Source organism: Halobacillus sp. B23F22_5, from assembly GCF_043497085.1.
Taxonomy (GTDB): Bacteria; Bacillota; Bacilli; order Bacillales; family Halobacillaceae; genus Thalassobacillus.
Window position 1 is genome coordinate 230,685 of record NZ_JBIEKI010000003.1, and the last position, 57,671, is coordinate 288,355.

49 protein-coding genes and 1 riboswitch (2 of these 50 cut by a window edge) are annotated in these 57,671 nt (G+C 42.2%); of the genes, 3 read left to right on the forward strand and 46 right to left on the reverse strand.

Annotated features, from left to right (window positions below; translation table 11 throughout):
• From ACGTN9_RS06510 to ACGTN9_RS06625, 24 genes are all read right to left on the reverse strand, one after another.
• A protein-coding gene (locus tag ACGTN9_RS06510) for a tripartite tricarboxylate transporter substrate binding protein (RefSeq protein ID WP_499591542.1) crosses the window boundary here: on the reverse strand, positions 1–267 show its 5' end (the start). The gene continues 708 nt to the left of window position 1, outside the view; only the first 267 of its 975 coding nucleotides appear in the window; its start codon is at positions 265–267; its stop codon lies beyond the left edge, outside the window.
• 109 nt (positions 268–376) lie between these two features.
• On the reverse strand, positions 377–1,054 hold the full coding sequence (locus ACGTN9_RS06515; protein WP_499591543.1) for a Crp/Fnr family transcriptional regulator: 678 nt from the start codon (positions 1,052–1,054) through the stop codon (positions 377–379).
• Between the two features lie 542 nt (positions 1,055–1,596).
• Positions 1,597–1,803 carry a hypothetical protein gene (locus ACGTN9_RS06520; RefSeq protein ID WP_499591544.1) on the reverse strand — a complete coding sequence of 69 codons (207 nt, stop codon included), beginning with the start codon at positions 1,801–1,803 and terminating at the stop codon, positions 1,597–1,599.
• Positions 1,804–2,241: 438 nt separating this feature from the next.
• Complete coding sequence (locus ACGTN9_RS06525; RefSeq protein ID WP_499591545.1) at positions 2,242–3,363, reverse strand: flagellin N-terminal helical domain-containing protein; 1,122 nt, start codon at positions 3,361–3,363, stop codon at positions 2,242–2,244.
• A 79-nt stretch (positions 3,364–3,442) separates the two neighbouring features.
• On the reverse strand, positions 3,443–3,613 hold the full coding sequence (locus tag ACGTN9_RS06530) for a carbon storage regulator (protein ID WP_499591546.1): 171 nt from the start codon (positions 3,611–3,613) through the stop codon (positions 3,443–3,445).
• 147 nt (positions 3,614–3,760) lie between these two features.
• Positions 3,761–4,834, reverse strand: a complete 1,074-nt coding sequence (gene mtnA, locus ACGTN9_RS06535; RefSeq protein WP_499591547.1) for an S-methyl-5-thioribose-1-phosphate isomerase — start codon at positions 4,832–4,834, stop codon at positions 3,761–3,763.
• Between the two features lie 16 nt (positions 4,835–4,850).
• Positions 4,851–5,459 (reverse strand): class II aldolase/adducin family protein, encoded by a 609-nt coding sequence (locus tag ACGTN9_RS06540; protein WP_499591548.1) that lies wholly within the window; start codon positions 5,457–5,459, stop codon positions 4,851–4,853.
• 44 nt (positions 5,460–5,503) lie between these two features.
• Positions 5,504–6,265 carry an MTAP family purine nucleoside phosphorylase gene (locus ACGTN9_RS06545; protein WP_499591549.1) on the reverse strand — a complete coding sequence of 254 codons (762 nt, stop codon included), beginning with the start codon at positions 6,263–6,265 and terminating at the stop codon, positions 5,504–5,506.
• 21 nt (positions 6,266–6,286) lie between these two features.
• Positions 6,287–7,051, reverse strand: coding sequence for an MTAP family purine nucleoside phosphorylase (locus ACGTN9_RS06550; protein ID WP_499591550.1), 765 nt, complete (start codon positions 7,049–7,051; stop codon positions 6,287–6,289).
• Positions 7,052–7,088: 37 nt separating this feature from the next.
• Positions 7,089–8,825, reverse strand: a complete 1,737-nt coding sequence (locus ACGTN9_RS06555) for a dihydroxy-acid dehydratase (protein ID WP_499591551.1) — start codon at positions 8,823–8,825, stop codon at positions 7,089–7,091.
• The gene (locus tag ACGTN9_RS06560) at positions 8,822–10,084 is read right to left on the reverse strand and encodes a nickel pincer cofactor-dependent isomerase, group 22 (RefSeq protein ID WP_499591552.1); all 1,263 of its coding nucleotides are present in this window, start codon (positions 10,082–10,084) and stop codon (positions 8,822–8,824) included. The genes ACGTN9_RS06555 and ACGTN9_RS06560 overlap by 4 nt, the downstream gene beginning before the upstream one ends.
• A 14-nt stretch (positions 10,085–10,098) precedes the next feature.
• Entirely contained in the window at positions 10,099–11,550 is a 1,452-nt protein-coding gene (locus tag ACGTN9_RS06565) for an NAD-dependent succinate-semialdehyde dehydrogenase (RefSeq protein WP_499591553.1), read from the reverse strand.
• A gap of 11 nt (positions 11,551–11,561) precedes the next feature.
• Positions 11,562–12,413, reverse strand: coding sequence for a nucleoside phosphorylase (locus tag ACGTN9_RS06570; protein WP_499591554.1), 852 nt, complete (start codon positions 12,411–12,413; stop codon positions 11,562–11,564).
• Entirely contained in the window at positions 12,410–13,201 is a 792-nt protein-coding gene (locus ACGTN9_RS06575) for a 2-phosphosulfolactate phosphatase (RefSeq protein WP_499591555.1), read from the reverse strand. Before ACGTN9_RS06575 ends, ACGTN9_RS06570 begins: the two co-directional genes overlap by 4 nt.
• Before the next feature lie 17 nt (positions 13,202–13,218).
• Entirely contained in the window at positions 13,219–13,989 is a 771-nt protein-coding gene (locus ACGTN9_RS06580) for an energy-coupling factor transporter transmembrane component T family protein (RefSeq protein ID WP_499591556.1), read from the reverse strand.
• A complete protein-coding gene (locus ACGTN9_RS06585) occupies positions 13,986–15,722 on the reverse strand; it encodes an ABC transporter ATP-binding protein (protein ID WP_499591557.1) in 1,737 nt (578 codons plus the stop codon). Before ACGTN9_RS06585 ends, ACGTN9_RS06580 begins: the two co-directional genes overlap by 4 nt.
• A complete protein-coding gene (locus ACGTN9_RS06590; protein WP_499591558.1) occupies positions 15,700–16,338 on the reverse strand; it encodes an ECF transporter S component in 639 nt (212 codons plus the stop codon). The genes ACGTN9_RS06585 and ACGTN9_RS06590 overlap by 23 nt, the downstream gene beginning before the upstream one ends.
• Before the next feature lie 67 nt (positions 16,339–16,405).
• Positions 16,406–17,131 carry a GntR family transcriptional regulator gene (locus ACGTN9_RS06595; protein ID WP_499591559.1) on the reverse strand — a complete coding sequence of 242 codons (726 nt, stop codon included), beginning with the start codon at positions 17,129–17,131 and terminating at the stop codon, positions 16,406–16,408.
• 361 nt (positions 17,132–17,492) lie between these two features.
• Positions 17,493–18,953 (reverse strand): CoA-acylating methylmalonate-semialdehyde dehydrogenase, encoded by a 1,461-nt coding sequence (locus ACGTN9_RS06600; protein ID WP_499591560.1) that lies wholly within the window; start codon positions 18,951–18,953, stop codon positions 17,493–17,495.
• A gap of 27 nt (positions 18,954–18,980) precedes the next feature.
• The gene (locus tag ACGTN9_RS06605; protein WP_499591561.1) at positions 18,981–20,177 is read right to left on the reverse strand and encodes an iron-containing alcohol dehydrogenase; all 1,197 of its coding nucleotides are present in this window, start codon (positions 20,175–20,177) and stop codon (positions 18,981–18,983) included.
• 132 nt (positions 20,178–20,309) lie between these two features.
• Positions 20,310–22,127 carry a sigma 54-interacting transcriptional regulator gene (locus ACGTN9_RS06610; protein ID WP_499591562.1) on the reverse strand — a complete coding sequence of 606 codons (1,818 nt, stop codon included), beginning with the start codon at positions 22,125–22,127 and terminating at the stop codon, positions 20,310–20,312.
• A gap of 534 nt (positions 22,128–22,661) precedes the next feature.
• Positions 22,662–23,057, reverse strand: coding sequence for a hypothetical protein (locus tag ACGTN9_RS06615; RefSeq protein WP_499591563.1), 396 nt, complete (start codon positions 23,055–23,057; stop codon positions 22,662–22,664).
• Between the two features lie 470 nt (positions 23,058–23,527).
• Positions 23,528–25,297, reverse strand: a complete 1,770-nt coding sequence (locus tag ACGTN9_RS06620) for a glycoside hydrolase family 3 protein (RefSeq protein ID WP_499591564.1) — start codon at positions 25,295–25,297, stop codon at positions 23,528–23,530.
• A gap of 2 nt (positions 25,298–25,299) precedes the next feature.
• Positions 25,300–26,193: an endonuclease/exonuclease/phosphatase family protein gene (locus ACGTN9_RS06625; RefSeq protein WP_499591565.1), complete on the reverse strand. Its 894-nt coding sequence runs from the start codon at positions 26,191–26,193 to the stop codon at positions 25,300–25,302.
• A gap of 412 nt (positions 26,194–26,605) precedes the next feature.
• Between ACGTN9_RS06625 and ACGTN9_RS06630 the strand changes: the two genes are divergently transcribed.
• Both ACGTN9_RS06630 and ACGTN9_RS06635 read left to right on the forward strand, forming a co-directional pair.
• Entirely contained in the window at positions 26,606–27,682 is a 1,077-nt protein-coding gene (locus tag ACGTN9_RS06630) for an Ig-like domain-containing domain (RefSeq protein ID WP_499591566.1), read from the forward strand.
• 236 nt (positions 27,683–27,918) lie between these two features.
• Entirely contained in the window at positions 27,919–28,254 is a 336-nt protein-coding gene (locus ACGTN9_RS06635) for a GNAT family N-acetyltransferase (RefSeq protein WP_499591646.1), read from the forward strand.
• A gap of 599 nt (positions 28,255–28,853) precedes the next feature.
• On the opposite strand, the gene ACGTN9_RS06640 is transcribed toward ACGTN9_RS06635, so the two are convergent.
• From ACGTN9_RS06640 to ACGTN9_RS06690, 11 genes are all read right to left on the reverse strand, one after another.
• Positions 28,854–29,840, reverse strand: a complete 987-nt coding sequence (locus ACGTN9_RS06640; protein WP_499591567.1) for an ROK family protein — start codon at positions 29,838–29,840, stop codon at positions 28,854–28,856.
• 21 nt (positions 29,841–29,861) lie between these two features.
• A complete protein-coding gene (locus ACGTN9_RS06645) occupies positions 29,862–30,686 on the reverse strand; it encodes a sugar phosphate isomerase/epimerase family protein (protein ID WP_499591568.1) in 825 nt (274 codons plus the stop codon).
• On the reverse strand, positions 30,687–31,655 hold the full coding sequence (locus ACGTN9_RS06650) for a Gfo/Idh/MocA family protein (protein ID WP_499591569.1): 969 nt from the start codon (positions 31,653–31,655) through the stop codon (positions 30,687–30,689).
• 15 nt (positions 31,656–31,670) lie between these two features.
• Positions 31,671–32,645 (reverse strand): Gfo/Idh/MocA family protein, encoded by a 975-nt coding sequence (locus ACGTN9_RS06655; RefSeq protein WP_499591570.1) that lies wholly within the window; start codon positions 32,643–32,645, stop codon positions 31,671–31,673.
• Entirely contained in the window at positions 32,645–33,667 is a 1,023-nt protein-coding gene (locus ACGTN9_RS06660; protein ID WP_499591571.1) for a Gfo/Idh/MocA family protein, read from the reverse strand. The genes ACGTN9_RS06655 and ACGTN9_RS06660 overlap by 1 nt, the downstream gene beginning before the upstream one ends.
• 16 nt (positions 33,668–33,683) lie before the next feature.
• On the reverse strand, positions 33,684–34,514 hold the full coding sequence (locus ACGTN9_RS06665; protein ID WP_499591572.1) for a carbohydrate ABC transporter permease: 831 nt from the start codon (positions 34,512–34,514) through the stop codon (positions 33,684–33,686).
• Between the two features lie 22 nt (positions 34,515–34,536).
• Positions 34,537–35,325 carry a carbohydrate ABC transporter permease gene (locus tag ACGTN9_RS06670; protein WP_499591573.1) on the reverse strand — a complete coding sequence of 263 codons (789 nt, stop codon included), beginning with the start codon at positions 35,323–35,325 and terminating at the stop codon, positions 34,537–34,539.
• A gap of 217 nt (positions 35,326–35,542) precedes the next feature.
• Positions 35,543–36,793: an ABC transporter substrate-binding protein gene (locus ACGTN9_RS06675; protein WP_499591574.1), complete on the reverse strand. Its 1,251-nt coding sequence runs from the start codon at positions 36,791–36,793 to the stop codon at positions 35,543–35,545.
• Between the two features lie 52 nt (positions 36,794–36,845).
• Positions 36,846–38,045 carry an ROK family transcriptional regulator gene (locus ACGTN9_RS06680; RefSeq protein WP_499591575.1) on the reverse strand — a complete coding sequence of 400 codons (1,200 nt, stop codon included), beginning with the start codon at positions 38,043–38,045 and terminating at the stop codon, positions 36,846–36,848.
• 831 nt (positions 38,046–38,876) lie between these two features.
• Complete coding sequence (locus ACGTN9_RS06685; protein ID WP_499591576.1) at positions 38,877–40,838, reverse strand: fructose-specific PTS transporter subunit EIIC; 1,962 nt, start codon at positions 40,836–40,838, stop codon at positions 38,877–38,879.
• A gap of 97 nt (positions 40,839–40,935) precedes the next feature.
• Entirely contained in the window at positions 40,936–42,852 is a 1,917-nt protein-coding gene (locus tag ACGTN9_RS06690; RefSeq protein ID WP_499591577.1) for a BglG family transcription antiterminator, read from the reverse strand.
• Positions 42,853–43,037: 185 nt separating this feature from the next.
• Between ACGTN9_RS06690 and ppsA the strand changes: the two genes are divergently transcribed.
• Positions 43,038–45,398, forward strand: coding sequence for a phosphoenolpyruvate synthase (gene ppsA / locus ACGTN9_RS06695; protein ID WP_499591578.1), 2,361 nt, complete (start codon positions 43,038–43,040; stop codon positions 45,396–45,398).
• A gap of 45 nt (positions 45,399–45,443) precedes the next feature.
• Here ppsA and ACGTN9_RS06700 read toward each other — a convergent pair whose 3' ends face one another.
• The 11 genes from ACGTN9_RS06700 to ACGTN9_RS06750 form a co-directional block, all read right to left on the reverse strand.
• A complete protein-coding gene (locus tag ACGTN9_RS06700; RefSeq protein ID WP_499591579.1) occupies positions 45,444–46,742 on the reverse strand; it encodes a (Fe-S)-binding protein in 1,299 nt (432 codons plus the stop codon).
• Positions 46,735–48,138 (reverse strand): FAD-binding oxidoreductase, encoded by a 1,404-nt coding sequence (locus ACGTN9_RS06705; protein ID WP_499591580.1) that lies wholly within the window; start codon positions 48,136–48,138, stop codon positions 46,735–46,737. Before ACGTN9_RS06705 ends, ACGTN9_RS06700 begins: the two co-directional genes overlap by 8 nt.
• A gap of 183 nt (positions 48,139–48,321) precedes the next feature.
• Entirely contained in the window at positions 48,322–48,522 is a 201-nt protein-coding gene (locus ACGTN9_RS06710) for a hypothetical protein (RefSeq protein WP_499591581.1), read from the reverse strand.
• Positions 48,509–49,378, reverse strand: coding sequence for a formyltetrahydrofolate deformylase (gene purU, locus ACGTN9_RS06715; RefSeq protein ID WP_499591582.1), 870 nt, complete (start codon positions 49,376–49,378; stop codon positions 48,509–48,511). The genes ACGTN9_RS06710 and purU overlap by 14 nt, the downstream gene beginning before the upstream one ends.
• 188 nt (positions 49,379–49,566) lie before the next feature.
• Positions 49,567–49,670, reverse strand: a riboswitch (glycine riboswitch).
• Between the two features lie 400 nt (positions 49,671–50,070).
• Entirely contained in the window at positions 50,071–50,445 is a 375-nt protein-coding gene (dhaM, locus tag ACGTN9_RS06720) for a dihydroxyacetone kinase phosphoryl donor subunit DhaM (protein WP_499591583.1), read from the reverse strand.
• A gap of 4 nt (positions 50,446–50,449) precedes the next feature.
• The gene (gene dhaL, locus ACGTN9_RS06725) at positions 50,450–51,070 is read right to left on the reverse strand and encodes a dihydroxyacetone kinase subunit DhaL (RefSeq protein WP_499591584.1); all 621 of its coding nucleotides are present in this window, start codon (positions 51,068–51,070) and stop codon (positions 50,450–50,452) included.
• 18 nt (positions 51,071–51,088) lie between these two features.
• Positions 51,089–52,075, reverse strand: a complete 987-nt coding sequence (gene dhaK / locus ACGTN9_RS06730; RefSeq protein WP_499591585.1) for a dihydroxyacetone kinase subunit DhaK — start codon at positions 52,073–52,075, stop codon at positions 51,089–51,091.
• Between the two features lie 62 nt (positions 52,076–52,137).
• Positions 52,138–53,631, reverse strand: coding sequence for a glycerol kinase GlpK (gene glpK, locus ACGTN9_RS06735; RefSeq protein WP_499591586.1), 1,494 nt, complete (start codon positions 53,629–53,631; stop codon positions 52,138–52,140).
• Between the two features lie 19 nt (positions 53,632–53,650).
• A complete protein-coding gene (locus ACGTN9_RS06740) occupies positions 53,651–54,490 on the reverse strand; it encodes an MIP/aquaporin family protein (RefSeq protein ID WP_499591587.1) in 840 nt (279 codons plus the stop codon).
• A gap of 465 nt (positions 54,491–54,955) precedes the next feature.
• Positions 54,956–55,951 carry a zinc-dependent alcohol dehydrogenase family protein gene (locus ACGTN9_RS06745; protein ID WP_499591588.1) on the reverse strand — a complete coding sequence of 332 codons (996 nt, stop codon included), beginning with the start codon at positions 55,949–55,951 and terminating at the stop codon, positions 54,956–54,958.
• Between the two features lie 3 nt (positions 55,952–55,954).
• Positions 55,955–57,671: the 3' portion of a beta-mannosidase gene (locus ACGTN9_RS06750; protein ID WP_499591589.1), read on the reverse strand. It continues 809 nt past the right edge of the window; 1,717 of the gene's 2,526 nt are visible here — the last part of the coding sequence; its start codon lies beyond the right edge, outside the window; its stop codon occupies positions 55,955–55,957.

Below are 57,671 nucleotides of genomic sequence, written 5' to 3' on the forward strand. Positions count from 1 at the left end.
CGGTTCAGCATTTGACAAGTCAGCCCAGCCGACCCAGCCTGCGCCCCCTGGCTTATTGATGATGTTGACCGAAACTCCCAGCTCTTCTTCCAAATAAGGTTGTAAAATTCTTGCACCTGTATCTGTCCCTCCACCGGCAGCATATGAAACAATCAAGTCAATCGATTTTTTAGGATAGGTTTCCTCTTCCTGTGCAGTAGTATTACTGCAGGCTGCCAACACCAAAATCACGCCTAACACCATAACGTAAAGGTATTTCCTGAACATTAAATCCCCCCTGATTTTTTAGTCATTACCAAGAACGACTTCTTAAGATTGGTTTCATTATAGGGGAAATTAATTTTAAAAAATGTAAAATATTTTATATTTTCAGAATTTAATTTTTATTTATCTCCGCTTTCAATTCACTCATGCGAATAATGAAGTTTCTTCCCTTCGTTTCAACCAATTGTTTTCCTCGTAGTGTCTTAATGTGGTTGGCAATTGTCACTCTTGTTGTACCTATTAATTCGGCTAAATCATTATGTGTAACCTTAAAATCTACAAAAGTAGTATCACATTCTGTTTGTTTGCCATATTTAACACCAAGTTCCAGTAAAGCTTTGCATAATCTTATGTACGAATGTTTAAACGAAAGATCCAAGGATTGCCCGGTTAAACTTCGGATTCTAATGCTCATGATGTGGAAGACCTGCATCATTAAATCAGGGTTAGACATAACCTGATCAATGAATTCCTGCCTTTCATACTTGATGAGAGTCGAATTAGTGACAGCCGCCGCACTTAAAATATATTTTTTTGACTCTTCGAATAAGGAGGAGGTGCCAAGTATGCTATTTTCACCTACATACCCTACAATTTTTTCACTGCCATCCGGACCCGTTAAGAAGAGTTTTGCTTTCCCCTTTTTCACCAGGTAAATTGTATCCATCTCTGTACCCTCGAGAAAAATGATTTGATTCTTTTTATATTCATAGGAAGGAGCATCCTTTAATTCTCCCCAATAATAAGGCGGGTTCTTAATCCAGAAATTAGGCAATACGATATCTTCCACTTTCCTCATCTCCTCTAAGGTAGATAACAATCTGTTGCAGGATAAATAACAAAAATAATTTGACCAGGATTATATTTATAATCATTATTTTAGCATTTATAGCAATATGTTTTAATATTCAAACAAATTTTATGTAGGATAAATGCGGTTTCTTTTTCTGTAATGAAGCTCTTATTAATAGAAATATCAACACTTACAAAAGAGATAGTCAAAAAAAGAGACCCTTGTGATTCCAGGATCTCGAATAAATAAAACGATAATTAATGTAGAAGTAGTAGTATTACTTGCGGTTGTTAGTTTACTTAGCTTGCATAGCCTGAGTAGCTATCCAAATAATTTTTGGTTCATCACTTCTTTCACCATAGCGAGTATATAAAATAACTATACTGTATCTTCAACATACTAAAGAGCCAGAGGGTAGAAACCAGAATTCCTCCTCCAAAGTAGGAAAAGCACTTCCCTCCGAAGAGAAGCCCATTTTTATGAATAGTATTATGAGATATGCTTGATTTTGCTATTAGTTCAGCTAGTAGTTACCTTTGTTATTCAGTTTCTTCGATTATTAAACCATCATTCTTATCAAAATTAAACAAAATTCTTTGAGAGTCCCTAATGCCTTGAAACTTCACATAGAAGTTTGTTTGACCAATATATGTTACATTTTTAGCATTTTCATTTTTAGAAATGTATTCGATTAATCTTTCAATTTCCTCCTCAGTAAATGTTTTAGACTTTGGAAACATAGCCATTTCATCATCTCCTATTTATACAAAAGAGACCCTAGCAAAACTAGGACCCCTTTCAAATAATCTAAAATTAACGAAGAAGTTGTAAAACTCCTTGTGGTTGTTGGTTGGCTTGCTTTGCCGCTGTGCTTTTCAGCCACAGAATAGACTATATCTTCACCCACTCAATTTTAGTGGGGCTGGGCACTTCGAATGGCTCTTGCCATCCTACGGACTTCATCACCATCATACTTACTTTTAGGTGGTTTGTCCTAGTCGTTGAACCTTCTCCATCTTTTCAGAACAGGAGCTTGGCTGCTGATTATCTATGTATCTCTTTCATTTTCTAACCTTCACGCCTGCCGTTTCCAGCTACGTTGTGGTTGAAAGAGCTTTAAGAAGTTCCAGCAATTCACCCAGTTATCCTCTTATCCATTACTAGATAAGACGCCCTTTCTAAAATTACCGAAGAAGTTGTAAAACTCCCTGAGGCAATTGTTGAGATTGAGCTAACATTGCTTGTGATGCTTGTGCAAGAATTGAATTTTTAGTTTGGTTCATCATTTCTTTAGCCATGTCTACGTCACGAATACGAGATTCCGCAGCTGTTAAGTTTTCAGAAGTTGTACCTAAGTTATTTATAGTATGATCCAAGCGATTTTGCCAAGCTCCTAGTTGTGAACGTTGTGCAGATACTTCTTTGATTGCTTGATCAATTACTTTAATATTTTCATCGAATCCAGCACCTTCACTTGTAAGGTCTACATTCTCAAGACTAGTAACTGATGCTGATGCACCTACTCCTAAGGCTGTAGATCTCATATCATCTACACTAATATTAAGAACTGTATCTTGGTTAGCACCGATTTGGAATTTAATATCGTTACCTGAAACTGAAATATCTTGAGAATCAAACGTAGTTAAAGCCACGTCTGTCTCAGCTGCAGTATTATTGGTTAATGTTAGACCTATCTTATCGAAGTTTAATGATTCATCAAACCCTAAGTTTGCTGCACCATTATCTATAGTTTGTGAAACCCCGTTCAAACTAGCAGTAACTTCATTATCAGTAACAGACAATGACACAGTAGATCCATCTTTGATTCCTTTTACTTCAATGCCAACCTCAGCAGTGTTTAATGCTGCATTAGTTCCTGTTGCTCCAACAGACCCATCAAGTAATGTTTTTGTATTGAACTCTGTTTTATTACCAATACGTGTAACTTCCTCACTTAATTGATCAAACTCCTTTTGAAGTTCAGCAAGGTCATCATTTGTGTTTGTATCATTATTAGCCTGAACTCCCAACTCCCGCATACGTTGAAGAATTGAATGGGTTTCATTCAAAGCACCTTCAGCTGTTTGAATCAATGAAATACCGTCTTGAGCATTAGTAGAAGCTTGCTCTAAACCACGAATTTGCCCACGCATTTTTTCAGAGATTGCCAAACCTGCTGCGTCATCCCCAGCACGATTAATCCGAAGACCTGAAGATAGTTTCTCCATCGATCCTTGTTGCGCGTTGTTTGCCGCACCCAACTGACGATACGTATTCAATGCCGCAATGTTGTGATTAATTCTCATTTCTTATTACCTCCATGTGATTTAAAATTACGAGACACGTCCATTTGCCTCGCTATATAATAACTCTATTTTAGAGTCACTACCTTAGTTCTCCCCGGATAATTTTGTACTCTTTGGGTGCTTTGATTCTAAGGCGCATGTAATTATCCAGTTTTGCATCTGTCTTTACTACTTCAATTTCGATTTCTTTACCGTCTTCGTCGACGATATAAAGCTTTTCGCCTGGTTTTCTTCCTAACGTTAGCGCCATGGCTAATCATCCTCCCTGATGATTCACTCCTTATATCGGACTTGCTTCCTAGTTTGTTAACATACTAATAGAGATTTTTTCTTCAATAAAAAGGAAAGCTTCTTACCAGGGGTTGCCCGGAAAGAAGCTTTCCTTTAATTATTGGAATTAAACCAGGGAGTCTGCCTCAACCATCACTTTTCTCAAATTAGTAGAATAAGGAGCTTGGATGACCCCTCGTTCAGTGATGATACCTTCAATCAATTCATGGGGAGTAATATCAAAAGAAGGATATAATGCTTGGGTATCTTCAGGGGCTATTCTAAACTCCTGAAAAGAAGTCACTTCGGATGGATTACGATATTCTATCTCTATTTCCTTACCATTAGATAGGGTGCCATCAATCGTATGGCTGGAAGTTGCTGTATAAAATGGAACATTATTAGCTTTAGCTGCCAGCGCATGCATATAAGTTCCAACTTTATTGGCCAGGTCACCATTTCTGACAACACGATCTGATCCGACGATCACATTGTCTATCAATCCTTGTCTCATGCAGTGACCAGACATGTTATCCGATAAGAGAGTGTGAGGAATGCCAAATTCCTTTAATTCATAAGCAGTAATTCTCGCCCCTTGCAGGTAAGGCCTTGTCTCGCACACATAAACGTGAATATTTTTTCCTTGTTCATGTGCTTTTCTAATCACAGATAAAGCGCGTCCTCCATATCCCGATCCTGCTAAGGCTCCCGAATGACAATGAGTTAAAATGGAATCTCCATCCTGAATCAATTCCGCACCATACTCTCCCAGTCGGTGTTCAAACGATAACTGTCGCTTTAGAATCTCAATCGTTTTCCTTTCTATTTCTTGAATGAGTTCTATTCCATGCCCATTCATCTGCTCTAAGATCTCATCGATGGTATGCACAAGATTAACGGCAGTAGGGCGCGTTTGTTTCAGTAATTCTCCAGCTCTCGTTACAAACTTCTCATCACCACCTGAACGGATGGCAGCTAAATAAAGTCCCCAAGCCCCACAAGTACCTAGAGCTCCTGATCCTCTAATCACCATATCATTGATAGCACTAGCCAGTTCTTCCACATTTTGAATGGCCATCACTTCATTGGTATGAGGAAGTTTCTTTTGATTGACGGCGTAAAGCTTCTCTTCCTGGAGCCAAATAGGTAATAGAAGATTTTGTGCCTGAAATTCATTTACTAACTCTCGTAATTTTTCCATCCTTCCCTCTCCTTTTTCAGGGGCTGGCAGTTAAAGCATTCGTTGATTTCAATTGATTCAAAATGAAAGCCTGCTTGGCAGTATCCTCCACCAGAGTTGCGATATTATAGGCCGCTTCTAAATTTTCACCTACTGTACAAATCCCATGTTCAGCCATCAGACAGCCTTTAATGTCCGGGTAATTACGAAAGACTCCGGTGACATTGTCAGCTAATTCCTGTGATCCCGAAGCAGCAACTCCCGCCACCGGCACTTGTCCTAATATCTTACGAGCAGTAACCGTCGGTAAAGGAAGCTCTTCGCCGAGACTGGCATAAGCGATAGAATAATTTGGGTGACAATGTACAACTGCCTGTATATCCGGCCTAATATGATAAATACCTAAATGAAACCGATATTCTTTGGAGGGTTTACCATTCCCTTCAAGCACGTCCCCCTCCATCGATAATAGAATCATATCCTCTGGGGTTACTTCCCCCAGGCTGATTCCGGAGCGTTTGATCAATATAGCATTCCTATCGGGCACACGAACACTAATATTTCCTCCTGTCGCCTGGGTTAATCCGCGATTGTATACTTTTTGAGAAATATAAGAAAGTTCCTTCTTCAGCAGCCTCTCACTCATTTGAAAACCACCCCTATCATTTTTCTCAAATTGACGCAAACTTGTTACTTTGCAACAACAGCACGTTCGTAAGCATCCCTGCAAGAACAGCTTTTTCTATCATGGGCGTGAGTTATTGCCTCAAGCATTAATTCTTTGACTACCTCACTTTTACTTTGACTGACTTCTTTATGAGCTTTTAAGGAAGGTTTTTTCTTGGTGACTCCTGGTGCCATATTCGTCGCAAGTGTAACTACTGCATAACAAATCCCCAATTCTCTTGCCAGGGAAGCTTCCGTTGCATTAGTCATACCAACAACGTCCATGCCCCACTTTGCAAACAGCTCCACTTCGGCTTTTGTTTCATAGCGTGGTCCATCCACACACATCAGCTTCGTTCCTTCTCGTAGAGGTTCTTGAATGGATGCTGCCGCCTTGATGTAAGTCTCTTGTAATTCCGGGCAAAATGGTTCGGTAATGTCTACAGAATACTTCCCATACGTTTTTATACGGGGCGTAAAGTCAAAAAACTGGTCTAATAGAGACAGACTTCCTTCATGAATTTCCGGATTGATGGCACCAACCGCAGAGAAAGCTAATACTCGCTCTATACCTAATTCTTTCAAAGCCATCATGTTCGCACGATAATTGACAAAAGGCGCCAAAGTATCATGATGTTTGCCATGTCGCGGCAGGAAAAATACTTCTTTTCCCTCATATGTCGTTTGGAATAAAGTAACATTTCCGAATTCCGTATGGACGGTTTGTTCTGTCATATTATCAAATAAATGATAAAAACCTGTCCCGCCGATAATTCCGATTTTCATCTTATCTACCTCCCTTTGGATTTAGTACGCCTCTACGAAAGACTTATAAGAGTTATCACAGCTACATGCTTTTCGGTCATTAATTTTAGTTAAAGTCTCCAATATTAATCGTTTCATTTTTTCCTTATTCTGCTCGGCTACTTTTTTGTGGGTGGCCAGATTCGGAGGAGTCTCTGCTGTACCTGTAGCCAAATCCGTAGATAGCGTCACTACTGAAAAACACAACCCCAATTCTCTCGCCAGTACAGCTTCCGTTGTGTTGGTCATGCCCACCACATCCATTCCCCACTTGGCAAATAGCTGCAACTCATTCCTGGTCTCATATATCGGTCCATCAACCCCTACGAGCGTAACGTCTTTATGCATTGGCAAATCAAGCTCATTGGCAGCCTCTGAAAAACTGTCTTGCAAGTCAGAACAAAATGGTTCTGTCATATCAGCTGAAAACTCTCCGTACGTTTTATCCCTTCTTCGTGTCATGTCCACAAACTGGTCTAATAAAGATACCCCGCCTACCGGTATCGCTGGATTAATAGACCCGACTGCAGATACGGCAATCACACGTTCTACTTCGATTTGTTGGAGCGCCTTCATGTTCGCTTTGTAACTCACGTGAGGGGCTAACACTCCGTGTTTAGTACCGTGCCTTGGCAAAAAGAATACTTCTTGTCCTTCATAATCCCCCCGAAATAGGACAACATCACCAAACTCCGTCTTTACTGTTTGTTCTTCCAACGTATCAAAAAGATCATAAAAACCAGTACCTCCAATTAAGCCGACTTTCATGTGTTTTATTCCTCCTTCCTGTATTCTTTCTGGAAATCTACCTTTTCGACTGGTTTGCAGCCAGAATTGGCTCTTTTTGGTTCAGTTCATCACTTTCAGGTAACAAGAAATCAAAATCACAGCCTTCATTTGCCTGTAGTACATGTTGGCGATAAAGGCTTGGGTATCCACGTTTGTAATCCGTGAAAACAGGTGGAGTCCACTCTTTTTGTCTTTGTATTAACTCTTCCTCTGAAACGAGTAATTCCAGCTTCCGCTCATAAACATCAAGCTCAATCCAGTCTCCATTTTTTATTAAACCGATTGGACCACCCACAGCCGCTTCAGGAGCTACGTGCAATAAGACGGTCCCGAATGCCGTTCCACTCATCCTGCAATCGGATAATCTCACCATATCGCGCACACCTTCCTTCAGTAACTTGTCAGGAATAGGAATCATTCCGGCCTCCGGCATACCAGGCGCTCCAACAGGACCTGCATTTTGCAGTACAAGTACACTGTCGGCACTTACCTCCAAGTCAGGATCGTTCAATCGTTCTTCCATATCCGTCAACGAAGTGAATACTACCGCTTTCCCTTTATGTTTCAATAAATGTTCAGATGCTGCTTTAGGTTTTATAATAGCCCCGTCTGGTGCCAAGTTACCTTTAACGACAGCTATCCCGCCCTCCTTATGTAGTGGCGATGATAAGGATCGGATGACATCTCGGTATTCTTCCTCTATTTGGATATCAAATAAATTTTCTTTCATTGATTTACCTGTAACTGTCAAATTATTCAGGTGTAATAATGGGGAAAGTTCCTTCAGTACCGCTGGCATGCCACCTGCATAATAAAGGTCTTGCATTTGGTATTTTCCAGCTGGTCTAAGATTTGCCAAAAAAGGAGTGGTACGACTATGATCCTCAAAATCTTCCATACCAATAGTTATCCCCAGTCTTCTGGCTATAGCTATCAAATGAATGACAGCATTTGTCGAACCCCCTATTGCCATTAAAGTTTTGATTGCATTTTCAAACGCTTCCCTGGTCATAATGTCAGAGGGTCGGATATTTTTTTCTACAAGACTGACGATTGCCTTTCCAGTCTCCTGGGCTTGATGCAGGCGTGCATTCTCTGTAGCTGGAGTAGCCGCTCCGCCGGGAAGCATCATACCTAGAGCTTCCGAACAGGCTGCAATCGTACTTGCCGATCCCATCACCATACAATGGCCTGCTGTAGGTGCCAATCGTTCATTGATTTGATCGATTTCTTCTTCATCAACCGTACCTGCCTTGTATTCCTGCCAGTAAAAACGGCAGTCGGAACAGGCACCTAGTGTCTTCCCTTTATACTCACCGTTATTCATTGGTCCTCCGGTAAAAAGGATCGCAGGCTTGTCCGCACTGGCTGCTCCCATCAATTGTGCAGGTGCCATTTTGTCACAGCCCCCGATAAGAACCACTCCGTCAATAGGTTGCGCATTAATCATTTCCTCTGTATCAATGGCTACTAAATTTCGATATAACATGGTAGTTGGACTGGTAAACATCTCACCAACAGAAATGGTTGGGAATTCCAGCGGTGTGCCTCCAGCCATAATGACTCCCCGCTTGATCGCTTCGATCATCGGCTTGATATGACTATGACAACGATTAATTTCACTATAAGTATTACAAATTCCAATAACCGGCTTCTCGAAATCTTCTAAACTATGACCTAAATGACGCTTAAAGGCTCGTTGAATAAAATTACTAAATCCTGCGTCGCCATATGATGTTTGTGGTTTGTTCATCCGTGATCACCTTCCTGTTTTAAGTAGAACTTAATTTCTCCCTTATCGCTGAACGTAAGGGCTTCAGGTTGAGAGAGTATTTCCACTTGGCCTTTTGCATCTTGTAAGACGTTTTCAGTAAGATAGAGGGTTTCAAGGTTTAAAGTATTCTCTATAAGTGCTATGCGTAGTTGTGATGGATCATCGACTGCTAAGCTTTCAATCGCTGCATCTATGACATCTTTTTCTGTTTCCATCACCATCGGTATCATTGCCCGTTGCACGTAAGTACTAGTGAGACAATTTAAATACGTTTTTTTCCTATCAAGCTGCCGGTACAGTCGTTCTGTAGTAAAGTCTGCCAAACCGATCCCCGTAGCATTACCATGAGAAGCTTCATGTAAATCCAATACTGCGACCCTGCGATAAGAAGGAGTTTCCGGTTCAGGAACACCAAATATTTTTGTACGGCCTAAAACGTTCGTATCCATCCCTGTTCCGCTATAATTTTTTCCCATTACTTTGACTACTAATAGATCCAATTCTTCCATGGGTACTCGAGGGAAATATTGTTTAGCTTTAAGCAGCAGTTCTCTTTCCCTATGCATAATATCCTCTGGTTTGAGTACTTCAAGATGAGCTGTATCATCGAAACTATTTTCCACTATAGCGATTCCAGCAAATACTTTACCAGTTTTCAGGAAACTTGATCCGACTTCTTGTACGGTTGTTGACATATTAGGGGGACCTTGCCTATGTAACTGGTTAGCTCCTTTAGCTTTTCCAAGCCCCACCGTTATCATTTTCAATAATCCACTTTCGTTCATCCCTCGGAAAGCGGTGTGTAATTTCACCCGGTTTAGCACAATAATCCCGTCTGAGTTCCAAGCGTATTCGTCACAGTAAAGTTTGAACCCACTTGGGGTTTCACCAACTTCAATGACCTTAGAAGAAGTGCGGATTGGACAGCCAATCGTTTCCTCATTAAAACCAAGGCTATGAAGGACGTCCAATTGACCTTCCTCTGTACCTCCCCCATGACTGCCCATGGCACCAATGATGAATGGCTTTGCCCCAAGTTTTTTTAAGTATTGTACTAACGTCTTTACAATCAATACACGGTTAGTAATTCCTCTGCTTCCTACAGTGATAGCAATGGAAGCAGAGGGTTTGATGTCAGGTAAGCGTTGCTTTAATTCTTGTATTAAGTGCGAGGTAATATCTTCAATTCTTTCATTCCGAAAGCGTTGCTTGACTTTGACCATTCTAGGTAGTTCCATGTACAAACTCCTTATTATTTCTTGTCAGCTACAGCAACAGATACATATTTCATTTCCAAAAATTCTCTAATACCTTCATGTCCGCCTTCTTTACCTAAACCTGACTGTTTGATTCCACCAAAAGGCGCTTCAGCCGTTCCAGGAAAGACATCATTAATCCCAATAATCCCATACTCCAGTTTTTCCATAATTGTAATCGCTTTGTCCAGGTCTTTCGTAAATAGGAAAGCCGCCAAACCATAATCTGTATTATTAGCAGCTTTAACAGCTTCCTCTTCATGATCAAAAACTTGGACAGGTACTACTGGGCCAAATGTTTCTTGAGACATGATTTTCATCTCATCTGTAACATTTGCCAGAATAGTAGGTTCATAGAAAAAACCGCCAGGACCTTCCCACTGTTTTCCTCCTGTTTTCACTTCAGCCCCTTTAGAAGTAGCATCCTGGACTTGATCTTTGACTTTTGCCAGTCCTTCTTCATTGATTAAAGGCCCGACATCAACAGTTTCTTCAGATCCTGCACCGATTTGAAGCGCTTTCACTTTTTGTTCTAACTTATTTACAAACTGTTCCTTCACACTAGAATGTACATAAATTCGGTTCGTGCATATACAGGTTTGTCCACAGTTTCTGTATTTACTCGCAATCGCCTGGTCCACGGCTAAATCCAGATCAGCATCTTCAAACACAAGTAATGGAGCGTGACCTCCTAATTCTAAAGACAATTTTTTGACGGTTTTTGCTGCTCCTTCCATCAATAGCTTCCCTACTTTTGTAGACCCGGTAAAGGTGATTAGACGAACACTAGAACTTTCCATAATCTCATTACCAATTTTCTCAGGGTCACCTGCTACGAGGTTTAACACTCCTTTAGGAAGACCAACTTCTTCAAAAATTTTAACGATTTCAATGGCACTTAGCGGTGTTTGTTCCGCAGGTTTTAATACCACCGTACACCCTGCTGCAAGTGCTGGGGCTACCTTTCTTGTAACCATTGCTGCAGGGAAATTCCAAGGTGTAATGGCCGCAACAACACCCACAGGTTTTGGCACAACCCAGAGACGTTTATGCTTTTTAGAAGCTGGTATCATTTCACCATAAACCCGATTTGCTTCTTCTGCGTACCAAAGCAGGAAACTGGCAGCAAACTCTATTTCACCACGAGCCTCGTTCAACGGCTTACCTTGCTCCTCCGTCAATAGAGAAGCAAGTTTTTCCTTACGCTCCAGCATAAGATTGTAAGCTTTATATAAATAAGTGGAACGCTCTCTTGCTGTTTTTTCCGCCCATTCCGTGAATGCCTGATCCGCTGCTTGAATAGCTTTCTTTGTTTCTTTGTCACTTCCAGAAGGAATTTCTGCAATTTTTTCTCTGGTGGCAGGATTCAAAACTTCTATCCACGAATCACTTTCTGAACCTACCCAATCGCCGTTGATATACATTCCTTTTGTCGTATCGACAATCATGCTATCCACTCCTATTGATTGATTTCTTCTTTACTTGCAATTGATGGGAACCAATAATCTTTTTTTCTATCTTTTTTAAGCTGATCCCATTCAGCTAATATTTGCACTGCTAGGTTAGCTGCCTTAATACTTTTCTCGACCCCACCATAAGTGAATTCATCTCTAATTCTATTAGCAACTACTGTACAAACCGAACCTGCCCGCAGACCATACAAACCTGCAAGTGTGAAGATTGTAGCTGCTTCCATTTCAAAATTCATCACACCTGCTTTATTCAAATCTTCTACCTTGTCTTTGAAAAATGATTGCTCATAACCTCTGAACCCTGTTCTCCCTTGTCCGCAATACCAGGATGCTGTGGAGCAGGAAACTCCCACATGGTAGGTGTAGCCTAAGCGTTCGGCTGCTTCTACTAGTGCTGCAGTGGCTTCATAATGGGCACTTGCCGGATAACGATCATCCACATAAAACTGACTGGTCCCGTCATGTCTTACAGCTCCTGATGAGATGATAATATCCCCTGGAGAAATATGCTCTTGAATGGCAGCTGTCGTACCTACTCGAAGAAATGTATCCCCACCTAAAGCTGCAAGTTCTTCGAAAGCGCTGGCTGTGGAACCACCACCTGCTCCGGTAGAACAAGCTGAAATTCCTACATCTCCTACCTTTCCACTAAACGTACGATGCTCACGATAGTTAGCGATCTTTACAGGCTCATTCCACTCCTCTGCAATCATATCTACACGGTCAGGATCTCCCGGAAGCAATACATATTTTTCAATGTCCCCTTCTTTACAACGGATATGATATTGCAGTCCTTCCTCCATTACAGGTTTTGATGCATTCGATTTCCAATTTTTCATTTTACAATCACCTCATTAATATTTTTAACTACCAGATTTCCTTCTTCAGTAAAGCTAAGTAACGGGGCCTGTGTGGAAGAATTTTGTGCAGCACACAGGTTGATATCTTCCTGGCACTTAATTTTACGCATCGTTTCTCCGCTCCCCGAGTCTTCGAATGCTGCGATTGTATCAGGGTACGTGGTTAATAAGTGCTTACTGATTTTAGCTGAGTCTTTCAGATTCGGTACAAGATTGATAGATTCTGCTGCTTTCTTTCCATATTCCAGCAAAACCCCGGCAGTATACGTATCATCTAATGCAGCAATTTGACCATTTTCTCTTCCTGCACACACGATGGTGACACTGCTATTTAAATCTGCGGCCATTTTTACGGCCTTTTCCATTACAGCTTCAGCATTCCTCAAGGCACCTACCAGGACTTGCTGGATGCCTGAATTCCATAGCTTGATTCCTGCCAATGTGCCATTCGTAGTTTTAAGTACCACCCTTTTACCTCTCACATCTGTCTCATTTATTGAAATTAAGGAGGGGCTGAAGTGAGCGTGCTTAGACACATTGCCATAACTATCTTCTGCACAAACCAATGTTTGATCGGCTTCCAGTTTACTCATAGACTCCCTTGCCCTGGTTTCATCATCCGTCAACATAATTTCTGAACAGCCCTTGTCTAACATAGTGACCATCGCTGTTGTTGCTCTCAATACATCAACGAGCACACATACCTGGGAGGTATTTTCCTTAATATCTTTAGGCATAAACGCTACTTCAAATTTCAATTCACCCATCGCATTAATTCCCCCTTTCAAATTATTTTTTCAACGATTAGATAAACTGTTGTTAAACACCATACCATCCCAAACATTACTCCTTTAGCCGTATATGAGACTTTCCTGATGTAAGTACGGTCATGATATGCTCCATATCCTTTTGCTTCCATAGTATTAGCTGTGACACGGACTCTCCTTACCGCTCCCATCAATAGAGGAAGGGTAAAGCGTTTCATATTTTCAGCCTTGTTTTTTAAGCCTTTTTGTTTCCCTACTCCACGGATGGTCTGGGCTGCCTCTATAACTCTAGCTTCTTGCTCTAATGTGGGAACAAAACGAAGGGCAACAAATATGGAATATGCATAGCGATAAGGTACTCTAAGTTTCTGTGTTAAAGAATTGACGATATCTCTTGGATCACTGGTAGCAACGAAAATGAGGGAAGTTGTAAATATGGTAAGTATTCTTAAGGTGATAGCTAACGCAAAATCCACTGATTCGGAATATATATTTATTGGACCAAAAGTAAATAGAACAGTCTCACCTGGTACCAGGAGAACCTGGAGAATGAAAAAGCCGATACTGAACAACAACATGATCCATATTCCGCGAATGACAAAGCGGATACTCAATCTGGCAAGAATCAAAGCTGTACTGAACACGATAGTGAATAGAACTAACTGTGGAATTGCTGTTTCGTATAAAAACACGAGTACAGATATACAAACCATCCAAATAAGCTTTGTGACCGGATCGAGAGCATGCATGAATGACTTCTTTTCATGGAATTGAAAGGCTAAGCTCATAAGACTTGTTTCATCCTCCCCTCGGTTTGTAGGAACTGATCAATAGTGATAACAGCTTCTTCATGAGACTTCACAGAAAGCTGTTTTGCTAATTGAGAGATAGGAGGCTCAATCAGAGAAGCTTTTCTAAGAACATCATCGTTCATAAACAGCTTCTTAACATCCCCCGCATAAATCAGTTCACCTTGATGCATGACAAGCGCTGAATCTGCCCACTTACAAACTAATCGAATATCATGGGTAATCATGATCACTGTTTTCCCCTGATTTTGTAGGTCCTTACACAACTCCAGAAGTCTAGTGGCACTAGCATAGTCCTGTCCTGTCGTAGGCTCATCCAAAATTACTACATCCTGACCAAGTATAAGAGAGGCAACCACACTTAATCGACGTTTTTCGCCTCCACTTAGCATGAAAGGGTGTTTATCCTTCTGGTCATAGAGGTTGATCTGCTTTAAAGCCTGGATTCCTTGTTCTACTATTTCGTCCGGCAATTCTTCATCGTTCCCCACTCCGTGCTTTACTCGCAGGCTGTAGATTGTCTCTTCAAATACGTTATCCGATACAAATTGATGCTCAGGGTTTTGGAATACATAAGCAATATCATCCGTCATAGATAGGAGTTCTCGTTGGTATGTATCCTCCCCCTTAAGAAAAACCTTTCCTTTCGGCGGCTTGATAATTCCCATTAAATGCTTCACAAGCGTGGTTTTTCCGGACCCATTTGTCCCTAAAATGGTAACGAAATCGCCCTTTTTGATAGAAAAGCTTACATCCTTTAATGCATGTGTACCATTAGGATAGTAATAGCTTAAATCTTTTACTGTTATAGCATCTGGTTGTTTTTCGGCTGAATTATTGAAAGAGAATGGTTGTTTTTTAATCTCCCATTTACCTTGTAGTTCTTTTGCTGCTTCTGCCACTGAAATAGGGAAACGGTTTAATTCCATTCCACTGTTTTTCAATTCAACCGCCAGCTCTGATATTTCAGGAACCCACACTCCCATTTCTGCAAGGACATCTATGGAGGTTTCTAATATTTCCTGAGGGGTTCCCTGTTTCACAATTTTCCCTTCGTCCATCACCAGCACCCGATCAACTAGATGCATAATATCGTCAATTTTGTTTTCTACAACAACAATCGTATGACCATACTCCTTGTGAAGCACCTGCATGAGATCAAATATATCCTTGGTAGCCTGAGGATCTAAATTTGCTGTGGCATTATCAAGAACCAGGGTGCTTGGTTCCATAGACAATACTGAAGCAATTCCTACCTTTTGTTTCTGTCCACCAGATAATTCAAAGACTTTTCTATTCTCAAACCCTTGCATTCCTACTTTTTCAAGACAATTGGCGATGCGTTTACGAATTTCATCGGACTCTACCTTCAAATTTTCAGGTGCAAATGCCACTTCATCTTCAACATAAATGTTGCAAAGCTGAGCATCTGGGTCTTGAAACACAAGCCCCATACTGGTAGATAAATCTTTCAGATCAAGTTGTAGCACATCCTTGTCTTCTACTATGATTTCTCCTCCAATACGACCTTCCATGACATTCGGGATGATGCCATTGAATGTTTGACATAAGGTGCTCTTTCCACAACCGCTCGGCCCGACGATCAATACGAATTCACCCTCGTATATTTCTAAGGATAAATCTTCTAAAACCGGTTCTGTTTCATCTTCATAAATATATGTCACATTTTTAAGCTGAATAGTCGGCTTCATCCTTATTCACCTCTTTCTGCCGCTGTTTATGAATGTTGAAGCCTTTTAATATGTTGGTACGGACTAATACATCACCTATAACCTTGCTCAACCATCCAGATAGGACAACACCACTCAGGCAACGGACAGCGAATGCAATCAGAAGGATGGTTATTCCCCATTTGTAATAACCGAACCAAAATGCTGCAATAATAAACCATAAAGGAACAGCAAGAAAACCGGCTATTGCTGTACTCAACCAATCCCAGCGCTTATAACGGAATAATGCATAACCGAGTTCAACTCCTAATCCATCAGTAGTTGCCGCTATTATTGCAACCAGCCCATTAGGGTTTCCAGAGATGATCTGAACAACCCCAGCTAATGTCAAAGTGAAAAATGCCACTCCCGGTTTTCGAATAATATAAGCAGCTAATACCCCTGAAATACTGTAAAGGCCTAAGGTGATGGAAGTCAGGATTGGCCCGCCTATAGCTGTAAGCAGCTGATTCAGCATAGCTATATAGGTAAGCGCAACCCCATTTACGATAGCTAGAATGGCAATAAGTACAATATCCACCGTTGTAAGCCCTTTCATTTTTCTGCTATTAGAAACTGCTTTTACTACTGTGCTCATTCAATTTCCTCCTTTTTAAAATTCATAATACGTAGGAACACCAAGGTAGTAACAGAACAGAAAACTTTCACCCCCTTTTCCTGATAACATTGAATTCAAACTTATCGCTTAAATAAAAACTGTCCGAATATAGGACAGGAATCCCATTATTAGAATAGTGCGTCTGTTTAAGTAATAATAATGCGCTTTGTTCTTTAAGCTGCAATTTTGAAGCAATTTTGTCATCACTGATCACAGCTTTTATGGAACAAACAGAGAAGGAAATATCCATCCCAAACTTGTCGAGAAACTTCAATAAAGATTCATAATACTTTTCCCGATATTCGTGTTCCATTCCATTTACGTAAGGAATATAGTCTTCCACATAAACAACCGGGTTTGTATCAGCAGTACGGACCCTTTCAATATAGAAGACTTCCCCCCCTTTATCCTCCAATGAAAGCTGCTTATCAATTTTTGGTGAAGCAGTTTGCACCTCAGAAAATACATTCATTGTTCCTGGAACATATCCTTGGGCTTCAATGATGTTTGTAGAACTCTCTAATGTAGCAATATTACTTTTCAGGCTATTTTTCGATCCAATCACAAAAGTTCCTACACCTTGTTTGCTGAACAAGAATCCTTCCTGCTCTAATGTTCTAATTGCCTCCCGAATAGTATTTCTGCTTACGCCCAGCTTTTCTGAAAGTTTTTGTTCAGATGGTATTTTTTCCATTGGCTCCAAATTGTCATTGATCAAATCGAAAATCATATCTCTTGCTTGCAAATATAGACTTCTATTAGCTAATTTCATCATCAACCGCTCCTTTTATCTATCTTGTTGGACGTACCATGATGGTCGTCCTACAAGTTATGTTTGTAATTTTCGCACAATTCTATCAATTGTGTCAACAGTTTTCAGAAAATTATTATATAATTACCTTGGTAATCATAGATTTCCTTAACTCTTATCGAAATCCAGGTAATATACCTTTTATAAAAAATTATTACATAAAAAATAAAACTGCCTACTACCGTTATTTTCACAGGAGTAGGGCAGTTTTATTTATCTTGTCTCGATTATATAAAAGTAAGCTTATAGGTGGCGTACAATTTTAGATTTCTAAACACCGCTCCATGGCTTCTTCACTCATCCAATTAAGAATGCGCTTAGTTTAAACCCAGCGCTGAGTCAGCACTTTTTTACGTGTATAGAACTCCAAGCCATCTTTTCCGTTCGCATGCAAATCTCCATAGAATGAATCTTTCCAGCCGGAGAATGGGAAAAACGCCATCGGTGCTGGTACTCCGATGTTAACTCCAAGCATCCCTGCGTCGATCGTTTCCCTAAACTGCCTTACACTTCCGCCATCTCTTGTGAAAATGCAGGCGCCGTTGGCAAAGCGTGATTGATTGGTCAGTGCTACCGCTTCCCCGAGATCTTTTACGCGAGCAATGGACAATACGGGAGCGAAGATTTCATCCTGCCAAATTTTCATTTCTGTAGTCACCCCGTCAAAAATAGTCGGTCCGACGAAATAGCCTTCTCTTTTAGCGTCTTCGTCGTCACGTCCATCTCGAACCAGCTTTGCTCCTTCTTTCTCGCCGGTTTTGATATAATTTAGGGTGCGTTCTTTATGGTTTTCCCGGATGACTGGTCCAAGGAACACTCCTTCATCCAGCCCGTTTCCGATTGTGATTTCATTGGCTTTATCGGTAAGCAGTTCGATGAATTCATCAGCAACGGAATCTTCAACAGCTACGACGGATGCTGCCATACAGCGTTCACCCGCTGAACCGAAGGCTGCGTTTAAAATCTGGGTAGTCGCATTATCGATGTTCGCATCTTTCAAAACAATCGAGTGGTTTTTCGCTCCTGCAAGCGCCTGGACACGTTTCAATTTTTCTGTTCCGCGCTTGTACACATATTCCGCAACAGGCTGGGAGCCGACAAATGAAATGGCCGCTACGTCTTTATGATCCAGCAATCCGTTCACGACATCATGGGCACCATGCACGATGTTGAATACGCCTTTCGGCAGCCCTGCTTCCTCCAAAAGCTCTGCCAGACGATTAGCAAGCAGTGGGGTACGCTCGGATGGTTTTAATATAAACGTATTACCAGTAGCGATCGCCATCGGGAACATCCAGGCAGGAACCATCATTGGGAAGTTAAATGGCGTGATCCCACCAACAACGCCAATTGGATAGCGATAAACACCTGATTCAAGCCCTTCTGCAACGGAAGGAAGCTGCTCTCCCATCATCAAAGATGGCGCTCCGCAGGCGAACTCTACATTTTCAATGCCACGCTGTACTTCCCCATACGCTTCTTTAAAGCTTTTTCCATTCTCGACCGTTACGATTTCAGCCAGCTCGTCCCAGTGATCAACAAGCAACTGCTGATACTTAAATAGAATGCGGGCGCGCTTCGGAACCGGGACTTCCTTCCATTCTTGAAAAGCTTCGTTTGCAGTTTCTACCGCATCCTCTACGTCTTTTACTGATGAAATAGGCACATGGGCGATCACTTCACCGGTTGCGGGGTTGTATACCGCTTCTGTCTGATCCGATTTGGCGTCTACCCATTCGCCGCCAATATAGTTTTGCAGTGTTTTTACAGTTGTTTGCGTCATAGTTATCTTCCTCCTGAAAATTTAATTTTACCGGACGTTACTTTCCGTTGAATAATCATAATCAAAACAGATATTATAAAGCTCTTCTATTTCTAACTGTTCAGGTACCCGTGGATTATTTGCCGGACTGCCGCTTGCTAATGCATCAGCAGCCATTTTACTGATAACGCTTTCAAATTGTTCCTTGTCGATTCCCCATCCGCACAAATTAGGGATATTCAGTTCAAGACATAATTCCTTTACAGCATTGACTGCCAGTTCGGCAGCTTGTTCTTCAGAAAGCCTTTCTGCCTCCGGAGAAAAAATCCCCCCTAAATCTGCTAACCGCTCAATCGCATATTCCTTACTGTACTCCAGTACAGCGGGTAAAAGCATGGCATTCGAATAGCCGTGTGGCACATGAAACAATGCTCCAATCGGTCGCGACATGCCATGTACTAAACAAACAGAGGAATTTGTAAAAGCGATTCCTGCCTGCATAGCACCTAATGCCATCGACTCTCTTGCATCAACGTTTTTTCCTTCATGAAAAGCAGTCCGGATATTCTGTGCAATCAGCTTCATCGCTGATAAAGCCATAGAATCGGTCATTGGGTGGGATTGTTTCGAAATATATGCCTCTACAGCATGGCTTAGCGCATCGATTCCTGTTGCTGCTGTTACATGCTGCGGTGAGGAGATCGTTAATAATGGATCGACAATCGCTACCTCCGGCATGAAAGCAGGCTGTTTGATCATCATTTTGACGTCATTGCTCGTGTTGGTAATGACTGTCACATCAGTTGCTTCGGCACCTGTACCGGCAGTTGTCGGAATGGCGATATGGGGAATAGGTTTTTGATTCGCCAGCTTATTTCCTCCCATATAGTCGCCGATATAACCTCCGTTGGTGGCTAAGATGGAAATCGCCTTTGCGGTATCCATACAGCTCCCTCCGCCAAGGGAAATTACGATATCGCACGTTTCTTTTTTAAAAACTTCGAGTCCTTCCGCGACATAGACATCGGTTGGCTCTGACTCGATTCCTAAATAAACCGCACTTTCAACCATTGCTTGGGTTAAGTAATCACAACACTCACTGACATAACCGAGACTCTCCATCACTTTGTCGCTGATAATAAGAGCCTTGCTCCCTCTTTCAGCAGCTTCTTTGCCGACCGTTTCAAAAGCCTGGCGACCATAATTGATGGTGCCTGGCATGCGAAAGACTGCATAGCTTTCCATTTCACTCACACCCTTATTTAGACTTCACTTTCATAAATGCAAAAAGTGTGCCAAGTGAAAAAAGTCATTATACAAATAATTCAGAAATTTAATTGTAGACATTCCCCTACATTATGATTATAGATATCTACACTACAGTTCGTGCAACGAATACTTCTTCAGCTTTTGATACAATGTGGTCCGGTGGATGCCCAGTTCCTCAGCAGCTTTTGTTTTATTTCCACCTGTTTTTCTTAACACCGTACGGATAAGCTCTTTTTCTTTTGCATTTCCAACATTTTTCACTTGAAGGATGGGTGAAATGTGGTAATTATTCTGCTCTTCAACATCTTCTTTCTCTTTCAAAAATGCAGGCAGATGAGATACATCAATGAACGTATCCTCGACTAAAACAACAAGCTTTTCCAGTGTATTGATCAGTTCTCTAATATTGCCGGGCCAATCATACTTCATCAATATAGCCATCGCTTCCGATGTCAGCACTTTCTTTGGTGTATCGTACTTTTCACACAAATTATTTACATAATAGGATACCAGTTGCGGGATGTCCTCGGTACGATCCCGAAGCGGGGGAATCGGAATCTCGATAATATTTAACCGGTAATAGAGATCCTCACGAAAATCTCCCGTTTCTACCATTTCTTTTAGGTTACGGTTAGTTGCAGCTATAATTCTAGTTTTGATTTGATAGTCCTGTGTACTCCCGACCCGGCCAACTTGTTTTTCCTGCAGCACCCGTAAGAGTTTAGCCTGCATCAATAACGGCATTTCACCGATTTCGTCCAAAAAGAGCGTACCATTTTGAGCCAATTCAAACTTACCAGGCTTTCCTCCTTTTCTCGCCCCGGTAAAAGCCCCTTCTTCATAGCCGAATAGCTCTGATTCAAATAAAGCTTCAGGGATTGCGCCGCAATTCACACTAACAAAATGCCCTGATGAAAAAGGGCTTAAATGGTGAATCCCTCTTGCATACATTTCTTTTCCCGTCCCGCTTTCTCCGGTTATCAGAACCGTAGCATCTGTTTTAGCCACTTTCCTGGCAACGCGTTTCTGATTAGATATGCTTTCACTATCCCCAATAATCTGATCAAGCGTCATGATACTGCTATCCTGCTTTTTAGTAGAATAGGAATTTTGCGTGGGAGGAGCCATCTGTTTTTGCCGTGTATTTTCCTGCAAACTTTCATAAATACGGTATACCTCGGAAACTCCCTCAAAAATCAGGATGCCGATCGCGCCGACGACCTGGTCATTTTTCCAAATAGGTATACGATGAACAATCATGGCCTGTCCCTGGATATATTGGATAACTCCTCGTTCCGGCATCCCCGTTTTCAACGTTTCCGGCAGTTTCGTATTATCAATTACTTCTCCGACGTGCCGCCCAATGGCATCCTCTGGAGAAATACCGGTAAAACGGCTATAAGCATCATTAAATTCCTGAAGAATTCCATGTTCATCTACCACCGCAACGCCTTCATAAGCACTTTCCAGTATCACATTCAGTATGTCAGCTGAATGTTCAATCTCATTTATATAAGAAGAAAGCCCTTTCAAAATTTCGTTTTTTGATAATAGACCGACTAGCTTTCCCTGGTTATCAACGACTGAAAAATAAGAGGCAGCGTGTGAAATAACATCCACTATTGACTCATTCACACGTATAACGGCATTACTATCTCTATCCCTGTCGTTCCCAACACTGTCTTCCACATCGTTATTAAGGACACGCTCCAATAAATCGTGTGAAGTGACTATCCCAATCGGTTGCTGATCTTCATTAACTATTGGAATGCAATCTATATTTCTACTGACCATCTTTTTTGCAGCTTCCCGAATGGATGTATCTTGTGAAATATAGTAAGGATCAGGTATCACCCAGTTCTTTGCTTTCAAGATTTCTTCTTTTTCATGACCATCTTTGGAGCTTTGTATGAAATCTTTTATCAAACTATTTCCTCCTCTCCAAGATAGACAGTAATCACTAGATTTATCTATTCATTGTAACAAATAATATAGACTCTGATATTACAGTATTGTTCAGCTATAGATTCATTGTCTTATTCATTCCTGAATCTGCGTTTGCACCGTTCCAGAACCTTTCACAGTCACATGCCTCGTTCCCTTTCATTTTAAAATAAAAAAAGCAGGCCTGGGCCCTGCTTCAAAATTTATGTTTACTGTCCGATTTATAGTTGAATTTTGTTTTTTCAATGATTGTGATGATTCATTGAATTGTAGCGCTCACTTTCGGAAAATGCTCTATCTGCGAGTGTATCTGCATGGTTGTGCTTTCTCTTCTTCACAATCTTCCTCCTATTTTTCAGGTCATATATAATAGCACTAACAAAAATAATTACCAAAAGCCCCAAAAATAATAACCATATCATGACAACACCGCCCTTCTTAAAAAGGATCTTAAACAACTATACAAAGCTTTTAGACGACACTAAGATGAATATGATTGTTAGAGGAACGAGTTTATCAATGGTCTGGAAGCCTTTTCTTATATGGCAGAAATATTCTGATCACCTTATATACAGAGATAGCAATTACTATCCAGTAAGTAACAGTATCAAATGATAAAATCGCCTCTTTTCCAGGGTTCAATAAGTTGAGGGTCGTGAAAGTAACTACGATTGGAAGCAAGAACCACATATCGTTTGAGTTTTCTGTTGATTCTTCTAATTTATCGTGCTCTTCCTTGAACTTCCGCCTTAGTATAAAAGTTAAAATCACAAGTACCAACATAGAAATTAAGAAAAATGCACTAGTTGATATATTTTCTAAAATGATTCCAGGGTAATAATCAGCTAATCCCGTTATTATAATTACGACTAAAAAGAGAAATGGTGGTATGTAGTGTATCCATGCTCTCATGTGCCTTCTTCCCTCCCCATTTATAAAATACCCTCGACTTACACCATCAGCTAAGGACCAAATTGTCTCCATTAAAGGTTCTGCATTGGTTTGCTTGCCGGTGAAATCGTCATCCAGTGTTACTGTGCTAATTATACGGTAGCTCCTAATGAATAATTCTTTAACATCAAACCCACCCTTTCCTTTAATTGTAAATTAAAAAGAAGAAATATTCCATTTATACAAAAAGATGAAGTCAGTGATCCGAGCTTTTTATCTTATTTCATTAGTTTTAATTCAAACTGTGAGATTACCGTTATAAACATATTTGTTACACGATGTATGACTAATCTTCACCTTATTAAATTTTCCTCTTTAACTCTGCTCTTCTTCATTCTTATGTGATTCCTCTATATGTCGTGTTGGATGTAAAAACAGCCTTAAGCAAAAAGATGCTGCCCTACTCTATAGGGACAGCATCTTTTTTATAGTTAATATGATAATCCGTGACCGTATGGGTAAAGCTCCGGAATCGTAACCGGCAGTTTACCTGTCGGGTTGACTTCGCCAGTCAGCACTTTCGCTAAAGCTTCTACGGAAACATCACGGAATCCGTAGGTCAGCACGTTGGCATCTACCTCTGGAAAAGCCATAATGTCGTATGGATTACGCATCGAAGCAACGACCACTTCTTTCCCCGCTGCCTTCAATTCACTCACCAGCCGCTGCTGCGCTGAATTGGTATTGGCTGTATAGGTGGTGACGATGACAGTTTCAAAGTCTGCTGCCTGCTCGACGGCACTAGCTATTTGGGTAGAAGAAGGACTTGTGCTGGTTGCATAAGCATCCGCTGTAATTCCCCGCTCACCTAATAGATCAGCAAGCATACCAGGACTTCCAATCGATGGGCCAGTCACAAATACGCTTTTCTCAGTGGCCAGCGGCAGGACGTCCTCATTTTTCACTAAGGTGATACTGTCCTCTGTCATTTGATCAGCGAGCGCTAGGTTTTCTTCAAGTCCGATATTTTTAATAGCGTCAGGCGATACACCCGCTTCGTGGAAAAGCCCGCGCTTAAACTTCGTCTCTAAAATACGGAAAACAGATTCGTCTAACCGTTCTTCAGAAATCTCACCACTCTTCACCGCATCAAGCATAGCGTTATAGGCAAGCGGAACATTCGGCGGATTCAGTAAAATGTCAGCACCTGCTTTAAATGCTTCGACTGGTACGCGATCTGCAGGTACGACATTCGCTCCTGACATGCCGAGGCTGTCGGTAATAATTACACCGTCAAAACCCATTTCCTCACGAAGCAAGTCAGTCAGAATCGGTTTTGATAAAGTTGCGGGTAAGCCGGAATCATCTAAAGCCGGTACAACGATATGGGCTGGCATAATTGCATCAATTCCCGCATCAATTGCAGCTTTGAACGGCTTCAAGTCGACCTCATGTAATGTCTCTAAATCATGATTGATGATTGGGAGGCCATAATGGGAATCGACATTGGTATCTCCGTGCCCCGGGAAGTGCTTCGCTGTCGCCATTACGTTTTCATTTTGATACCCTACCACTTGCGCTGACCCCATGTCAGCAACCAAATCAGGGTTTTCAGAATAAGAACGGACACCGATGACCGGGTTCTCAGGATTCACATTGACGTCGAGTACGGGAGCAAGGTCCATATTGATCCCAAGGCTCATCAACTCCATACCCATGATTTCCGAGGATTGACGGGCATAATCCGTCGACCTTGTCGCACCCAGAGCCATGTTTCCTGGGAAAACAGTAGCCGGCTCAGTCACCCTAGCTACGACTCCGCCCTCCTGGTCGGTTGCTATCATCAACGGAATCGGCATTCGCTGATCCATCGCGATTTCCTGCAAACCATTGGATAATGCATTAACTTGTTCAAAGTCGATCGGTGTACCGATGTTGGCGGTCCAGTTGAAATAAATTACCCCGCCGATATGATATTTCTCAATCATTTCTTTAAAGTTCTTCGCACCACGGTTACGGCTTAGATTCGTATCTTCATAGTTTGGATCGGTCGGTGTTTTTCCATAAACATGAACCATGAACAGCTGTCCGATCTTTTCTTCCAAGGTCATATGCTGGATTTTACTTTGAATCCAACCTTTTCGGGCTTTTTCATCATCCCACCCCGGCTTGGTCGGATCATCCCATGAGGCATGAGCAAAGCTTGGCAGCAACATGACAAATGCCATCATGACAATAAACACTTTATAAAGTTTTCTCACGATTATTCACTCCCCTCGATAATATGACCGTTTTCACCGCGGTTAAGGGTAAGATCCGCTACCACAGGCAAATGGTCGGATGCTAACGTGTCAATGACTTCAGCATGCTTAACCTCAATAGAATCAGAAGCAAAAATATAATCGATTCGCTTACGCGGCGACAAAGCAGAATAAGTATATCCCGGCTCGTCACTGACCACGCTCCAAGCATCTGTAAAGCGCTCAAATAACGGGCTCAGCTCAGGTGCGTCAGGCGTAGCGTTCATATCGCCAAGCAATACTTTTTCACCTTCCTGCTCATCAAAAATATTTAGCATGTCTTCTACTTGCATGATTCTTACAGTTGGGTCTCCTCGGTAATCCAGATGGGTGGAATAAAAAGGTACAAGCGCACCTTTAACATTGATGATGGCTTCTGCAAATCCTGGGGCTGGGGCAGGTTCTGGTGTGGCATTTTGTGTGGAAAGTCTGGTGATATCATGGTTGGTGGCTTGTACAATCGGATACTTACTTAGAATGGCTACGCCAAATTTCCTTCGTGGGTCTCCTTCAACGTAAGGATCCATGTCATAAATCGGTGCAATAAAGGAATGCATGTCCAATCGCTCGGCTAAATCAGCAAGGATGTCATCATAATTGCTCCTTGCTCCCCAATGGACATCCACTTCCTGCAAGGCAACAACTTCAGCTTCGGAATCCTCAATGACTTGAGCGATCCGCTCCGTGTCATAAACACCATCTGATCCGATACCGGCGTGGATATTGTAGCTCATGACCCGGACGTCTACTTTTTCACCCGTGGATCCATCGTCTGCAAAACTTATCTCCGGTGCAACAATCAAACCAAACACTACAATAACGAACAAAACAAGACGACGCTTCATTTTCGTATACACGAATTTCCCCTCTCCCTTCCTATTATAAATATCTTACGATTTAAGTGTAGCAAGTAGTGTTCTAGTGGTCTATACAACTATATACCTCACTTGATCGGTCAAAACTACTACGGCATAAAAGTGCCATTTACTTCCAACTGATTACACCTTAGTTAGCTATTAAAGAACTATGTTTTCAATCAGCTAGGATTATGCATTCGAAAGAACTTCATCGGATTCATACTTTTTATAACTGCTTATCAAATTATTATGGCTCCTGTCTCTGTATGGGGGTATATTCAGGAAGTATTTAAGCTAAAAAGGATTTGGAAATAACGTTTTAGAAAATATTTGAAAATTTACACTTTACATCCTTTTATTATGGTACTATAGTCTTGGTCGATAAAATCTTTATAGGAAAGGAGAAACAATTTTGAAGAAATCACTTAAAATTTTGGTGTCTTTGCTGTTGTTTAGTATTTTCAGTGTCCTGAGCATCCAACAAGCAAATGCCCAAGGCACAATCCCAGCAAAAAACTGGGACCATCAGGAGGAGGTCTCACCCGACAAAAGTTGGACGATCACTTTTAATACTGAAATCCAGCAAACGAATGCTAATAAAGAAGCCATTTTCGTAAAGGATTCCAATGGTCAGCAGGTTGAAAACAAAATTATCATTGATGGTAAACAAGTGATTGTAGAGCCTCCTGCAGAAAAATATAAACCAAACCATACCTATGAACTACATATTGAAAAAAACCTTACTTCTTCGGATGGGGTTGAAATGGCTCAACCTGTAATCATGCCATTTACCATAGAAAAAAATCCTCACATTCAAAATGGCACATGGGAACGAGAACTAGATCATAATGGTGCCACCCTAGTCATTTCAGAATTAAATGAAGACTCTTTTTCCTTTTCAATCAATGCAGTAAGCGGTGCAAATACAGGCTGGCTGGAAGGTAAGGCTCACCTAACAAAGGATGGTGCAACCTACCAGGATGAAATGGGATGTCATATGACTTTCACTCCAATTAACAATGGAATAGAAATCGAAAATAATTATGAGTGTAATTATTATGGAGGATTAGGAGTTTTCTTTGACGGAGAATATCTAAACCCAGATATCCCTACAGAAGAAAGACTTCCATTTGTTGAAATGGGGTTATTTACTAAAGAGGAAAATAATACTTTCAAAGAGCTGACAGGTGACTACTATTCTCGTTTCAAAGAATCCTTCCACTTAGTGTACGACATGGATAATCAAGATACATTTGAAGCTACTATCAAGCATGGCTACGTGAGAGGTTTAGGAGGAATAATGGAAGGGGTCATTATGAGTAGTAAGAATGGCGAAATATATGCAGCAGTAATAGGCACTGCACCTAATGGTGAAGATACTATTTTATATTTCACTACCGATGCTACTTATGCCTCCAAATTACCGAAAACCATTCAATCATGGGTAAATAATTTGCATACTGATTATCAAATCTATTATATAAACTAACAAATTCTTATAATAGAAGGCTGCCCTGCAATTTAAAGGGCAGCTATTTTTATAAGTACTTATCAGTAATCAAATTTTAATATTAATTAAGAATACAAACTATAATTCTGAAGGTTTTACATGATTACAGAAGCTACACGTTCAGATGCTTCAGAATACTTTCCATTCAAAAAGCAGCTTACGTCAGTGAGGGTGAACTCTATAATGATCATGATATCCAACCACTTAAACAAACCATAAAAGACGTTGAAAAGGATTTTGATAACAACCTTATCTTGAAATATACTGTGGACGGAAAAATTGCAGGTTCAGTAAGAGCACACCAAAAAGGTAGTACCTGTTATGTCGAAAAGCTTATGGTAGATCCTTATTTTCAAAATAGAGGTATTGCCAAGGAGTTAATGAAGGAAATCGAAAGCCGTTTTAGCAACTGCCGTTTTGAGTTATTTACTGGCAGTAAGAGTACCAAGAACATCTCCTTTTATGAGAAGTTAGGATATAAAGGCTTTAAAACAGAAAAACTGCCGAGAGAAGAGACTATCTTTATATTCATGGAGAAACACAAAGAATAAGAAAACTAATTAAAGTCTTTGTCTGCTATTAACAAGGACTATTTTTTATGTTGCTATGATTTTTCTTATTATATTTTCTCCGTATAAGTGATAGAGCTTCCTGTAAATGAGCCTTCGCCGACCTAAAATGCGCCTTCAATCATATTAATGCGCTCAAATTTTCAGATATGCGCCCTTGCACACGGGAAATGCGCTTCCCGCTGATTATATGCGCCTTCACCGGCCACAAATGCGCTTTCGAATACAGAAATGCGCCTTCGTCCACCTAAAAAAGCAGGTGACGCCTGTTTATGGCGTCCCTGCTCTTTTCTATCATTTATATATATTGCAAGACAAACCCATATTTCTCTAATGTCTCCTGAATTTCTTCTTGCAGCTCCTCCGATGGCACGTCCATTGGAAGTATACCCATTCCCCTCTTTTCCAACCATTTATAAAAACGCTTACATTACCTCAATCGTAATGAAGGTATCGTTCATAAGAAAATGACCAGAGGAGAATTATCGCCTCTGGCCTTCTTCTTTAAGAAAACTTTCCTGAACTTATAAACAAGCGAATGCTTTGGAAATACTGCCTTCCCCCTCCTTTTAGTTGAATATTTAATTCTCAGAGGCAGCTAAAACTTTACGACTACCAGCCTCAAAATAAACTCCAACCGCTCCCAGAACCCCAGCCTTACTTCCAAGCTCAGATTTTACTATTTTCACTTTTTTGGTCATGCTTTCTATTCCTCGCTGGTTTACTGTATTTCTGATTTCAGGCAATAAGATATCTGATAGATTCATGACACCACCGCCAAATACAATGACTTCCGTGTTAAACAAATGAATCAGATTGGTTACCCCTACTCCAATGTATGTGGCTGTTTCTCTTAATATATTGAGGGAAAACGCATCCCCTGCTTGTGAAGCTTTCCCTATCTCTTCAGACGAGATGTGATCAGGGGAAGTGAAATATTCACTTGTTTCTCCACTTTGCAGTCTGTCCCTTGCTATATTTGCAATCGCACTTCCGGAGGCTAAGTTTTCGAGGCACCCTATATTCCCGCAGCTGCACTTTTCCCCATTAACATCTATGGATATATGGCCAAATTCACCAGCACTTCCTTCTTCCCCAGTTATTAAATGGCCATCGCTTATGATGCCTGCTCCTATCCCGGTACTTACCGTGATGTAAATAAGGTTTTCTGTTCCTTTTCCAGCTCCCCAAATCCTTTCAGCAATAGCAGCTGCATTGGCATCATTTACAATGTGAATAGGCAATGAAAATTCGCTTTCCAGCAGGCTTCCGACAGGCATGTTTTCCCATCCTAAATTATTAGCATAGACCACTTCTTTTTTCAGTGTATCGATCACACCGGCAGTAGCAATGCCAATGCCCAGCAGTCTGTTTTTTTCAACTTGACTATCTTCTAACAGTTTATAAATGGAGGAAACTACCTGGTTATATACCACTTCTGCTCCCTCAGACGCCATGGTTTCCATTTCAACCTCAGCTAAAATCGTTCCTTTTTCTTCAATTAATGCTGATAGGATTTTTGTGCCGCCTAAATCTATTCCAATTGCTAAATCTCTGTTAACAGCCATCACTTTTCTCTCCTTATTTCACTAGTCAAATTGAAATAAACGATCCATGATTTCTGAAGTTGCCTTCAATAATAATTCTGAATGATGCGGATGTGGCGGTATTTCCGGCGCTATATAACCTTTATAATTGTTCGACTGCAATGTATTGGATATATTCTCCCAATCTATATCTCCCGCTAATAACGGAGCGAAACCATCGATATTTCCAACAGATCCTTTAAAGTCCTTGATGTGCACACTGACAATTTTGTCTGATAAAATATCAATCCACTGTGATGGGTATCCTGTATAAACAACATTGCCAATATCCAAATAGGCACCTACGTATGGAGAGTTAATTTGTTTTATAAAATCAGCTGTTTCCAAGGGGCTTAACAGAAATTTGTTCCAAACGTTTTCTATCCCGATATGGACCTTTCTTTCGGCCGCAGATATTGATAATTTCTTTAGCGCTTCCATCGCCCGCTTGTAAGCTACATCATAGGTGACCACTTCAGTAACAACTCCGGGTACGACAAGTACTGTTTTTGCATTACATTGACTAGCAATCTCAATCATTTTTTCAACGATATCCATTCCTTTTTGCCGGGTTTCTTCGATTTCAGAAGTTAACGGGTATTTCCATAACATATCTGTAGAGATACTAAATATTTTAATATCGTGCTTATCTGCAATTTCTACGATCCGTCGAACCTCTTCTTCGTTTGACTCCATCGTAAAAATAGCATTTTCTTTTTCTTCCAAATTCAACTCGATTCCAGTAAAACCCAATTCTTTAGACTTTGTGATCAAGGTATTTGCATCCCAACCATCCGGAAAACACCAGGCATTTATTCCTTTTTTCATTTATTCATCCCCTAATTCCATGGCTATCTCTCTTGCTTGGATAGCTGTTTCCAATGTATCCACCACTTCTTTCTTTTTTATAAAGGGTTTTTCTTGGACTAGAAAACAATTGATAAAGTGTCTGAGTTCCTCGTAAAAAGGATCATTCGTCAATTTTCCTTTTGACAACATCCTGGACATACCATCACTATTTTTAAATACCAGGGGAATTTCATTTCTGTCGTCATAATTGACAAAGCCACCTGTTCCATCTATTTCTACCCGTTGATGTAATCCGCCTTGATCGACACTAGTCCAAATGCCATCAAGGGTAATTATGGGGCCACCGTCCACTTTCAAATGAATTACGATTCCTTTGATGTTTTCATCAGAAATAAGATGACTCGATAGGATTTCCGGCTTTCCAAAATTCCATATAATAAAATCCAGGTCATGGATGATAAAATCTAAAAACATGCCGCCGCTTTTGTTTTCATCTTTATACCAATCTTGTCCGACAAGTAACGGATAGTGGACAGACCTTGAGAGACGAACTAATTGAGGGGATCCAACCTCTTTTTTAGCAAGGAGTTGGTGAATTTCTTGATAGGCTGTCATGAAACGACAAACTTGAGCTATGCAAAGCTGTACATTATTTTCTTTACATACCTCAAACATTTTCTCAGCGTCTGTAACTGTTAACGCTATCGGTTTTTCACAGATGATATTTTTTCCTGCTTCAGCGGCCTTGATAACCGTATCCAGGTGAAGGAAGTTGGGCAAGCAGATATCAACTGCTGCAATGCCAGGGTCATTACACACCTCATCGATGTCAGTCGAAGCATAACAGCCGATATTTTCTGCCAAGGCCCTTGCCCGTTCGATATCGATATCAACGATCGTTTTCAGCCGAACATCCTCCATCTTCTGATATGCCGCTACATGCATATTCGCGATGTTTCCAGCTCCGATAATTGCTACGTTATACATTTAGACACAACCCTTTCAGCCATTTGTGACCGTCTGTTTTTGATCACCAGATTTGTAGGCAGACAAGGCAACCTCCAGCGCCTTCAGTCCATCTTTTCCTGTGATAGAGGGCTGGCTGCCTGCTTTTACTGACTCTACAAAATCAACAATCAATCCTTCATCCATATCATCGCCCCAAAAATCCCAATTCACGCCTTCTTTATCACTATATACATTGATCTTTTGATCGAACGCATTCACTGTCAGCGTGCCCTCTGTTCCGATAACTTCCAGTGTGACATCGCCCCAAGTCGGATAGGCATCGTTTCTGGACCAGCTGCAATCAAGCGTTGCAAATACCCCATTTTCAAAAGTCATTGTCAAAATACCGCTATCGTCGATTTGTTCTTCAGCTATTAAGTTGTCGTATTCGGCATATACGTCTGTCACTTCCGTATCCATGAACCAACGGAGCAGGTCGACGACATGGACGGTATGATCCATCACAGCTCCACCGCCCGATAATTCCTTATCGATGAACCAGCCGCCAGGGTTCGTCCCACGATTGGTTCCTTTAACAGCTAATATCCTGCCTAGCTCGCCATTATCGATGAGCTCTTTTGCCCTTTTGACAGGGGTATTATATCGGACCGGAAATGCGATTTGCAGAAACACATCGTTTTTCTGGCAACTCTCAATCATTTTGTTGGCATCCTCTACTGTAGTGGCAATCGGCTTCTCGCAAAGGATATTCTTTTTAGCTTCGGCTGCGGCAATTACATGTTCCCGATGCTTTGAATTCTCGGATGTAACGATAACTGAATCGATATCTGCAGCCAAAAGATCTTGGTAATGTTCATAAAAAGTAGTTTGATAGCTTTCTGCTGCGGCCTTACCCCTTGATGCATCTTCATCAAAAACTCCTGCAAGTTCCAGCTCCTCATGCTTTTTTATCGCATTTGCATAACTATATGCATGTCCATGGGCAAAACTTATGATTCCGATTTTCATCAAATATCCACCTCCATAAATTCAGTCGCATTCAAGTTAACAGGCTTCCCCGTATCACATGACTGCTGTGCTGCCATTGCTATTTGGATGGCATAAAAACCATCTTCCGCTGTAACAATAGGTTCGTTTCCATTTGCAATACACGTGATGAAATGCTTCAGTTCTTCGCGATAAGGATTAGAAGCCAACGGACTTTCTGGAACTGCCACTCCTGCCACTCCAGCTTCTTTTTCTCTAGAAACATGCTTCAATGGGGTATTATTAGCGCTATTGTACTCCACAATTCCTTCATTGCCTGCTACTTCAATTCCTGAGGAAAACCCTTGATGGGCCCAAGTCCCTTCTAAATGTGCCATCACGCCGTTTTTAAAGCGCAAAGTTACGAGCGCATAATCGATGCTTAGCTCATCAGCGTCTTTTCTCGCTATTTTCTTGGCAAATACCCGCTCCACCTCACCAAAACAAGCTCGAAGATAATCAAAATCATGAAGAAGCAAGTCCAAAATCAGTCCGCCGCTTTTTTCAAAGTCCCCGTACCAATTTTGCCAGGCTTTCGGAAAGGTACCGCCCCGCGTTGTCCGGACTACTGCTGGCTTTCCTAATTTTCCTGTTTCCACTATATCTTTGATACGGTTGTATTCCTGGAAAAAGCGTACGACGTGCCCAACGAACAAACTCACCTCACGATTTTTACAGTAATCAATCATTTCCCGTGCTTCCTCTACGCTCCTGGCAAGCGGTTTTTCACAGATGACATTTTTCACTTGATCAGCAGCTTTCAATGCATATTCTTTATGCAAATATGTCGGCAGGCAAATATCGATGACATCCAGATTACCAATCTTCTCCATAGCTTCCTCGAAAGAATAATATACCGATGCTTCCACTTTTGCAGCCAACTGGTCTGCCTGTTCCTTCCTGATATCTACAATCCCTGCTATTTCAACATTGTCTAAGCTGTTATAAGCTTCCGCATGTACAGTCCCCATTGTTCCTGCACCAAGTAATAATACTCTTACCATTCCTTACCTCTCCTCTCTATTCTTTAATAGCCCCAGACATAAAACCTTTAATAAAGTATTTCTGGACAAAACTGAACATCACCGCAATCGGGAACGTCGATATGACACTTGCCGCCATCATTTGATGCCAGTAAACGATGTTTTGGCCGGCAAAATCAGTCAATGCAAGACTGATCGGCCTTAAATGCGAATCTGATATAAAAATCAAAGGAATTAGCAAATCGTTCCACGCCATAATGAAGGCGTAAATACCAGCCATCGCAATCCCTGAGGCTGATAGTGGCATCACTATCTTGATAATCCCCTTGAATCGCGAACATCCATCCATAGCTGCCGCCTGCTCCAGTGTTTCAGGGACACTTTTCAAATATCCATGCAGCAGCCATACCGCCATCGGCAAGGTCAACGCACAGTTTGTGATGATTACCCCGAATAAGGAGTTTAACAGGTTATAATTCTGCGCTAATTGATACAATCCCACGATTAATACAATTGGAGAAAACATCTGTGTAACCAGTACAATAAAAAGCATGCTCTTCCTTCCGAAAAAGGAAAAGCGTGAGATTCCGTACGCTGCTGGAAACGCCAAGAGTATAGTGATGATGGCGGTGGAAGAAGCAATAATTAAACTATTGAAAAAGGGAGCGCTGAACTGATAGTCTCCTCCCCATACATCAATATAATTGCTCCATTGAGCAACTTCCGGAAACCATTCAGGCGGCCAATTGAATATCCCCTCATACGTTTGGAGGGAGGTGGACAACATGATCCAAATCGGAAATAGCATGATGATGAAAATCACCCATAAGCCGATATGGGTAGGCAGGTTCCTCAATTTTTTACTCATCGTTTTCACCTCTCATTTCCATTTAAAGTTCTTCCTGTCTCATCAATAAACGCTTGTAAAGTATCGTACATATAGTCAGAATAACGAAAATGACGACAGCAATCGCTGCACCCATCCCTAAATCAAAAGCACCGAAGGATAATTTATAAGCCTGTACGATCAATGTCTGGGTAGCGTCCACTGGCCCGCCATGAGTCATCGGCCAGATGACACCGAATGAATTGAACGTCCAAATCCCTGACATAGTGGTAGCTACCAGAATGATCGGCTTCATCATCGGAAGCGTGATACGTGTAAACTTTTGAAATTTATTCGCTCCATCCATGCTCGCCGATTCATGCAATTCGACTGGAATGGATTGAAGGCCTGCTAAGAACATCATGGCTAAAAACGGAATGCCTAACCACATATCTGTAATGGCCGTAGCAATGAAAGCCGACATTTTATTGCCAAGAAAAACATAAGGTTCCTGCAGAATATTCACCTGCATTAAGATATAATTCAACATTCCGAACTGGCCATCAAAAATCCAGCGCCAAGTCACGGCAGCAACTACCATCGGGGTAACCCAAGGAATCATTAGCAAGATCAAATATAAACGCTTAAAAGCAATATCTCTCGCAAGTAATAAAGCGATTCCCAAAGCAGCTGCCGTTTTGCCGCCAACCGATAAAGCTGTCCATAACCCCGTTCTTCCTACCGTCTCCCAAAAGGACATGGAAGTGAACAAGGTGGCATAATTCTCTAACCCAATAAATTGAACACCCAGGTCCGGGCGGGTCATAATGTTTTGAGTTAATGAAATATACAATATCCTTCCTATCGGATACGCTACCATTATAAGCAGGAATAAAATTAATGGCAGCAAATAAAAGAAAGGTGATTTTTCAGGGGAAAAATAAACACGCAAGCTTTTCTTTTTCTTGGTCCTCATATTCGACTCACTTGTTTTCGTATAAGAAGTTATTGTGAACACCCCTTTCCTGGCGTAAATAAAGGAGGCAGTTTACTACCTCCTCTATTACAAATTATTTAGGTGCGAGCTCTTTCTCTTCAATTTCTTTTACAGCATCATCCAAGACAGTTTTCGGGTCTTCCCCATCCAACGCCCTTTGGACAGCAGTTGTGATAACTTCCTGGAAGGGTTCCCATACGGCTGGCATTGGCTGCGGCTCGCCGTATTCGATCATGTCTACAAAGGTAGAGAAGTATGGATCCTCTTTAAAGAATGGATCATTCGCTTCTTCAGTTAATACCGGTAAAGAACCGTTGCTTTTATCAAACTTCTTCTGTTCTTCTAGAGAAGTCATAAATTCAATGAACTTCCATGATTCTTCTGGGTGCTCCGTTTTAGCTGACACATAAATGGAATCCGAAACTAAAACATTGGCCATCTTCTCCCCTTTTGGAAGCGGAGCGGATGCATAAGGCGTATCTTCATTATCCGGGTCCACGCCCATCAAAGCTTTACCCCATGGACCGATAACATACATAGCAATCTTTCCTTCTTTGAATAACACAGGCAACAATTCACGATTGTACTCGACAGGATTAGGCACCACTTCATGTTTCGTATAAAGGTCAGCGTAATATTCCAATGCTTCTACCGCTTCTGGAGAATTGAGTGTTACATTTCCAGCTTCATCGAAAACTTGTCCACCGTTTTGTAATAAATAGTTGAAGTACTGGGTAGTAGTAGATACATGGGCCGCTCCAGAAATAGCAAAACCATACATGCCTTCATTTTCTTCTTGTACCTTTGTCGCTGTTTCAACCAGTTCTTCCCATGTAGTAGGTGGTTCTTCGATCAAATCGGTGCGATAGATAAGTGAACGAGCAGAAAATGCACGAGGAATACCGTATATTTCATCTTTATACTGAGAAGACTTTTGCAAGGCTTCTGGATATTCTTTAATTTTTTCTGAGGCCATATCTGTTAGAGGCAGTAAAGCTTCCATATCCGCAAATGCTGTCATCCAACGGCTTCCCCCAGCAAAAATATCTGGTGAAGAGTTGCCATTAAAGCCAGTGACCAGCTTCTGATAAGCGTTGTCCCATCCGACGGCTTCCAGTTTCACTTTGATATCCGGATTTTCTTCTTCGAACCTTTTAATAATCCCCTCTACTCTCTCCCTGGTAGCTGGGTCATCAGCACCAGGCTTCAGGTAAGTGATCTCCACTGGACCGTCATCCCCACCAGTTTCTCCTTCCGACTGACCAGAACATGCTGCTAATATTAAGGCGATACCAAGCATTAACGTCGTCAATAGTTTTTTCACCTTTTGCCATCTCCTTTGTAATGTAATGATCTACCCCCAAGTTTGTATGCGCTTACAACGGTACTTCAAAAATTTCCTCTAAAGCTATAGAAGCGGCTCCTTTCAGTTGAAAATCACCTCCCAATGTGGTCGCTTGTATTTCTAAACCATCCGTGAAGATATCAAATGCAAGCCCCTTCACCTTTTCTTGTACTCGATTGATAAAGTAAGAATCTTTAGTAATAGAACCCCAGCCGATTAAAATTACTTCTGGGTTGAATAGATTCACTAAAGTTACGATACCATTCGCCATATATTCAATAGGTTCTTCCACAATACGCAGGGCCAGTTCATCCTTATTTTTAAGCGCTTTCAAAAATTCCTCTTGCGTAATGTCATCAACTGTTTTATTTCTCTCAAGCATCATTGTCGGGATTCCTTTTTCAAAATGTGTTGATAGACTTGCTTGAATAGCAGGCCAGCTTACATAATTTTCTAAGCAGCCTCTATTACCGCATTCACATAGGATGCCATTTTTATCGATGGTAATATGGCCGAACTCGCCAGCCCCTCCTTGTGAACCCCTGAATATTTTATCTTCAAAAACAATCCCAGAACCTATCCCGTCACCCATCTGAATATAAATCAAATTTTCCTTACTACCATAGTGGCCATATTTATTTTCTGCCAGAGCTATAGCGTTGGCATCGTTATCAATCCATGCTCTTAACCCAAATCGTGCTTCTACCATTTCTTTTAAGGGAAGATTGTCTAAATGCAATTTAGCATTATTACGAATAATTCCTTTCTTAGCGTCTACGATACCTGGGGTAATGATAGAAATGCCAAGACATACGGATAAATCTTCGCAAGAATCAATATAATCTTCAATTCGATCCAGCATATAGCCAATCGCATCACTATGATTCTGATAATCTCCTGAATAAACTTTTTTGTCTTTCACTTCTGCTTCCATGTTCAGTTTCCCGATCACAACATTAGAATTAGTAATCGAGACACCGAGGATGTATTTACTATCTGGAGCAAATTGAACATATACTGGCTTTCTGCCACCGCTTGATTCTCCAACCCCTCCAACCGTTACTATTCCTTCTTTAAGTAGTTCATTTACAGCAGAAGTAACTGTCGTCGGGCTTAACTTTGTTTGCTTCGCTATTTCGCTTCTGGACACAGGTCCATGTTCCCTAATAGTTTTAAGGATGATATATTGGTTGATTTCTTGCATTAGCTTCAAACCGCCAGTTTTTTTCATCGTCCCCTCCTATCCTCCCTTTTTGCTTGAACGAACTTACTTTTTCCAGTGACTTTATTAAGTTATGGTTTTACTATAACACTTCTCTTTTTAAAAATAAATGAATTTTTTGAATTTTTAAATAGAAAATAATAGAAACCTATATTGTACATTCCCAGGAGAACCAGGAAACTTTCTTTATCGCCTCATAGACGGACTAAATTATTTTACGTACGCAATATTTTTTGAGCAATTTTTGGCAGAATCTGGGGGGGCGTGTGGGTCGCATAAATAATCCTTGTACAAATAATCGTCTGTATGGGTAGATACAGAAGAATTTTTCCAGCTAAAGAATATAAGAAAACAATAGCACAAGAACAAAATAAAAATTAACCTTAAAAATCCCTCACCAAATGCTTTGATGAGGGATTTCCTGTCTATTTATAGAGGTATCATATCGGTTATAATCTATTATTTTCTAAGATAAAAACAGTTGATCCATGAGAACAAGAAAGCCGCCAAGGTAACCAATGATAGCAACAATTGTTAAAAATACTATCCCTAATACTCTAAAGATGCGCTCCATTCTGCTTGACTCCCTTCTATTAATCTAATGTAACTTAAACGTCATATTAGTAATATTTCCGCAATAATGTCAAGTTAAACACATTCTTCTTTGCTCAGAATAAAACCCCGGGACATCCATAAAATGGATGTCCCGGGGTTAATATCTATGTCTCTAGTACATCACCTAATTCTTTTAAAGAGTACCAGTGCTCAACGAGGATGATAAAAATTTCCACGATGGAAAAAAGGAAAAGCGAGCAGACATCTAATCTGCTCGCTTACTCTTTATCGTATTGTTTCCAACAACTTATATGCTTCTTCCCTCGTCTTCACATTCAGCAACTCTTCCCTAAACTTCTCATCCATCAATCGACGGGACAGCATTTGCAGGATCTTCAAATGGTCGTCGCCCTGGCGTTCTTTTGGTACAGCGATCATGAAGATGAGTTTAGCATCGGTTCCATCCATGCTGTTCCAATCAACACCATCACGTTTAATACCAAAAACGACGGCTGGCTTTTTGACGACAGATGATTTTCCATGAGGAATAGCTATGTTCATGCCAAGTCCAGTGCTGCTTTCCTGTTCACGATCCAAAATCGCTTGTTTGAAATCTGCTTGTGAATCGAGTACATCTTGTGCATTCAACGTACCAATCAATTCATCAATAACGTCATCACGAGTCGTTCCTGCCAAATCGATATTGATCAATTCAGGTGTGGTGATATCCGTCAGTTTGGTGATTTCTTTTGGCTGTTCCAATTTTTCCGTTCCAGCCGTAGGACCGCCAGTTGCAGTACCAGCCTCTACCGGCTCGTCAGCAGCAGTTGCTTCCCCGGCTGGTACGCCTGCTGCAGCCACGTCTTTTTTCAGGAAGTTGACCATGAACGCAGTGACAACAACCCCAACAGCAATTGCAACAAAAAACATTAACACATTATCAACTGCACCTAGTACCGCTACGATTGGTCCACCGTGAGCTACACGGTCACCTACACTGCTTAACATCGCGATAACCGACCCTGTCATCGAACCGACAACAATACTCGGAATAACGCGGAGCGGATCCTGGGCCGCGAATGGAATTGCGCCTTCTGTGATACCGAATAATCCCATCGTGAACGATGCTTTACCAGTTTCACGCTCGGCCTGCTGATATTTCTTTTTGTTGATAAATGTCGCAAGTCCCATGCCAATCGGCGGGATAGCGATAGCGGCAGCGATCGGTCCCATGATCTCGTAGTTTCCTTCTCCAATCATGGCAGCCCCGAATAAGAAGGCAACCTTGTTAAACGGACCACCCATATCGACTGCAATCATAGCCCCAAGAATCATGGCCAATACGATCGAACTTGTACCTTGCATGCCTTCGAGCCAAGCGGTAAGTCCTTCGAATATACTTGCAACTGGAGCACCAATAACAAAGATAAATAACAACCCGACTGTCAATGACCCTAATATTGGAATAAAAATGATTGGCATGACCGGCTGGACAGCCTGTGGCACTTTAATTTTCTTGATAGCCAATACAACATACCCAGCAAGGAAACCAGCAATGATACCACCAATGAACCCTGCTCCTGCTTCACTTCCATAAAAGCTTCCGTCAGCGGCAATATAACCACCGATAATACCTGGCGCCAGACCTGGCCGATCCGCGATACTATAGGCAATAAATCCAGCTAGAATCGGTACCATGAAGGTGAATGACGCGCCGCCTAACGCTTCAATCTGTTTCCAGAAGGAATCCTCTGGAATCTTAAGGCCTCCAGGTGTCTGCTCGCCTCCAAGTGCTAAAGCAAGCGCTATCAAAAGCCCCCCGACAACGATGAACGGAATCATATACGATACACCATTCATCAAGTGGCGGTAAATTGGATTTTCTTTTTCCTTCTTTTGTTTCTTCACATCCGCTGCAGAAGCCATCCCTGCCTTGTAAACGGATACATTTCCTTCCTGAATACGTTGAATCAACGTTTTTGGATCACGAATCCCTTCCTGGACCCCTACGACAACGAGCTTTTTCCCGATAAAACGTTCTTTGGAAACTTCTTTGTCACTGGCAATGATGATGCCGTCTGCTTCCTCGATATCTTTATCAGTCAGCGCGTTCTCGACACCGATGGAACCCTGTGTCTCAACTTTGATATCAACGCCCATTTCTTCTCCTGCTTTTTGCAAGTTTTCAGCAGCCATATAAGTATGAGCGATTCCAACTGGACACGCGGTTACAGCTAGTATTTTCATATGTTTCCACCCCACTCTTTTTATTTGTAACCTTATGATACGACATTTTTAGCCATAAAAAATAATTCATTTTTACCGGAGCTACGGTAAAAATGAATTATTGATCGAGCAGCCATATGACTTCCGCGGCATCTCCTGCTCCTGTCAACTTATGGACTAATTCAGGGTTTTCACTAATAGTTGATATCGCCTGGATAAGCGATTTCGTCATCGCCTGGTCTACTTTTGCAATCGCCAAAAGAAACACAACCGACACCTGTTCCCTACCCCATTCTAACGGTTTTCGCAGAACAGCGATAGCAACGGTGGATCGATGCACTTCTTCAGAATGGGCATGGGGAATGGCGATGCCGCCACCGATGGATGTCGCCGAAGAACGCTCTCTGGCTAACGCGCTATGCGGGAAAACCGAGGTTACCCTTCCTTGTTCCATCAAACCATTGGCAAGGAGTTCGACAACTTCAAACCGGTGCTCCTGCTCGACTCCAAGATAAATGAATTTTTCATCAAGCAGCTCGACGAGCACGTCCATTGCCTGGGCATCCTGTATGTCATTTTCCATTGATTGTAAAAATTCATCCAGACGTTTTTTATCTTGAACTTCTAACAACGGGGAAACAACAAGGTTGGGAGCATTGCCTTCCGGAAGCGGCTTGGTAGAGATAATTAAATCAACCGAATGCTCCTGCAGCGTTTCATCCACCTGCCATTCCCCTACAGCAGCTACTACATCAAAGCCTGTATAAGACTGTTCAAGTTTTGCCTGCAGCAAGTGGGACATGCCGACACCAAGATCACAAACGATCAGCACTTTTTTCGCTTGATTCCGTTTTTTATGCAGCCTTTCGACGGCTGCCTGGAAATGAAGTACCAGGTAAGCCGCTTCTTCTTCCGGAAAAGTAAGATTATATTCGGTTTCTACCTCTTCAAGCGCAAGCATGACCATACTGAACATGTAGGGATACTTTTTCTTAATTTCACTAAGCAGCGGATTTTGGATCGTGAACCCAAACCGGATTCGGCTGATCGTCGGTTCCATATGAGTATGAAGCCCAGCCATTAACGTCTGATCGGCAGAAAAATCAACCAGCGTAAGCTTCTGTAATTTTGATGTCAATGCATCAACGATTTCCGTTACCCCGGATCCCTTTTCTTGTTTGAATGGATGGTGGGTTCCTTTGCTGCTTAATAAATGTAACGCAAAATACACCCGTTCTTCCTCTGGAAACTGCATCTTGAGAGTCCGTTCCAACCGCTTCAAAAACCAGGTCGCTATCCCGTATTCTTCTGTCTCTGCAACATCAGCTCCCTCGGCGCTTTCCAGCTGAATCGGCGCACGCTGGGCCGTGCGTTTGATCATGACTAAGGCATGAATCAGGAGACTTTCGAAATCTCCATTTCCCGTAAGTACGGAAAAATGGTGCTGCATTTCCTTGAGAAACTGACGGACGGTGTTCACCTCAAACGGAGGAAACAAGTTTATTATCTCCTTATTTTTCCCCTTACTAGAGGAGACAAGTTCCGGGAGACGAGCTAACGCATTCCGTTTCTGCAGCTCCCCGCCCTCGATGATATGACCGAGGCGCTGTCTGGAGATCAACGCAAGGTCAAACCGTTCAAGCCAGCGGGCAATCAAGGCTAAATCATTTTTGATTACATTTTTATTGACGTAATACGTATCAGCCAATTGCGTCAAGGTGACAGGCCGGTCATTGACCAGCAAATGGTAGGTTATTTCAAGCAGGCGGTCTTCGGAAGACTTTGTTTCCGAGCGGTAAAGCTGGTCAAACAACTGAGACTTCTCGTCTTGTTTAATAGATAAGCGGACGCCAAGTCCAGGCTTACGGATAAGTGAAGCGGCTGGATAGGCTTGCAAAAAATCCTCCACTGCTTTCATATCATTGCGCACGGTTTTTTCTGAACAATCAAGTTCAGCCGCAAGTTCCTTCACCTGCTTGTATCCGCCGGAGTGCAACGCTAAGATTCGTATCAATTCTTTTTGTCTATCGTTCATGCCAACCACCTGCTGCCTTCCTTTGAAATCATTTTCATTCTACCCCATAGCAAGGCAATCAACAAATGACAGTCTCTTCATCTATCAAAAAATGATCATTATCGTCATAAAAACAAATTTAAGTATGACACTATATAACAAATGTGTTATACTAAATTGCAAATCCGATATGGAGGAGATAAAAATTGACTAAGCAGCCGTACATTCGTTGGTTTGAAGAAATCCACAAGGAAGACATTCCCCTCGTAGGTGGCAAAGGTGCTAACCTGGGTGAATTGATAAACGGAGGTGTCAAGGTCCCTCCTGGTTTTTGTGTCACTGCTAAAGCATACAGTGACTTTATTGCAGAGCGTAACTTGGATAAGTACATACTCGAGTTGATCAACGGGCTGGATATTGAAAATCATGAACAGCTTCAAATCACGAGTGCTGAAATCCGAAACTTGATCCTAAAAACAGATATTTTAGAGCCGATCGACAAGGAAATCCGTGAGGCATACGCACAATTTCAACAGAATCTTCAAGTGGATGACCTGTATGTAGCGGTCCGGAGTTCTGCCACAGCCGAGGATTTACCGGAAGCTTCCTTCGCTGGACAGCAGGATACTTACCTTGAAATTGAAGGAATTGCAGAAGTCATTCACCACATAAAAAAATGCTGGGCCTCTCTATGGACGGCACGTGCGATCTACTATCGTGAAAAACAGCATTTCGACCACTTTGATGTCGCGTTATCCGCTGTCGTTCAGAAAATGGTGAACAGTAAAAAAGCAGGAGTTTTGTTCACCTCGAATCCGATAACAGAAGACCATAACCAAATGATGATCAATGCCAGCTGGGGATTGGGTGAATCCGTGGTATCAGGTATGGTTTCTCCGGATGAATACATCGTTGATAAAAGAGACAACAAGGTAATCGAAAAACATATTGCCACGAAAAACTTTTTGATCGTGAAGAATGAAAAGTCCGTTGGAACTACCAAAGTTGCTGTTAAGGAATTTTTAGGGGAGGATCTCGTAACCGAACAGTGCCTGACGGAAACCGAAATCGACCAGCTCTCCACCGATGCCCTTCGTATTGAAAGGTTATACAACTCCCCGCAGGATATTGAGTGGGCGATAGATAGCGACACAAATGAACTATATATTCTACAGGCACGGCCGATCACCACATTAAAAGAGGAGGAAACAAATGTGATAGAACAAGCGCAAGCTGAATCAAATCGAGTATCACTATTACGTGGACTGGCTGCTTCTCCAGGAACGGGGAGTGGAAAGGTAAGAAAGATTAAAGATATCACGGAGATTTCCAAGGTGGAAGATGGGGATATTTTAGTTACCATCATGACGAATCCCGATATGATGCCTGCCATGAAAAAAGCAGCAGCTGTGGTTACAAATGAAGGTGGACGAACGTGCCACGCAGCCATCGTGTCACGGGAATTCGGCATCCCTTGTATCGTCGGATCAAACAACGCAACTGAAGTGCTGGCAGAAGGAATGGAAGTAACCGTTGATGCGACCCGTGGTGTAGTCTATCAGGGAATTATGGAAGAAAAACAAGAAACCAAGAATGATAGAAACATAGAATCATCTTCAAGCGAGCAAGTCAACCTGCACCAACTGGCCCCAATTACGGGCACGAAAGTTTATATGAACCTTGGGGAGCCTGATTTAATCGGCAAGTACAAGAATCTCCCTTTTGACGGAATCGGTTTGATGCGTACGGAGTTCATTTTCACTCACCTGGTCGGTGCCCATCCGATGTACCTGTTAAAGAACGGTGAAGAAAAACAATTTATCGATAAAATGGCGGAGGGAATTACGAAAGTAGCCCAGGACATCTATCCAAAGCCAATCGTCGTTCGTCTAAGCGACTTCCGCTCGAATGAATTCAGGGGTTTAAAAGGCGGCGAGGAAGTTGAACCGATTGAAGCCAATCCAATGATCGGCTGGCGCGGGGTTTCCCGTTACATTTCCCCTGAATACGAGGAAGGTTTCCGTTTGGAATGCCGTGCCATTAAAAAAGTCCGCGACGAATACGGTTTAATCAATGTCTGGACGATGCTTCCTTTCGTCCGCACGACCTGGGAAGTAGAACGCGTCAAAGAAATCATGGCAGAGGAAGGTCTGAAGCAGGATCAGCAGTTCAAAATATGGATCATGGCAGAAGTACCATCTGTTATCTTTCAAGCTGAGGATTTCGCTCAGTTGGTCGACGGGTTCAGCATTGGAAGTAATGACCTGACCCAGTTGATCCTGGGGTCTGACCGTGATTCTGGCATTCTGAACACGATGGGATATTTCGATGAGCGCAACCCGGCAGTCAAACAAGCGATCAAAATGTTGATTCATGCCGCACATAAACATGATAAAACCGTCTCGATTTGCGGGCAGGGTCCATCTCTGTATCCTGAATTTACCGAATTCCTGATCCAGGAAGGGATTGATAGCGTAAGTATCAACCCGGATACGGTGGCCGATACAAGAAGGCTGGTAGCATCTGTTGAACAGCGCTTAATTTTGAATAAATTAAGATCTATATAATAGAAGAAACTAGTAAAGCGCCCATTATTTTGGGCGCTTTTTTCATTATTTAACGCACGGTTCTGCCTCTAGCAAAAGATCAACCAGGTGAACTGCATCCATGGTTTCCGTAGTACCTTCACGCTCGATTCCAAGCTTCATCTGCAATAGACACCCTGGATTGGTAGTAATAATAGATTCTGGCTGCGTACCGCAAACATCTTTCATTTTCACATCCAATATATTCATGGAATCCTCATAATTGACAATATTATAGATTCCAGCGGATCCACAGCAAAAGTCCGGCCTGTCCAATTCTTTCAACGTAATTCCGGGTACTTTTTTGATTAATTCCAGTGGTGGAGTTTTAACACTTTGCACATTGGTCATATGACAGGAAGGCTGATAGGTTACCGTACGGTTAATCGTTTTAGTGAATTCCAGCCCTTCCACTTCTACTAGAATCTGCGAGATATCTTTCACTTTTGAAACAAATCGCTTCGCTCGTCCGTACCAGTCGGACCCTTCATCAAATAAATGATGGTACTCGATCAAACGAGCGCCACAGCCTCCAGCATTGTTGATGATATAATCGACATCCTCTTCCTCAAATGCTTCGATATTACGTTTTGCCAATTCTCTGGAGTCGTCGATTTTACCTGAGTGCGCATGAAGAGCCCCGCAGCACGTCTGTTGTTCGGGCAGTAAGACTTCCAGCCCACTTCGCAGTAAGAGTTCAATGGTATTTTGATTGGTTTCAAAAAATACCCCGTCCATCACACAACCGGTAAAAAAAGCAACTTTAGCTGTCGCTGGCCCATCAGGTTTATAGTGGTTTACACGCTTTGCCCGCACTTTTGGGGAAGGTTGTTTCGGTATGACTTGTTCAAATTTATCTAAATGAAGGGGAGCTGCTTTTGTGATAGATAACCGGTTGGCAAGAGATTGCAGACCGGTTGTTTGATAAAACCAGGTTAAGTTTCCTAAGAAGTTCATCCAGTTTTCAGAGGGAAAGAATGACTCGAATAAAAAGTCCTCTATTTTACTTTGCTTCCCTGACGCGGAACGTTGGTCCTCTATGACTTCTTTGGCCCCTTCTAAAATCTGCCCATATTGGACATTGGTCGGACAAACAGTGGTACATGCCATGCAGCCCAGACACTTTTCAATCGGTTCTCGTAAATCTTCAACCGAGGCTTTATCTTCTGCCACCAGCTTTACCAAATTGATACGCCCTCTTGGCGAATGGGTTTCCCGTTCCATCGTTTCATAGGTCGGGCAGGCTGGCAGACAATAGCCGCATTGCACACAATCAAATGTTTTATCATAATTTATTTTTTCCTGAAGAGTCTGCACATCAATCATCCGTCAACACCAGCTTTTGCCCTTTTTCTGCAAATATCTTACCCGGATTCATGATATGGTTCGGATCCCAGCTGTCTTTGATCCGCTTCATCATTTCCACTCCGATGGCTCCTAGTTCATTTTCCATAAAAGGAGCTTTCATCGTACCGATTCCGTGCTCGCCGGATAAGATTCCGCCAAGGTCGATGGCTGCTTCAAAAATCGCTTCTACCGCTTGCTCTACCCGTCGCATTTCTTCCTGGTCTCGTTGATCGCATAAAATATTGGGATGTAGATTGCCATCGCCGGCATGCCCGAAAACGACTAGCTCTACGGAGTACTTTTCTTTGATTTCACTTAAGCGATCCATCATGTCTGGAATTTTACTGCGAGGTACGGTAGCATCTTCTGAAACTTTCGTAGGTTTGATTTTAGCGATGGCTGGAGAAACTTGTTTTCTAGATTTCCAGATTTGATCAGCCTCTTCTTTCGTTTTCGGAATAACAATATCCTTCGCACCGATTTCACTCATAATCTCCCGGACCAGCCCGGTTTCTATGTCGAGCGTCTGAGGGTGTCCATCGAGTTCAATGATAACGATGGCAGCAGCATCAATTGGAAGGCCAGCAGGCTGAAAGCTTTCGACAGCACGGATACAAGCCTGGTCCATGATTTCCATTTTAGATGGTAAAATTCCTGAAGTTAACACTTGGGATATCGCCTGGCCGGCAGTCCGAACCTCACCAAAAGCCACCATGATCGTCTGAGTCGCCTTCGGTTTCGGCACCAGCTTCAAAGTAGCTTCAGTTATAACGCCAAGGGTACCCTCTGATCCAACAATCAACTTTGTCAGGTCATAGCCCGTTACGTTTTTGATCGTCTGCCCTCCTGTTCGGATAATTTCCCCTTCCGGTGTCACCAATTCAAGCCCTAAAACATGGTCTTTAGTTACGCCATACTTAAGCCCGCGCGGTCCTCCTGAATTTTCTGCGAGATTGCCGCCGATTGTTGCGACATGGGCGCTGCTTGGATCAGGAGCATACATCAGTCCGTGTTTTTCCGCTTCTTTATTGATATTAGCAGTCAATACGCTGGGAGATACGTTGACGGTAAGGTCCTCTACGTGAAGATCAATATTTTCCGGCCACTGTGAGAGGTCGAGCACTATTCCTCCATGCACCGGCAACGGTCCGCCACTCAGACAGGTTCCCTGACCCCGGGGATAAACCGGCACCTTGTATCGGTTGGCGATGTGCATAACATGGACGACTTCTTCTTTACTTTTTGCTTGTACCACCACCTCAGGTAAATGCTCCCCGAAAGAAGCATCAAAACTATAACTATATCGGTCTGCTATATCGGTTAATATGCGTTGTTCGGGAATATAATCTTTTAAAGCCTGCAGCCAATCACTCATACCTCCACACTCCTACTGTCAAAATATTCTGTACCCTTATTGTATAATGAGTTGGTGACAGGTTTCCAATTTGCACATCCAAAACCAGACAGTTTTTGTCGAAGCTGCCTCTTTTTTCTCGCCATGTGTCGTTTTAGTCTATTTATATAGCTTCTGATCAAACGTTTGATCAACAAGCATTATTTAGGCAAAATCACGGACTGAGCTTCTTTCTTTTATAACCATATCACCTCTAATATCTAAAGTTACTGAAATAGTGCTAACCATGACAAATTGAAAAGTAAGCAAAGCACCTATATGTTGCAGAGCTTTGCTTGCTTTTAAGGAATGATTTACTTTTTCAGCGGCCTTAACACCAGCACGCCAGCTATCAGGTAAATACAATCGTCTTATTACCGTGAACAATGATTCTATCTTCCAGCTGCCAGGACACCGCTTGAGCAAGTACACTTCTCTCTACATGACGACCGGATGTTTTCAGATCCTCCGCTGTATAGCGGTGATCTACTTGCTGTACGTCTTGATGGATAATCGGACCTTCATCGAGATCATTGGTAACAAAGTGAGCAGTCGCCCCGATTAACTTGACGCCACGGTTAAATGCCCGCGCATAAGGATTAGCCCCTACAAATGCCGGTAAAAATGAATGATGGATGTTAATGATCTGATTTGGAAAGTGGGAAATAAAATTTGGGGAAAGAATTTGCATATATCTTGCCAGGACAATGAAGTCTACTTTCCCTTTCATCAATTCCAAAGCTTGCTGTTCAACCTGCGCCTTAGTTTCCTTCGTCACTGGAAGATAATAATAAGGGATACCATAAGACTCGACTTCCTCTTTCAAATCCGGGTGATTGCTAATAACCATCGGAATGTCTACCGGAAGTTCGTTTGACCGCCATCGCCAGATCAGCTCCATCAGGCAATGGTCCATTTTTGAAACAAAGATGGCCATTCGTTTTCGTTTTTTACTACTGTTTAACTGCCATTCCATAGGATATTCTTCGGCTAACCCATGTATGTCCTCATTTATTTTCTCAAAAGAATTATCATAGTCCTTCAATTCAAACTCAACTCGCATAAAAAAAATGCCATCCTGAGGATCTGTTGTATGCTGATCGAATGTAACGATATTTGCACAGTGATCAGCCAATATACTCGTTACATCTGAGATAATACCCGGTTTTTCCGGACAAGTAATTAATAACCTCGCTCGATAACTATTTCCATTTGTATTCACTGTACTTCCTCCTTAGATAAATTGTTTTAAAGATTGCAAGTATTACCATTTTCTGCATACAAAAAAGGACAGAAAAAGGTAGTGTTCTACCCTTCTCTGTCCTTTCACCTGAGAGTTTAAGCTTCATTATACATACGAAGTCTTCCCCTTTGGTGGCGTAAATCATTCATACGCGCTCTCCAGAGATGCGTCACGCTGCAGTTCTTTATACCTGAGAGATTGGCTCCAAGGGTTATTTTTGGAATTTGCTCCTTCGGCGGCAGCTTCATCCTGCCTCTCCTACAACGATCATCCGCTTTTTAAATTTTAATTATTTTCAGATTAATCGGTTGACAAGAGAATGTCAAGCTGCATGTAAGCGTTAGCATTATTCCGGTGAGCCTTTACTCTTATTGTTTTCGTTTAAGCAAAAGAAACGCTAACAGACTTCCTATTCTGGTAAATGTAAAAATCCGTTTTAAAGAGAGTGAAGATTAACATTATGGTCCTGTTCAATGATTGTCATCTGTAGAAATTGGTAGAGGTATATCCTCATATCATTTGCTGCCATTTCTGCTTATTGAGGATAGTTAAGGTTTAAAAATTGATGTAACGTTCATAGTAGAAAAAAAGTAAAAGAGTAGCGGTTAATATGACTCATAAATTAATTGACCCCGGAGCCCTCCAAATATTAGAGGGCTCCGGGGTAGCTTTTACTTAAACTCTTTATCCAAGGCTTTCACGATTTCCTTAAGCGACCTTCCCATACTCGCTTCCACAGCTGCCAGATAAGCACCTTCCAAAACAGGCGCTTCCGCCAGTTGAACATTTTCCAGTTCCAACATTTCAATTGCTATTTCAGCATTCATTTTTGCACTTCCTAAATCATACAATACGATTACACCCTGATCATTATGGACATTCTGGATGGCGGCCTGGATTTTCTCAAGACTGGTGCCAATTTCCCCATCTTCCAGCCCGCCTGCCGCTACAACAGTAACCTCTCCTACTGCCTGGTCCACGATATCTTTTATGCCTTCGGCTACTTTCTCACTGTGAGAAATAATTACAATCCCTACACTTGCCATATGTTTATCCTTCCTCCTCAATCGTATCTGCCAGTGCATTGAATATATAATAGGAAGAAACTGATCCAGGATCCAAGTGTCCTTTGGAACGCTCTTTCAAATAAGCAGCCCTTCCTTTGGTGGCCACGATATCTTTAGTAGCTTCCATGGCTGACTTGGCGCGATCACGAATAAGCCCGGCGTCAAAGTCCTCAGCTTTTTTCAAATGGTCTGCCACAGGTGACCAGACATCGATCATCGTTTTTTCTCCTTCTTCTGCTTTGCCGCGTTGTTTGATGCCCGCTACTGAATCTTCCAACGCTTTAACAAAAACTTCATACGATACAGTATCTTCACCTTTGACTGCCATCGACATTTTCAAAAATGCAGTGCCGAACAATGGACCGGAAGCTCCTCCTACTTTTGACATCAACGTCATCGCTGCGTCTTTCCATACGTCTGCGACTTGCTCATAAGCAGACCCTTCTATTTTTTTGATGACCTCATCAAAACCTCTGGCCATATTGATGCCATGGTCCCCGTCTCCGATTGCCTGGTCTAATTCAGATAAATAATCTTTATTTTCCTGGATTTTTTCATTACTTTTCGAAAGCCAATTCAATGCTTGTTCGACTGTGAATCTCATAAGTTTCCCCTCCTATCATCAAACTCGAAATGCCGGCGCATTCGATGGGCTGTCCAGTAATTCTTTCATTTCGTCGTCCAATTTCAATAAAGTCACGGAGCACCCCGCCATTTCCAAGGAAGTCATGTACTCACCGACGAATGTTTTATAGGTCTTTACCCCTTTTCCCTGCAAAATTTCCTGAACTTTTCGATTGACCAGATGAAGTTCCATTTCAGGAGTCGCCCCGAGTCCATTCACCATTACAGCTACTTCGTCTGATTCTGACAACTTCAGGTCTTCCAGAACATGATTCGTGAGTTCAGTTGCGATTTCATCGGCTGAAGCGAGTGGTTTCCGTTCTATACCTGGCTCCCCATGGATACCGATGCCAACTTCCATTTCACCTTCTCCCAGTTCAAAACTAGGATTACCTGATGCCGGCATAACGCATGGGCTCAACGCAACGCCCATCGTGCGCACATTAGCAATCACTTTTTCAGCGGCATTTTTCACTTCCTCCAGTGAAGCACCTGCCTCCGCCATCGCACCGGCAATTTTATGGACAAAAATCGTGCCGGCAACTCCACGGCGCCCCTCCACATCATCGATAGAGACATCGTCATTGACGACGACCTGTGCCACATCAATTCCTTCTGCTTCGGCAAGCTCTGCTGCCATATCAAAATTCATTACGTCGCCGGTGTAATTTTTGATGACGAGCAACACCCCGGAACCCCCATTGACTGCCTTGATCGCTTCAAATACCTGATCCGGTGTCGGAGAAGTGAATACTTCGCCAGCAACGGCGGCATCAAGCATCCCCTTTCCTATGTATCCGGCATGGGCTGGTTCATGGCCGCTGCCTCCACCGCTGACAATGCCTACCTTATTTTGAACAGGAGCGTCTTTTTTTGTTACAACGTTAGTATCAGGAATCCGCTTGATTTGGTCCGGGTATGCGGCAACTACTCCATCCAGCATTTCGGTTACAACTTGATTCGGATCGTTGATGATTTTTTTCATAAATAGCCCCTCCTATTTAATCAGGCACCTCTTGTTAGCAAAAGGTGCCTGTCATTATTGATTTACTTAAATTCACGTGTTGCCGCTACAGCTTTTTTCCATCCATTATAAAGTTCTTCCTGCTTGCTTTCTTCCATTTCTCCTTTAAAGGTGCGGTCATTTTTCCACTGCTGCTTGATTTCGTCTTTATCTTTCCAGTAACCGACTGCCAGACCAGCCAGGTAGGCTGAACCAAGTGCTGTCGTCTCCTGAACGACCGGACGCTCGACCGGTACGCCGAGAATGTCGCTTTGGAACTGCATCAGGAAGTTATTTTTAACCGCCCCGCCATCCACGCGTAATGCTTTCAAGTCGATTTCAGAGTCAGCGATCATTGCATCCAGTACATCTCTTGTCTGGTAAGCGAGTGATTCCAAAGTTGCGCGGACAAAATGTTCTTTTGAAGTACCACGCGTTAACCCGAACACCGCGCCACGGGCATCAGAATCCCAGTAAGGAGTACCAAGTCCGACAAACGCTGGCACCAGGTAGACACCATCCGTGGAATCGACAGATGTAGCCAGGTTTTCTGTTTCCGGTGCACTGTTGATCAGCTTCAGACCGTCACGCAGCCACTGGATCGCTGAACCGGCGACAAAGATACTTCCTTCCAGTGCATATTCTACTTTTCCATCCAATCCCCATGCTAATGTGGTCAACAGGCCATGCTCGGATTTCACGCCTTTATCGCCCGTATTCATCAGCATGAAACAGCCCGTTCCGTAAGTATTTTTCGCCATCCCTTCATCAAAACATGCCTGGCCGAACAACGCCGCCTGTTGGTCACCGGCGATACCGGCAATTGGTACTTCGTGGCCGAAGAAATGATAGTCGACTGTTTTTCCATAGACCTCAGAAGACTGTTTCACTTCAGGAAGCATGCTCTTTGGCACATCTAAAATATCAAGCAGCTCATCGTCCCATTTCAAATCATAGATATTGAACATCAGCGTACGGGATGCATTGGAATAATCGGTGATATGAACCTTACCGCCAGTAAGCTTATAGACGAGCCACGTATCTATCGTTCCGAACATCAGGTCACCGTTGTCCGCTTTTTCACGCGCTCCTTCAACATTATCCAGTATCCATTTTACCTTTGTCCCGGAAAAATAAGGGTCAAGCAGCAGTCCTGTTTTGTCGCGGAACAGGTCATTATGGCCTTGTTCCCGTAAGTCTTTACATATTCCTTCTGTCTGTCGAGATTGCCAGACGATTGCTTTATAGATCGGCTTGCCCGTGTTTTTATCCCAGACAACCGTCGTTTCACGCTGATTCGTGATGCCGATACCAGCAACCTGGCTCGGTTCGATATCTGTTTTTCTTAACACATCAGCGATACAAGCGAGCACGGACGTCCAGATTTCGTTCGCATCATGCTCAACCCAGCCCGGCTTTGGGAAAAATTGTTCGAATTCCTTTTGTCCGGTACCTACAATAGTTCCAGCTTCATCAAATAGAATCGCGCGTGAACTTGTTGTCCCCTGATCGATTGATAAAATGTACTTTTTTTCCATAACCTATCTCTCCCCTTTATTAATTTAGCTGGCTGACACTTTTTTCGACACGGTCGGCTGCAGTTTCTTCCTCTTTCAGCTCAGACATCGCAGCTCCCACGAGAATCACAGCCATTATTGCACTCATTACCCAGAATATTAATGAAAATTCCCCTAAGAACATGGCCTGGTAGAATACCGCACCATAGATACCGCCGATGGCCGGCCCGACTACCGGAACCCAGGCATAGGTCCAATCCGAACCGCCTTTACCCGGAATAGGCAGGAACGCGTGCGCAAGTCTCGGTCCAAGGTCACGAGCCGGGTTAATCGCATACCCAGTCGCCCCGCCGAGAGACATACCAATCGCCACGATCAAAGCACCGACAATCATCGGGTTTAACCCATCAGTGAACTGATTGGCCCCAATGAACATCAGACCCATCACCAAAACGAACGTACCGACAATTTCACTGACCAGGTTGGAAAAAGGACTTCGCACTGCCGGGTCTGTAGAAAATACGGCCAACTTGGCACCCTGATCTTCTGTCTTCTTCCAATGCGGAAGATAGTTAAAAAATACAATAACCCCGCCAATAAATGCACCAATCATTTGCGCTGTAATATACATTGGAACTTTTGCCCACGGGAATTCTCCCACGGCAGCAAACCCCAGCGTGACTGCCGGGTTGATATGAGCACCCGAGAACTGTCCGACCGCATAAACCGCCATCGCAACAGCCAGTCCCCAGGCAATCGTGATGACTACCCATCCCGATCCTTCAGCCTTAGAATCCTTTAAAACGACACCTCCCACAACACCTCCGCCAAAAATAATCAAAATCATCGTACCTATGATTTCTGCTAAAAACTCAGACATTCCTGCACACTCCTTTTTAAGTTGGATTTAACGGGAACAAAAAAAGACCCACACTTCCAGCACGCACTTTCCCCAAGGAAAAGTACTTGCTCAGTGTGAGTCTCCATGTCTCCGTCACGTAGTTAACTTGTATCTATTAACCTAAACTATTATGAAAGCGGTGTCAATGGTATTAACAGAAAAGTTTCAGCCTTGTAACCTTCTTTTAATAATTGAAAGATTACTATAATGGTCGAGGACTGCGGATATGGGCATTTAGAAATAAGCGGCTTCTCAACATGTGCGCAAGTGGTTAAATATACAGTAATTGGATATCCTAACCTAGACTCACTCAGTTACATAGGAGGAATTTTGTATGTCGAATAAAAAGAAAGAAATACAACCGAAGCAGCATGTCAACGGCGGCATTCCGGTTAATGGATAGACACCCCGGGACATCCATTATCTGGATGTCCCGGGGTGTCACTAATATATAATAATCCCTTTAGTAACAGACAAGCTTTGATAAGCTGACATCGCTTCTGGTATTTCTGCTAGTTTAAAGTAGTGGCTGATCATAGGTTCTACATCTATCTTTTTCTGTGCTAATAGTGAAATAGCTTTACGGTGTGTATCAGGATTGATAAATGACCCTTTTATAGTCAGTTCCTTAGAAAAAATTTCAAAGGGGCTGACTTCAATTTTCGCATCAGGGGAGGACACTCCAAAAAGCAATACCCGTCCTCCTTTTCCAGCTGAATAAACTGCTTGCTGCATTGTTTCTTGTAATCCTACGCATTCAACCACAATATCAAATCCGCCTTGACCAATTTCTTCTCCTGGACGAACGACGTTAGTGGCACCAAAGTTCTTTATTGCAGCATGTTTCTGCTCATCGGGTTCACTCACAAGAATTGGAGAAGCTCCGTACATACCAATCGTTTGCAGCATCATTTGGCCGATATAGCCGCCACCTATAATTAATACGGAATCTCCCGGTCTAATTTGTAACTGCTCGACACCATGGAGCACGCAGCCAAGCGGTTCTACCATTGCCCCTTCGCCAAACGAAAGCGAATTCGGAAGCAAATAACAATTCTGTGCAGGTACGACGATATATTCTGCCATGCCGCCATCCTGTGTCATTCCTACTGCTTCTAAGTTCTCGCACAGATGTTTTCTTCCGTCTTGACAATGCCGGCACTCACCACAATACATATTAGGGTCGACGGAAACTCGGTCGCCTTGTCGGAATGAGGTCACGTCACTTCCGACCGATATTACCTCACCTGCAAGTTCATGGCCTAAGACCACTGGCGTTGGTACCTCAGCGGAGCCAGGGTTTCCGTGATAAATATGTTGATCTGTACCGCAAATGCCACAGGCTTTCACTTTTATCAACACTTCTCTCTCATTAGGATTTGGTATCTCTATTTCCTTTAGCTCCATCGAATGCTTATCCATCAGGACAGCTGCCTTCATAACTCATACCTCCTCTATCACACTTTGACTATTGATGGCGCTCACCTGCAACTCATTCAATGGCAAAGGCTCATCTTCTAAATGTCTAAGTGCTACCTTTTTCCTCTCTCCTGGGAGTAAATCGAAATAATTGTCACTAATGCTCACCTTATCTAATGGAACTTCCAGCTTTATAAATCTCGCGAAGCCATCAGTAGAAACCTCTACTTCCTGTTTCTCACGATCAATACTAACTGTAAGATTCACTTGAGGAAATTTCATCTCCTTATGATCTCGAAGATAATAAAAGTTCTCTTCTGCCTCACCGCTGGCTGACCTTAACCGAATGACGACAGCTTCAGGCGAACACTTTTTTAGTATCTCTTCCTCCGTCCGGGATGCCAGCTGATGCGATTGATTTTCCCTTATATGTACATCTAATTTTTCTGAGTAGATCAATCCTTTTTCAAAATGATGCACTTCAAAAATCAGCTGATCCTTCCAGTTGCATAAAGTATCATTTACACCCCAAAGGCTCAAAACGCCTTCTTCCGCTTGATGATCTACTGTAAACAATAACGGTTGATTGAACTTCCGAGCATAATAATAAGAGGCTTTCGGCAATAAGTAATAGTCGATCATCGACCAGCTTGTCCCGGGCCAGCAGTCATTGAGCTGCCAAATAAGCGCCCCGCTCGTCTCTGGTTTATTTCTGCGATAGTGTTCAACGCCACATTTCAGTCCTTCTGCCTGAGTTAACATCGAATAATTCATATATTCCTCGATATCCCGGGGGACTCCAGTAAAACCTTCCATTAATAGAATGCCTTTTTGATGATGATAATCCTTATTTCGATAGGCCATTTCATCACTGCTCCAGTAAAAGGTGTTTTCAGGAAGATTGTTCTCCAATGTATATCGATTAGCGGATGCATGCATGCCAAACTCACTGCTGAATCTAGTTTTATCCTTCTTATAATTTTTAAAAGAAATGCCTTCGATACTATAATCCTGAGACGGGATTTCCCCAAACTTCCTTGGCTCCACATTTCCATGCCATACCTGCCAGTTATGTCGATCCCCAACCTCCTCATCGTTATGATCATTTCCTCCGAACGGGGAGCTTGGCCAGTAAAAACGACTCTTGTCCAATTCCTCTAGCAGGCTTGGAATCAAATGATGATATATTTTTTCTCCATAAAACGGTGTTTCAATTCGACCTGCAGCCTTTTCGACCTCATATAACCAATCATTTTCATTATTGCCGCACCAAACAGCTATACTTGGATGATTTCGTAGTTGCTTAATAACCGCCGTCACTTCTTCCCTGACATTATTCATATAATCACGGTTATAGTCTGGATAGAGCGCACAAGCAAACATGAAATCCTGCCAGACTAAAATACCCTGGCGGTCACATTCCTGATAAAAAACTTCCTTCTCATAAATACCGCCTCCCCACACACGCAGCATATTCATATTCCCTTCTCTTGCTAAACTGACCAAATGTTTATACCGCGAGTCAGGTGCAGAGCCAACAAAGCTGTCGATTGGAATCCAATTAGCTCCCTTGGCAAAAATCTCGACCCCATTCAAGACAAAGGTAAAGCGGGATGACCCATCCTTTGCTTCTTGTTTCACCTTTATTTCTCTTATTCCAACATTTGCACTATAGCTATCGATCTGTTGACCATCTTCGAGCAATTCCACTTCTAAGCTATAAAGAAATGGTTCTCCTAAA

What these genes read in the sequence shown, in the direction of transcription:
- ACGTN9_RS06705 (WP_499591580.1), bottom strand. Translation starts at nt 48,138, where the DNA reads ATGAGTGATTGGCTGCAGGCTTTAAAAGATTATATTCCCGAACAACGC.
- ACGTN9_RS06580 (WP_499591556.1), bottom strand. Translation starts at nt 13,989, where the DNA reads ATGAGCTTAGCCTTTCAATTCCATGAAAAGAAGTCATTCATGCATGCT.
- ACGTN9_RS06640 (WP_499591567.1), bottom strand. Translation starts at nt 29,840, where the DNA reads ATGGCTGTTAACAGAGATTTAGCAATTGGAATAGATTTAGGCGGCACA.
- ACGTN9_RS06545 (WP_499591549.1), bottom strand. Translation starts at nt 6,265, where the DNA reads ATGAAAATCGGAATTATCGGCGGGACAGGTTTTTATCATTTATTTGAT.
- ACGTN9_RS06565 (WP_499591553.1), bottom strand. Translation starts at nt 11,550, where the DNA reads ATGATTGTCGATACGACAAAAGGAATGTATATCAACGGCGATTGGGTA.
- ACGTN9_RS06745 (WP_499591588.1), bottom strand. Translation starts at nt 55,951, where the DNA reads ATGAAGGCAGCTGTCCTGATGGATAAGCATTCGATGGAGCTAAAGGAA.
- ACGTN9_RS06700 (WP_499591579.1), bottom strand. Translation starts at nt 46,742, where the DNA reads ATGATTGATGTGCAGACTCTTCAGGAAAAAATAAATTATGATAAAACA.
- ACGTN9_RS06645 (WP_499591568.1), bottom strand. Translation starts at nt 30,686, where the DNA reads ATGAAAAAAGGAATAAATGCCTGGTGTTTTCCGGATGGTTGGGATGCA.
- ACGTN9_RS06550 (WP_499591550.1), bottom strand. Translation starts at nt 7,051, where the DNA reads ATGAAAGTCGGCTTAATTGGAGGTACTGGTTTTTATGATCTTTTTGAT.
- dhaK (WP_499591585.1), bottom strand. Translation starts at nt 52,075, where the DNA reads ATGAAAAAAATCATCAACGATCCGAATCAAGTTGTAACCGAAATGCTG.
- ACGTN9_RS06595 (WP_499591559.1), bottom strand. Translation starts at nt 17,131, where the DNA reads ATGAAATTAGCTAATAGAAGTCTATATTTGCAAGCAAGAGATATGATT.
- ACGTN9_RS06605 (WP_499591561.1), bottom strand. Translation starts at nt 20,177, where the DNA reads ATGGAAAGCTATGCAGTCTTTCGCATGCCAGGCACCATCAATTATGGT.
- ACGTN9_RS06590 (WP_499591558.1), bottom strand. Translation starts at nt 16,338, where the DNA reads ATGAGCACAGTAGTAAAAGCAGTTTCTAATAGCAGAAAAATGAAAGGG.
- ACGTN9_RS06530 (WP_499591546.1), bottom strand. Translation starts at nt 3,613, where the DNA reads ATGGCGCTAACGTTAGGAAGAAAACCAGGCGAAAAGCTTTATATCGTC.
- ACGTN9_RS06600 (WP_499591560.1), bottom strand. Translation starts at nt 18,953, where the DNA reads ATGACGCAAACAACTGTAAAAACACTGCAAAACTATATTGGCGGCGAA.
- ACGTN9_RS06655 (WP_499591570.1), bottom strand. Translation starts at nt 32,645, where the DNA reads ATGAAAATCGGAATCATAAGTTTTGCCCATGGACATGCATATAGTTAT.
- mtnA (WP_499591547.1), bottom strand. Translation starts at nt 4,834, where the DNA reads ATGGAAAAATTACGAGAGTTAGTAAATGAATTTCAGGCACAAAATCTT.
- ACGTN9_RS06525 (WP_499591545.1), bottom strand. Translation starts at nt 3,363, where the DNA reads ATGAGAATTAATCACAACATTGCGGCATTGAATACGTATCGTCAGTTG.
- ACGTN9_RS06540 (WP_499591548.1), bottom strand. Translation starts at nt 5,459, where the DNA reads ATGAGTGAGAGGCTGCTGAAGAAGGAACTTTCTTATATTTCTCAAAAA.
- dhaL (WP_499591584.1), bottom strand. Translation starts at nt 51,070, where the DNA reads ATGAGATTCACAGTCGAACAAGCATTGAATTGGCTTTCGAAAAGTAAT.
- ACGTN9_RS06740 (WP_499591587.1), bottom strand. Translation starts at nt 54,490, where the DNA reads ATGTCTGAGTTTTTAGCAGAAATCATAGGTACGATGATTTTGATTATT.
- ACGTN9_RS06690 (WP_499591577.1), bottom strand. Translation starts at nt 42,852, where the DNA reads ATGAACGATAGACAAAAAGAATTGATACGAATCTTAGCGTTGCACTCC.
- ACGTN9_RS06585 (WP_499591557.1), bottom strand. Translation starts at nt 15,722, where the DNA reads ATGAAGCCGACTATTCAGCTTAAAAATGTGACATATATTTATGAAGAT.
- ACGTN9_RS06685 (WP_499591576.1), bottom strand. Translation starts at nt 40,838, where the DNA reads ATGAAAATACTAGCTGTAACCGCGTGTCCAGTTGGAATCGCTCATACT.
- ACGTN9_RS06520 (WP_499591544.1), bottom strand. Translation starts at nt 1,803, where the DNA reads ATGGCTATGTTTCCAAAGTCTAAAACATTTACTGAGGAGGAAATTGAA.
- ACGTN9_RS06660 (WP_499591571.1), bottom strand. Translation starts at nt 33,667, where the DNA reads ATGGTAAGAGTATTATTACTTGGTGCAGGAACAATGGGGACTGTACAT.
- ACGTN9_RS06680 (WP_499591575.1), bottom strand. Translation starts at nt 38,045, where the DNA reads ATGAAAAAAACTGGCGGTTTGAAGCTAATGCAAGAAATCAACCAATAT.
- ACGTN9_RS06650 (WP_499591569.1), bottom strand. Translation starts at nt 31,655, where the DNA reads ATGTATAACGTAGCAATTATCGGAGCTGGAAACATCGCGAATATGCAT.
- ACGTN9_RS06555 (WP_499591551.1), bottom strand. Translation starts at nt 8,825, where the DNA reads ATGAACAAACCACAAACATCATATGGCGACGCAGGATTTAGTAATTTT.
- glpK (WP_499591586.1), bottom strand. Translation starts at nt 53,631, where the DNA reads ATGGAAAAAAAGTACATTTTATCAATCGATCAGGGGACAACAAGTTCA.
- ACGTN9_RS06665 (WP_499591572.1), bottom strand. Translation starts at nt 34,514, where the DNA reads ATGAGTAAAAAATTGAGGAACCTGCCTACCCATATCGGCTTATGGGTG.
- ACGTN9_RS06570 (WP_499591554.1), bottom strand. Translation starts at nt 12,413, where the DNA reads ATGAAAAATTGGAAATCGAATGCATCAAAACCTGTAATGGAGGAAGGA.
- ACGTN9_RS06560 (WP_499591552.1), bottom strand. Translation starts at nt 10,084, where the DNA reads ATGGAACTACCTAGAATGGTCAAAGTCAAGCAACGCTTTCGGAATGAA.
- ACGTN9_RS06615 (WP_499591563.1), bottom strand. Translation starts at nt 23,057, where the DNA reads ATGAGAGCATGGATACACTACATACCACCATTTCTCTTTTTAGTCGTA.
- dhaM (WP_499591583.1), bottom strand. Translation starts at nt 50,445, where the DNA reads ATGGCAAGTGTAGGGATTGTAATTATTTCTCACAGTGAGAAAGTAGCC.
- ACGTN9_RS06575 (WP_499591555.1), bottom strand. Translation starts at nt 13,201, where the DNA reads ATGGGTGAATTGAAATTTGAAGTAGCGTTTATGCCTAAAGATATTAAG.